The sequence below is a fragment of the Microcoleus sp. T3_D1 genome, from assembly GCF_036700405.1.
Taxonomy (GTDB): Bacteria; Cyanobacteriota; Cyanobacteriia; order Cyanobacteriales; family Microcoleaceae; genus Microcoleus.
Genome location: NZ_JAUBOV010000001.1, coordinates 177624 through 218663, shown reverse-complemented (window position 1 = coordinate 218663; position 41040 = coordinate 177624). Strand labels below are relative to the sequence as shown.

33 protein-coding genes and 1 other RNA gene (1 of these 34 cut by a window edge) are annotated in these 41040 nt (G+C 46.3%); 18 read left to right on the top strand and 16 right to left on the bottom strand.

The window, feature by feature from the left end; translation table 11 throughout:
• Positions 1–212: 212 nt before the first annotated feature.
• The 5 genes from coaBC to QT992_RS00915 form a co-directional block, all read right to left on the bottom strand.
• On the bottom strand, positions 213–1412 hold the full coding sequence (gene coaBC, locus QT992_RS00935; RefSeq protein ID WP_333337075.1) for a bifunctional phosphopantothenoylcysteine decarboxylase/phosphopantothenate--cysteine ligase CoaBC: 1200 nt from the start codon (positions 1410–1412) through the stop codon (positions 213–215).
• 276 nt (positions 1413–1688) lie between these two features.
• On the bottom strand, positions 1689–1901 hold the full coding sequence (gene isiD / locus QT992_RS00930; protein ID WP_006632739.1) for a protein IsiD: 213 nt from the start codon (positions 1899–1901) through the stop codon (positions 1689–1691).
• A gap of 45 nt (positions 1902–1946) precedes the next feature.
• Complete coding sequence (locus QT992_RS00925; RefSeq protein WP_333314868.1) at positions 1947–2570, bottom strand: alpha/beta hydrolase; 624 nt, start codon at positions 2568–2570, stop codon at positions 1947–1949.
• 609 nt (positions 2571–3179) lie between these two features.
• Entirely contained in the window at positions 3180–5267 is a 2088-nt protein-coding gene (locus QT992_RS00920; protein ID WP_333376351.1) for a CHASE domain-containing protein, read from the bottom strand.
• A 404-nt stretch (positions 5268–5671) separates the two neighbouring features.
• Complete coding sequence (locus QT992_RS00915) at positions 5672–7582, bottom strand: ATP-binding protein (RefSeq protein ID WP_333376349.1); 1911 nt, start codon at positions 7580–7582, stop codon at positions 5672–5674.
• A 381-nt stretch (positions 7583–7963) separates the two neighbouring features.
• On the opposite strand from QT992_RS00915, the gene QT992_RS00910 reads away from it, so the two are divergent.
• Positions 7964–8161, top strand: coding sequence for a hypothetical protein (locus QT992_RS00910; RefSeq protein WP_333376347.1), 198 nt, complete (start codon positions 7964–7966; stop codon positions 8159–8161).
• A 669-nt stretch (positions 8162–8830) separates the two neighbouring features.
• Positions 8831–9676, top strand: a complete 846-nt coding sequence (locus tag QT992_RS00905; protein ID WP_333376345.1) for a cyanophycinase — start codon at positions 8831–8833, stop codon at positions 9674–9676.
• 161 nt (positions 9677–9837) lie between these two features.
• Here QT992_RS00905 and QT992_RS00900 read toward each other — a convergent pair whose 3' ends face one another.
• The gene (locus QT992_RS00900) at positions 9838–10086 is read right to left on the bottom strand and encodes a hypothetical protein (RefSeq protein ID WP_333145102.1); all 249 of its coding nucleotides are present in this window, start codon (positions 10084–10086) and stop codon (positions 9838–9840) included.
• A 1350-nt stretch (positions 10087–11436) separates the two neighbouring features.
• Here QT992_RS00900 and QT992_RS00895 point away from each other — a divergent pair.
• From QT992_RS00895 to QT992_RS00885, 3 genes are all read left to right on the top strand, one after another.
• Complete coding sequence (locus QT992_RS00895) at positions 11437–11766, top strand: alpha amylase C-terminal domain-containing protein (RefSeq protein WP_333376343.1); 330 nt, start codon at positions 11437–11439, stop codon at positions 11764–11766.
• Positions 11767–12043: 277 nt separating this feature from the next.
• The gene (locus tag QT992_RS00890; RefSeq protein WP_333376341.1) at positions 12044–12421 is read left to right on the top strand and encodes a BON domain-containing protein; all 378 of its coding nucleotides are present in this window, start codon (positions 12044–12046) and stop codon (positions 12419–12421) included.
• A gap of 108 nt (positions 12422–12529) precedes the next feature.
• The gene (locus QT992_RS00885) at positions 12530–12949 is read left to right on the top strand and encodes a DUF2294 domain-containing protein (RefSeq protein WP_333376339.1); all 420 of its coding nucleotides are present in this window, start codon (positions 12530–12532) and stop codon (positions 12947–12949) included.
• Here the strand turns inward: QT992_RS00885 and QT992_RS00880 are convergent.
• Positions 12918–13376, bottom strand: coding sequence for a response regulator (locus tag QT992_RS00880; protein WP_333314879.1), 459 nt, complete (start codon positions 13374–13376; stop codon positions 12918–12920). The genes QT992_RS00885 and QT992_RS00880 overlap by 32 nt on opposite strands.
• 545 nt (positions 13377–13921) lie before the next feature.
• On the opposite strand from QT992_RS00880, the gene QT992_RS00875 reads away from it, so the two are divergent.
• Complete coding sequence (locus QT992_RS00875) at positions 13922–14725, top strand: DUF2267 domain-containing protein (protein ID WP_333314882.1); 804 nt, start codon at positions 13922–13924, stop codon at positions 14723–14725.
• Positions 14726–15126: 401 nt separating this feature from the next.
• On the top strand, positions 15127–17778 hold the full coding sequence (locus QT992_RS00870) for an EAL domain-containing protein (RefSeq protein ID WP_333314885.1): 2652 nt from the start codon (positions 15127–15129) through the stop codon (positions 17776–17778).
• Positions 17779–18126: 348 nt separating this feature from the next.
• Here QT992_RS00870 and QT992_RS00865 read toward each other — a convergent pair whose 3' ends face one another.
• Together QT992_RS00865 and QT992_RS00860 are read right to left on the bottom strand one after the other, a co-directional pair.
• Positions 18127–19779 carry an alpha-amylase family glycosyl hydrolase gene (locus QT992_RS00865; RefSeq protein ID WP_333314888.1) on the bottom strand — a complete coding sequence of 551 codons (1653 nt, stop codon included), beginning with the start codon at positions 19777–19779 and terminating at the stop codon, positions 18127–18129.
• Positions 19780–20218: 439 nt separating this feature from the next.
• Positions 20219–20938, bottom strand: coding sequence for a response regulator transcription factor (locus QT992_RS00860; RefSeq protein WP_333057024.1), 720 nt, complete (start codon positions 20936–20938; stop codon positions 20219–20221).
• A 398-nt stretch (positions 20939–21336) separates the two neighbouring features.
• Here QT992_RS00860 and QT992_RS00855 point away from each other — a divergent pair, with 398 nt between their 5' ends.
• On the top strand, positions 21337–23205 hold the full coding sequence (locus QT992_RS00855) for a PAS domain-containing sensor histidine kinase (RefSeq protein ID WP_333376336.1): 1869 nt from the start codon (positions 21337–21339) through the stop codon (positions 23203–23205).
• 548 nt (positions 23206–23753) lie between these two features.
• On the opposite strand, the gene QT992_RS00850 is transcribed toward QT992_RS00855, so the two are convergent.
• Positions 23754–24281: an orange carotenoid protein N-terminal domain-containing protein gene (locus QT992_RS00850; protein WP_333284069.1), complete on the bottom strand. Its 528-nt coding sequence runs from the start codon at positions 24279–24281 to the stop codon at positions 23754–23756.
• Positions 24282–24608: 327 nt separating this feature from the next.
• On the opposite strand from QT992_RS00850, the gene QT992_RS00845 reads away from it, so the two are divergent.
• Entirely contained in the window at positions 24609–24974 is a 366-nt protein-coding gene (locus QT992_RS00845) for a hypothetical protein (RefSeq protein WP_333376334.1), read from the top strand.
• A 231-nt stretch (positions 24975–25205) separates the two neighbouring features.
• Here QT992_RS00845 and QT992_RS00840 read toward each other — a convergent pair whose 3' ends face one another.
• Entirely contained in the window at positions 25206–26363 is a 1158-nt protein-coding gene (locus tag QT992_RS00840) for a glycerate kinase (RefSeq protein ID WP_333376332.1), read from the bottom strand.
• A gap of 75 nt (positions 26364–26438) precedes the next feature.
• The gene (locus QT992_RS00835) at positions 26439–26771 is read right to left on the bottom strand and encodes a DUF565 domain-containing protein (RefSeq protein ID WP_333314901.1); all 333 of its coding nucleotides are present in this window, start codon (positions 26769–26771) and stop codon (positions 26439–26441) included.
• A gap of 355 nt (positions 26772–27126) precedes the next feature.
• Here QT992_RS00835 and QT992_RS00830 point away from each other — a divergent pair, with 355 nt between their 5' ends.
• The 3 genes from QT992_RS00830 to QT992_RS00820 all read left to right on the top strand — a co-directional run bounded on the left by QT992_RS00830 (position 27127) and on the right by QT992_RS00820 (position 30553).
• Complete coding sequence (locus QT992_RS00830) at positions 27127–27705, top strand: hypothetical protein (protein ID WP_333337184.1); 579 nt, start codon at positions 27127–27129, stop codon at positions 27703–27705.
• A 450-nt stretch (positions 27706–28155) separates the two neighbouring features.
• Positions 28156–30117, top strand: coding sequence for a glycosyltransferase family 39 protein (locus tag QT992_RS00825; RefSeq protein ID WP_333376330.1), 1962 nt, complete (start codon positions 28156–28158; stop codon positions 30115–30117).
• 148 nt (positions 30118–30265) lie between these two features.
• Positions 30266–30553 (top strand): hypothetical protein, encoded by a 288-nt coding sequence (locus QT992_RS00820; protein WP_333314906.1) that lies wholly within the window; start codon positions 30266–30268, stop codon positions 30551–30553.
• A gap of 126 nt (positions 30554–30679) precedes the next feature.
• On the opposite strand, the gene QT992_RS00815 is transcribed toward QT992_RS00820, so the two are convergent.
• A complete protein-coding gene (locus QT992_RS00815) occupies positions 30680–31828 on the bottom strand; it encodes a Fic family protein (protein WP_333314908.1) in 1149 nt (382 codons plus the stop codon).
• 259 nt (positions 31829–32087) lie between these two features.
• Between QT992_RS00815 and QT992_RS00810 the strand changes: the two genes are divergently transcribed.
• The 6 genes from QT992_RS00810 (at position 32088) to nuoK (ending at position 38131) form a co-directional block, all read left to right on the top strand.
• Positions 32088–33893, top strand: a complete 1806-nt coding sequence (locus QT992_RS00810; RefSeq protein ID WP_333337180.1) for a serine/threonine-protein kinase — start codon at positions 32088–32090, stop codon at positions 33891–33893.
• A gap of 306 nt (positions 33894–34199) precedes the next feature.
• Positions 34200–34590: a transfer-messenger RNA gene (gene ssrA / locus QT992_RS00805) on the top strand.
• A 505-nt stretch (positions 34591–35095) separates the two neighbouring features.
• Positions 35096–36214 (top strand): NADH-quinone oxidoreductase subunit NuoH, encoded by a 1119-nt coding sequence (nuoH, locus tag QT992_RS00800; RefSeq protein ID WP_333376328.1) that lies wholly within the window; start codon positions 35096–35098, stop codon positions 36212–36214.
• Between the two features lie 102 nt (positions 36215–36316).
• On the top strand, positions 36317–36892 hold the full coding sequence (gene ndhI, locus QT992_RS00795; protein ID WP_333258715.1) for an NAD(P)H-quinone oxidoreductase subunit I: 576 nt from the start codon (positions 36317–36319) through the stop codon (positions 36890–36892).
• A 116-nt stretch (positions 36893–37008) separates the two neighbouring features.
• Complete coding sequence (locus QT992_RS00790) at positions 37009–37632, top strand: NADH-quinone oxidoreductase subunit J (RefSeq protein ID WP_333143679.1); 624 nt, start codon at positions 37009–37011, stop codon at positions 37630–37632.
• A 193-nt stretch (positions 37633–37825) separates the two neighbouring features.
• Positions 37826–38131, top strand: coding sequence for an NADH-quinone oxidoreductase subunit NuoK (gene nuoK / locus QT992_RS00785; protein ID WP_333107704.1), 306 nt, complete (start codon positions 37826–37828; stop codon positions 38129–38131).
• 98 nt (positions 38132–38229) lie between these two features.
• Here nuoK and folB read toward each other — a convergent pair whose 3' ends face one another.
• From folB to QT992_RS00770, 3 genes are all read right to left on the bottom strand, one after another.
• The gene (gene folB, locus QT992_RS00780) at positions 38230–38586 is read right to left on the bottom strand and encodes a dihydroneopterin aldolase (protein WP_333337178.1); all 357 of its coding nucleotides are present in this window, start codon (positions 38584–38586) and stop codon (positions 38230–38232) included.
• 160 nt (positions 38587–38746) lie between these two features.
• Positions 38747–40114 carry a serine/threonine-protein kinase gene (locus QT992_RS00775; protein ID WP_333314917.1) on the bottom strand — a complete coding sequence of 456 codons (1368 nt, stop codon included), beginning with the start codon at positions 40112–40114 and terminating at the stop codon, positions 38747–38749.
• A gap of 397 nt (positions 40115–40511) precedes the next feature.
• Positions 40512–41040, bottom strand: partial view of a glutamate-5-semialdehyde dehydrogenase gene (locus QT992_RS00770; RefSeq protein ID WP_333314919.1) — the 3' end only. The gene runs 755 nt beyond the window's last position; only the last 529 of its 1284 coding nucleotides appear in the window; its start codon lies off the right edge, out of view — the gene reads right to left on this strand; its stop codon occupies positions 40512–40514.

Sequence of the window (41040 nt, the reverse complement as noted above, 5' to 3'; positions counted from 1 at the left end):
GCAGTAAAGGTTAATCTAGATTATCGGTTGTGTGGGGGCGGGTTTATATAAATTGTTGGCGGGGATTAAATATTATTTGTAAAACCCGCCCCTACAGGCCATCGTAGGGGCGGGTTTCACCAACCATTTATGTTAGAAACCTACCATCTCAAAAACCCGCCCCGCCCAACGACAAATCCGCAATTAGTAATATCATCGCAGTTCGATCGCCCTCACCCTTCTCTCACAAAATCAAACAATCGGTGAGCCATTTCTAGCTTGCTGCAAGAGGCTATTTCTACTTGCTTCCCGGCGGCATTAATTAATATTGCTTGATTGGTATTGCTGCCAAAACCTGCACCTATTTGATCGATCGGGTTTGCGGCAATTACATCCAGTTTCTTCGATCGCAATTTCTCCAAAGCAGGCTTGACAATATCCCCTGTTTGTGCTGCAAACCCGATTAATTTTTGGTGCGGCTGTTTCAATTTTCCCAACTCTGCCACAATATCCGCTACCGGTGCCAACGGTAAACAATTCGGGAGCGATCGCTTCGGCAATTTTTCACTACTGTACTCAGCCGGCTTCACATCCGCTACCGCCGCCGCCATCACCGTCAAATCCGCCTCCTGAAAGCATTGCAGCATCGCCTGCCGCATTTCTTCTGCACTCGCAACTGCGATCGCCCGCACACCTGAGAGCGGCAATTCGCCAGTTATACTGTGTACCAGCGTCACTGTCGCGCCGCGGTGTTGTGCAGCTTGCGCCAAAGCTATACCCATTTTGCCACTGGAAGGATTGCCGATAAACCGCACCGGATCGAGGTGTTCCCGCGTTCCTCCCGCACTGATCAACACCCTAATGCCCGCTAAATCGCGATCGCCCTTCGCATACAACAGCGATTCAATATGAGGCAAAATCTCATAAGGTTCTGCCATGCGGCCAACACCGGCGCGATCGCACGCCAGCATTCCCGCCCCCGGATTCGCAGCATGATAGCGCCGATAAGTCAACACTTCCCGCCAATTCCGCTGCACCGCCGGCTGTTCCCACATATCCGTATTCATCGCCGGTGCCAGCAAAATTGGGCAATTAGAAGCTAAGACAGTATTAGTCAACAAATTATCAGCAAAACCCCCCGCCAACTTAGCCAAAGTATTAGCTGTCAGGGGAGCAATTACAAAAACTTCCGCCCATTCTCCGAGTTGAATATGCAGGGGGCGCCCGTGATTTGCTTGCCAAAAATCTTTGTCAGTAAAAGCAGGATGGCGGCACAGAGTAGCAAAAGTCAAAGGCGTGACAAACTCTCCAGCCGCATCAGTAAGAATAGCTTTAACTTCCGCTCCAGCTTTCGCTAAAGTTGAAACTACTTCGCAAACTTTATAAGTTGCAATCCCGCCACTAACGCCGATTAAAATTCGTCTGCCTTTCATGTCATACCATTTTAGATTTTAGATTTTAGATTTTAGATTTTAGATTTTAGATTTTAGATTTTAAATTGGGAATGACTGATGAATACCAGGGTTGAGAGCTGGCCTACATTCACATTCTTTTTTGAAACGGGTGTCATTTTTTAATAAAAAAGAATCAAGAAAGAAATTAAGATAAACACAGGCTAAAATCCCTAATTCATCTGTTTAATCCGCAACAAAAGATGCTGCTAACTTCTTCCTCAATTCCGTCGAAAATTTTGAGCTAGATTTTTCAGTCTATGCTTCGTCGTAGGCTTCCATATCCAGAAGGTGGAGATAAGGTTCAACCAGCTCCGGCCGCTGAAAAGCAAGCGATCGCAACAAATGCCAATCATTCAATCCCTCAAAAGGATCTGTATAATCGTCAACTTCCAAACGGACAGCCAATTCTGCCACGTCCTGAGAAGTAAGTACAGCTATATCGCGCGATGCTTTGGTTAAAGTTTTCATTTTTTTCCCCTGCCCGAGACTTCCGCCATACTATATACTAAACCTTTAATCAGATTTCGACACAGTTTCTACAACAAAACTTCGCATTACCTCTATAACTTCCGGCCGAATCTCGTGTCCCATGTTAAATTCTCGATACTGCACCGCAGATCCCCAAGCCGTCAAACTCTCGCGCGATCGCACAGCAGCACTAACAGGCACAATAGTATCTTGAGTACCGTGTACGATTAAAACAGGGGGCAAAACACTCCCAGCAACTGGCGAAATCTGGTGTAAATAACCGCTCAGACAAATTAAACCAGCTAGGGGCAAAGTCAATCCCACATCTAGAGTCATCGCTCCGCCTTGAGAAAAACCACCTAAAATCGTGCGAGACAAAGGCACGCCCGTGGTGCTTTCCAAAGACAGCAAAAATTCCCTCAGCAATTGCCGGCTTTCTACCAATCCCTGAGCGTCTTTGGTTTGAAGGTTATACCACGCTTTGCCACTCATTACCTGGGGATGGGGAAAGGGGGCATCGGGAAACACAAACTGATAATCCGGCAAATTGAAAAAGGGTGCTAAGGAAGTCAAATCCCGAGCATTAGCACCCCATCCATGTAAAGCGACCATCAAAGCGACAGGTTGGCGATCCGTTGTGGGCGGTATGCTAATAGATTGTAAAGACATCGTAGTTAATAATTGGTAATCTGGCCTTGCTACAATTATAAATTGTTACGACGGGTAAAAACCCAGATATTTGTTTTCGGCCATATTCCACTGAAATTAGCACAGGTTTGCTAATAACTATAATAGTTGACTGTTGAGTGTTTACTGTTAAGAGTTAACCGTTGAAAGTAGAGTGCGAAATCCGAAACTTTCCCAAGTAGAGTGCGGATAGTTCACCTTTTCTAAACAGGAATTAGGGAGCATCTCCTATTGGTAAAAACACTTCTTCTGACTCCTTCCTTCTGCCTCCTTTCTTCTTCCTCTTTCCTCCTGCCTCCTGCCTCCTGCCTCCTTCTTTCTTCCTCTTTCCTCCTGCCTCCTGCCTCCTGCCTTCTGCCCCCTCCTGCCTCCTGCCTCCTGTCTCCAATTTATAGCTGGGCTGCTTCCATTGAGATGCTCGCAGCTAGACTCAGCTAGAAGCGAGATTTGTTCCGCTAATTCCAATTGACCGAAAGCATCCAGGATACAAACCCCCGGATTCATCCGTCCAGAAATAAAAAACCTGTATCCGATGAAACTTGCCGAACGTATTTATCGGTGGGGTCGCCTCTAAAATCTAAAATCTAAAATCTAAAATCGATTGGCACCTACCGCAGGTGAAACCTTAGAAACAGATTGCTGAGACTGTTGCCGCACCGGCACCTCAATCCAGAATTCAGTTCCCTCTCCCGGAGCCGATACACACCTGAGCGAACCTTGATGTTTGTCCACTATTTGATAGCAGATAGACAATCCCAATCCCGTACCTTTGCCTACAGGCTTGGTAGTAAAAAATGGATCAAATAAACGTTTTTTAACATTCTCCGTCATGCCCGTTCCATTGTCAGCGATTCGCACGCATACACAATTAGAACTTAAAAGTTCAGTGCGAATCCGAATAGTAGGTAAAAATGCAGAACTAGAGGCGTTTTTTTCGAGTATTTTTGGATTTTCTGGGTCAGATAAAACATCAATAGCATTGCTCAAAATATTCATAAATACCTGATTTAATTGTCCCGCCCAGCACTCCACTAATGGCAAATTTCCGTATTCTTTGATGAGTTTAATGCCAGAAAAATCAGCTTTGGGTTTCAGCCGACTCTCCAAAATCATCAAGGTGCTGTCAATGCCTTGGTGAATGTCAACCGACTTCATGTCAGCTTCATCCAAGCGCGAAAAATTCCGCAGAGAAAGCACGATCTGGCTGATCCGTTGAGCACCCATATTCATAGAGTTTAGGATTTTAGGCAAGTCTTCACTGATAAACTCCAAATCAATATCTTTTAGTTTCGCTTGCACTTCGGGCGTTGGGTTGGGATATTGCTGCTGGTATATTTCCACAAGTTCCAGCAAGTCTCTAGTATATGCGCCTGTATGGATCAGGTTGCCAGAGATGAAGTTGACAGGATTGTTAATTTCGTGGGCAACTCCAGCCACCAACTGCCCCAGGCTGGACATTTTTTCAGTTTGGATTAGTTTAAATTGAGCTTCCTGCAAATTTTTTAGTGCTGTTTCTAGTTCAGCGGTGCGCTGTTTTAGTTGAATTGTGCGATCGTACACTTGCTGTTCTACTTTTGCAGTACGTTCTAGAGACATCAACAGGTAAATCGTCAAGCTGCCAGTCATCAATAGCCCGATCGCGCCAATTGCCAGCGAACCCTGATGCGTCCTCATACTTTTGTACCCCTTTCCAGGCAAAACTAGCAGCATCCACTGGCGGTCTGCTACGTTAAATAGGCGAGTGCAAGCACTAGGATTTTGACAGATTTTTCCCCGCAAATTAGTTAACTCTGGCTTTTCGTGTTTTGGGTTATCTATCAACTGCTTAGCTTGTGAGTCGTAGCGCACCAGAAAGCGTTCTTTCTCTATAGCAGAGTTGTCATAGAGGTAAAAATTAATGTTGTCTAAATTTAGTGATTCTAAAGAGGAATCGACCATACTGGTGATCTGAAACAGACCCGCAATAACTCCCATGAGGTTTTGGCGGCCGTTGACCGAGTTATCTGCAGAAGTTGTGCGGCGGGGTACTGGTAGAAATACTTGCAATCCCGGTTGATTGTTGCTGACTAATCTAATCCGCGCGGAAGCCGCTATTTTCCCGGTATTCACCGATTTCTCTAAAGCTGTTTTGCGATCGGGGCTGGAGGCAACATCAAAACCGATCACTTTGTTATCTTCTTCTAATGCTTCTCTGTAAATAATTGGAAAATATTCCGATCGCACTTTTGCTTTGACCTGCTTTTTGTCAGGAGTTCGTTCGTAAATTTGAAATGTCGGAAAATCTTCGGCTCGAATTGTCTGTTCGTAAGCTGTTTTTTGGGCAGCCGGCACGCGGCGAATCCAGTTAACAGAATGTATAGCAGTATTTCGGGCAAGGGCAGGTTGAGCGAATTGCTTAAAATCTTCTCTGGTAACTTCAGTAGATGCCCTGTAGAATGCTTCAAGTGAGTACAGAACTTCTAAATTTTTATTGATGCTTTGCTGCAATGCCACATTCAGGCGATCGGCTTGCTGATGAAATTCCGCTTGGATTCGTTGGTGTTCCGAATGCCACACAACGGCTGCGGCTGCCAATGACAAACTCGTACCGGTGCAAAGAGTCAGGGCTGCTGGAATGTAACGACGGTGCGACTGTAAACTTTCGGTCAGCGAATTAAACCAATTGCTCGCAACATTCATATTTCCACACCTTCTGCCACCGGAGTGCAATTCGTTTAAGGACTTGTGAAATTCCTTGATAGCACGAAGGGCAGCGCACAAACGAGATTGTTTAAAAACTTACGATCGCAGCAATAGGAATTACCGTAAGAAACCCAATTTCTACGAAAATATTGGTGTGGTAACGAGAAAGTTGGGAAGAAAGCGGGTTTTTACGAATAGTGTATCTACGACGGAGGAATTGAAACCAATTGTAACTAAGTGTAACGAACAAACCAATTGTAACTAAGTGTAACGAAGCCAGTTCTAATCTGGGCCCTCCCAACTTCCTCCCCCGGAAGAACCGGGGAACAAGAAAAAGCCTTGATCTGGTGGGGCGGGTACTCAATACCCGCCCCACAAAGCCAACTTAAATGTGGAACAGCTTACAAAACAGTCCCTATTTCCTTCAAATAAACCCGTGTAAACGGTTCATCATCCCCCAGAGTATACTGTTCGATCAACCCTTGGCGGCGAATAGAAATACTATTTCCTTCCCTCATCACAACAGTATCGTCATCAGTGCTTTCTCTGACCAACATCATCTCAGTTTCTCCCGGATTGTCCAGCACCACCATATTGCTCCCCCCATAAAACATTCCCTCAGCTTCCAAAATATTTCCGGGATATTCAGCAATTAACAAATCGAGCTTGGGATTCCGCAGCAAACTTTGGACGTTAAGATTGTAATTGTTATTCAAAACTTTCTCAGAACGGTTGACAAAAAGTCCCCCGCGACAAACAGCACCGATCGTCCAATCGGGATGCTGCAACAGAATGTGGTCGATTGTTTCTTGTAGGTCATGTACCGAAATTCGGTTGAAAGTAATAATCGGAATTCGGGCCGATTTTCCCGAGTGAAAGAAAGTTTCGATAATATGCGAAGGCACATCAACACCTTCGCCGACAGCCGGGTTGAGGTGCATAAAAATTCCCGGCGCGGCATTGATTTCGAGAATCCCAAAATTGCCTGTTTTCCAAGATTTAGCGAGAGTTTCTGTTATTACATCAACCCCCAAACAAGCTAACCGAAAATGTAGGGCGATATCTTGAGCCAAAACAATGTTATCCGGGTGAATATTGCGGGTAGCGTCGATGCTGACGCCGCCGGCGGAAAGATTGGCGACTTTGCGGAGATACACAATGCGATCGCGCTCTAGGACACTATCCAATGACAGCCCTTGTTCTGCCAGATACATTTCCATCGCTTCGTCAGACTGAATTTTGCTCAGAGCCGAAGTGGGCGTATCCAAACGTTGGGGTTTGCGGTTTTCACGGCGGATCAATTCGCGAATTGTTGATTCGCCATCACCTGTTACCCAAGCGGGTCGGCGTTCAGTTGCCGAAACAAATTTGCCGTCAACGCACAACATCCTAAAATCCGATCCTTTGATGCTGTTTTCCACAATTATTCGCACCGGTTCTGTTTCGGGAATTGCCTTAACAGCTCTTTTAAAAGCGGCCTGCAATTCCTCACCATCTCGGACATCTGCTGTTACCCCAATTCCTTTATGACCGACTACTGGTTTGATAGCAACTGGGTAGCCAATGTCTTTAGCAACTGCCAGAGCTCCGCTTTCTGTGGAGACGATATCGCCTTTGGGAACCGGAAATCCTAATGTAGCGAGAAAAGCTTTACAATCGTCTTTGCGCGTGGTAAAATCTGAGTCTAAATGGCTGTCAGAATCAAAAGTAGTTGCAGAGCCGCGCACGAGTTTTTTGCCGTAACCGTATTGCATCAATCCTTCATCCCACAAATAAAATACGGGAATGCCTTTTTGGGATGCCGCTCGCATTAACGAATAAACTGTCGGGCCTCCGTAAACTGACTGCCGGAACATATTTTGCAGCGCGTCTATTTGTGCATCCAAGGGAAAATCTTGATTTTGATTGATGGCTTCAAACCAATCCCAAACAGCGTAAACTACCGATCGGGCGCTGCGGGCGTGAACTGCTTCTATGCTGATTCTGCTAAACTGAGAAAACGGCTGGATTTTCCAGTGTTGGAAGTGCAAACCCATGTCGAGTTTTGCTACTTCTGAGGCGGTACGGCCGAACAGTTGGGCGTGGTTCGAGAAAGTTTCGTGCAGGAGTTGCGGGTAGCGATCGCCAATAATTTCCTGGTAATGTTCGATCGGCAAAGGTTCGCTCGCGCCCGTCAGTGCCAAGTCGAAAACTAAAGCCGCTGTTCCTAAATAAGGGTTAGGCCCCATATAGTGTTTGAAGTTGAAAACATCAAAAATATCGGTTTTTCGAGCATTGACGCGGGCTGTTTCGGTGCTTTTTTCTTGCAGCATTTTATAACCTCCTTTGAGCTAATTTTTTACGGTAACTTTATAGTCGGTGCATGGGATACTACCTGCGGGCATAGATATTCCAGCAGTGAGACAAATACTCCGACCAATTCTGCCTTCAGTATTGCCCGAAAGGGGGAGTGGGAGAGTAGGGGAGATGGGGAGAGGGGGAGAGGCTGAGAGTGGGAAAATATTCCCTCTTCCTTCAAGATCTGACTAAGCATAGATGACTAAGCATAGATGACTAAGCATAGATAACTAAGCACTTATGACTAATGACTACTTCTTTCCCCCCTCCCAAAAAAAAGCTATAACTTTTGAGAGGTACACTCTGTACTTATAATTGTTTATGACAGTGAAAGAAAATTTAAGAGGCAGCAAATTATGAAGATCGCACAAACTGCTCTCAGGGACAAAGTTCACCACTTAGCTGAGGAAGCATTTCACCGGAAGCTAATTTCTGGCTACGGCGATGGTCAAAACAGCAACGAATATCAGATTGTCTGGAACGGCAAACCCAGACACCTACCTTTAGAACGGGCGAGTACCATATTGAGCAATTTGATCGATCGCTCGCACTAACGGGCGATCGGACTAATTGAGGACTCACGCTCATCAATCCGATCTCTACGAGCAATCAGAGGAGGATTAGCGAAGAATCGGACCAGAAACCGGATTGATCGCCCCGCGCGCGTGGGCCCTGTAATTTAAGCTCCTTTCTTGACCCCCCCTATCTCCTGTTAGGGGGGGTAAGTTTGTTTTCTCGATCATCAAGGATGAGCTAAATAGATAGTCCTAGACGCAGAAACCGGTTTTTTTTACCAGTCCCGGACGCAAAAGCTTTCTCAAAAACCGGGGTTTCTCAGTTAAGCTGAGATGTTGCACCATTCTCAATAAGCTTTTTATGAACAGGCAAGATGCCTGTTCCACAAAGAGTGAATTTTCTTGTGGAACAGGCCGGACAGCCTGTTCTTGAGAATGGTGCAAGATGTGAGTTAAGGTTTTCCGTTCACACGCAGAATTTTTGTTCCTATTTCCGGTTTCTTTAGTCTAGTGCCTCCAGGACTGTTTAACAAAAACATCATTACAGCCAGGAGCAAGAGTAAACTCCCATATCACCCTTGCTGTGTCCGTCCTGCAGGGGTAGAAGTGTGAGATGTTTTTGGTATCTAGATATACCTTTTGGCCGTTTTCGGAAAAAAGAAGTTTGTGTTTTAGTGAAATTATTAATAAATTAACAGTGGAGATAATATGGCGAGCAACGAAATTCAGGGGAAGTTGCTAATTATTGGTGGTGCCGAAGACAAAGAGGGGGACTGCAAAATTCTGCGGGAATTCTTGCGCTGCGCCGGAGGCACTAAAGCCCACATTGTTGTCATGACGGCTGCGACAAGCCTGCCGGGAGAAGTAGGAGATAATTACATCCGACTGTTTGAGCGACTCGGCGCTGAAGATGTGCGAGTTGTTGACACCCAGAAACCCGAAGATGCCAACAATCCAGATTATTTAGAAGCGATCGAACAAGCCACTGGCATATTCTTTACCGGCGGAGATCAAGCGCGGATTATTAACTGCTTGAAAGACACAAAACTCGACGCAGCTATGCACAAACGCTACTCTGAAGGGATTATCATTGGGGGCACCAGTGCCGGCGCGGCAATGATGCCAGACGTGATGATTATTGAAGGAGACTCGGAGACAAATCCCCGCGTTGATGTGGTAGCAATGGGGCCGGGAATGGGTTTCCTTCCAGGAGTTGTCATCGACCAGCATTTCGCCCAGCGAGGTCGTCTGGGACGCTTAGTTTCCGCACTCTTGCTGCAACCTGCCGTGTTGGGATTTGGTATTGACGAAAATACAGCTATTTTAGTCCACGGTGACGAGTTGGAAGTCATTGGCGCAGGCGCTGTAACTGTCATCGACTCGTCTGAACAACTCCACGACAATCTGGAGGGACTGTTGAAGGATGAAGCTTTGGCGATTTGCGGGGCCAAGTTGCACATCCTCCCCCACGGATATCGGTTTAACTTAAAAACTCACCAGCCGGTGCTCCATAACGTAGAAACTACAGCAGACAGGGAAAGGGCGATCGCCTAATTTACTTGCCACTGGCAAACATCTTAAAATTATGTAAGGTGGGCACTGCAAACCTTACCCACTCTACCAAGTAGGATGGTTAAAAACCCAGTTGCTCTCTCCACAAGTAATAAAAAGAAGAGGATTTTACCTCTTCTTTTATTGCTGCGGTTTCGGGTTTTTTAAGCACTTTTCTGTTCGCCAAAAATCGACTGCTGCCCTTCTGCGGTCGATATTAAATTCCACCCTTGAGTTCTCAGCTTCTGATATGTTGCCCATCCCTTAGAACCACCTGGTTCCCGGTAGTCGGATACAGCGAACTGCGGAAAAGCTGTATAAGGCCGCCACCCCTGACGGGCATCGGTGCGTAAGTGCAATATCTTTTCTCCATTGCGTCCCAATCTGGGCAACCAACACATTTGTTTTAGCATTTTTAACACTCCAGAGTTTTACAGTAACGGTAATTCGCCAACATCCCACATTAAACTTTTAGAGCCTTAGAGCCACTGCTCGGAATATCTAACGGGTAACAGGGACGAATGAGATTTTCACCAATTACCAATTACTGAGGTAGCAGCAGTCGTTAAAGCTGATTTTTGTTCTACAAAGTTTACCAGTCAAAAACTATAAAACAAGTGATACCAAGACATAAGCAAAAATAATCATTGCTATTCTCGGCTCAAACTTGCCTTAAAGTCGGAGGAAAACCCAGTTGAATAAAGGATTCATGGTTCTGGTTTCCCTTGCCTTACAATTACACGCTCATCCTCGCTGTTTCCGCATAAAATGACATCTTTCTACGGTATTATTCCTATCGGCTAAAAAATGTTTCTTTAGTTACAAATGTTAAATATTGACCACGATTTATCTAGTTATCAAAAGTTAAATTAATTTTCATACAATACTTCGGACAGTTTTTGATAGCCCACCGTAGAATTAGGGTTTCACGGCTCCAAGGCAAGTTCGCTACCAACGGAAAATCTAGGGTTTCAGACTACTAGACCTCTTGCAAAAATCCTTTCATCAATTGATGGGACGGGCCGGAGAGCCCGTCCCACAAGAGTTATTTCTTCTTGTGGGACGGGCCGGAGAGCCCGTCCTAATTATTTTTGCAAGAGGTCTACTAACTAAAAACAGTCCGGACTATTTTTCATAAACAGCGCTTAATAATTTTTAGTTACTTTAACTACATTTTTGATTAAAATCTGGCCTCCGCGTGCGGGAGCATCTCAATGAAAGCAGCCAAGCTAGAAATTGGAGTTAGGAGTCAGGAGCCAGGAGCCAGGAGAAAAGAGTCAGAAGGAAGAAGGAAGGAGCCAGAAGAACTGTTTTTACAAATATGAGATGCTCCCCCGCGTCCTGGTGCGTAGTGTGCACTACTAAATCCTCCGGCTGCCCACTGTACACCTTACAACATAAGAGTTACAGGGTTAACTCTTAACAACGATGGCGACAGATTTGCAAAATTGTAAAAATCAATACTAATCACACTTATAAGTTCTGCAAACAAGCTATTCATAGCCGCTGCAATTGAATTCAAACTCTTTGCTTCCAACAACAAAGCAGCTACACTGCTCGGCTTCTTTTCCTTTCCTTATGGAAAAAATTTCCTTAGAAAAAAATGACAGAGGTTATTTCCGCACTAAAATTCAGGGCGTTGCTTAATCAGGGTATGAAAAAAAATAAGTTGAAAATCCCGAAACTTTGTAGATACTGGTTTCTATGACTTGCATATTTAGCCTTTCATACCATAAATCAGCAACGCCCTGCAATGGTCTTTGTTGAAAAATCAGCCCAATCATGAGTTGTGGGAATACTACAAACACGTGATTCGGCTGCGGCAACATTTGCCGGCACTTTATACCGACAATATTGAATTTATCCACGAAAATCCCGAAGCCAAAGTGCTGGCTTATTACCGCTGGAGCGATGAGGGAACGCGAGCAGTAGTTGTCGCTAATTTTTCGGATACTTATCTATCTAGTTACTGCATTCCTAAGTTTCCGGCTGCGGGAACTTGGCACGAGTGGATGTACAACAAAATAGTAGAAGTTGGCGAAGAAGGGTTTAAGTTTGATTTGCCGGAATGGTCAGCGCAAGTATTTGTTTGAGAGCGGGAGAATTATGTCTCCAGGCAGATGATCGGGGAAGTTGTACAACAGTAAATTGTATTTAGGATGGGCGCACCAAACTCAACAAACCGGGTTTTGCTACCGGGGTGGATGGCTGTAACGATACTTTTTTGTAAAAAAACTCGGTTTCTGCATCCAAGAGTGCGATCGTAATTCCTGGTATTGAGAATAGCAATTACAGGGCGATTTGCCAACCGTGAATTAACACGTCAATTAACACGTCAATTAACACAAACTTTGTCGGAGGACAAACTCTATGGGCTGGCTAAAAAGATTGTTTGGTTTAGAAAAAAAAGACAATCAAGAAACTGTTGACGCTCCTGCTTACCAAGCACCTGTAGCTGAATCTCAAGCTCAAGCTCAACCTGCTGCGAGCGCTCAGACAATCCCGCCGGAACGCATGGGATTGAATGGAGAATACGATCAAAGCGGTTTAGCTAAACGGGTGGCTCAGGCTTTCGATGCCAATCCAGATGTTGCGGATATTGAGACTGTTTATGTGGCTCAACTTGGCACTACGGTGGTTCTCAAAGGTACAGTTCCCAGTCAGGAAATTGTCAACAGGTTGGTGACAATTGCTAAAGGTGTTAAGGGGGCAACTGGGGTGCAAACTAATGAAGTTACTGTCGGCTAACGCGACGGTTATTTCTAACAGTTAGCAGTTAGCAATTAACAGTTAATTTAACTGCTAACTGTTTACTGCTCACAGTCTTTTTTATCTATCATGGTTTTAATAAAAAATATGACAGGGGAAACCTTAGAACCTACTCGGGGGAAATTAGAACGGACTCTTTCGCAGGGAATTCAAGCTTTGTACCGCTCTCAACTCGGACACCCAACGAGTCAGGCGCTCTGCAATCTTTTTGATAACAAATTGATAATTGTTGTCGAAAATGGGCTTACTCAACCCGAAAAACTGCTGGCTCAGAACGGTCAGGAAGATTTGGCTTTGCAGGTGCGAACACAATTAGAATCTGTGCTGGAATTGCCACTGAAAGAATTAATCCAAAACGTTTTGGGCGTGGGAGTCACTGATTTGCTCCGCGATGCGACCTTGGAGACAGGCCGCACTGGAACGATCGCAATTTTGGACTCTGCACCTCAAGTTCGTGATTCTAATTATAATAAATCTAAAACTCAACCAAAAGCAGTGGAGAGTTGAGGTGCTGGCGGATAACTGTTTCTAAATCTTTGATGTTAAAAGGTTTGGAAAGGTATTCCACGCAGCCTGCTTGGAGAATTCGAGCGCGGTCTTCTGGTTTTGCTAGTGCTGTGACAGCAACAATCGGAATATGTCGGATCGCGGGGTTTTGTTGGGCGCGCTTTACTACTTCCATACCGTCTATATCCGGCAGGCAAATGTCGAGTACGATTAGGTCGGGTTGTCGATCGACTGCTGCTGAAAGAGCTGTGTACCCGTCCACTGCTCCCACGCACTCGCAGCCGAATAAATCGAGTATTTGTGTCAGCAGCTCTAAGTTGTCAGGATTGTCGTCTACAGCCAACACTAAAGGACGCTTGTCAACCGGGGGTTGACCGCTAGTAAAAGACGAGGATTCCAATTTATTGTTCCAATGAGGGTAGTTCATAAATGCCGATCGACACGATCAAAAAATTTGTTACCGAGGCATTCTTTAAGTGGCGCTGGGGCACTTGAAACAGATTGGCTCGTATTTGTAGCTCTCCGATGACCAGTTTTGGGTCTAAGCCGATACAATATCGGTACAAGCGGGGGCAAAACGACCGCAGTTGGTTAACCCCAGAGCATCTGCTTAATTCTACCTCTCCCAGCGTCAATTACCAAGGCTGAGACCCTCTTGGTGCGTCAGCCTTGGTAAAAATACGCACTAAATACGGAAAATATTACCAATCAAGCATCCTCGCTTAATAGCATTGAATAGTGGCGACAGCTTTTTAGGATATTAACCACATTAGAGATGGGTTCCCATACAAGGATCTACCTAAAGGAAGATTCTAACCGATACTTAATTTTAATAACTTCCACCTGCTGAGAGATACTTGATTACTCTACTTTATACTTCAATGTTTGAAAGTAGTAATCATCACAATTTAAGCCAGTAAAAAAAATCAGTTTTTACATGAGCTTTACCGGATATTAACCTAGGAGGTTTTAATGACAATTCCAATCAGAGACGACCTGACTTACATTTTGCTCAAAAAGATTGGCAGCGGAAACGGCAGGGGAGAGTCGGAAATTAGGAACGCAGCGGAAGAATATGTCGGTCACCCGGTGGCGGAAGCGGAATTGCTCGGTCATTTGGACTACCTCAACCAAAGGGAATTTATCAAAGCTAAGTTTAGTGGCGAGCCTTATGGAGGAACTGAGTTAGTGCCGCCTTTAGTGGCATTTCAAGAAGCTGAGTTAACAGAAAAAGGCCACAAACTGTTACACAAAATGGAGACGAATCCTCCGGTCTCGCTCCACCACGAAGGCTCGGCAGTTCCTATCGCTTCAAAGGATATGCCGTTTTTGGAAAAAGTGATGGTAAACGGTCACTTGGAGGATATTTTTGATGCCCGCGACATTACCGAAGTAGTGTACCGGGTCATGCGCGATGTGATGACAAAAGAAGCAATTGAGCACGTGGAATCTGAATTGCACACAGAAGTTTTGCCTACGGATGACAAAACCCTGCAACAAGAAATAGCAGACCTCTGGAAAGATACCAATCCGCTGGTGGGATTGCTCAGCCGGATACGTCAGCCTTTGACCGGCCCGCCTGCACCTTTGGGGATCGATGGCAATTTGTTTGCACGGAGGGTGGAACTAGAAGGCGCACTTCCTTCAGGAGTAAAACCGGAAACTGCGATCGCCGCTGTATTTTCGGCAACGAAGGATGAGCTGTCCGAGGAGCGAATTCAGGAAATAGCTGGCTTTTTGCCGGACAGAATTCGGGAAATTTGGGCGTCGGCTTAACGAGACATTTTAAGGTATAAATACTTGCCAGCCGGCTTGAGCAACCAGTATTCTCCCTCCAGAGGGCAGAATACGGGTTGGTCAAGCAGGTTTCTCTATAGCTTTTGTGTTGTAGCTGTGCAATTGCTTTGTATTGAGGACTCAAGTCCGATCGAACTCGATCGGACTTGAGTCCTCACTACTTGTCAGATCGCTCTTTCCTTGCTTTGTAAGTGCTGTGAAAAACCCGGTTCATCACCGAAATTGGTCGGAAAACCCGAAATATCCCCAGAAACCGAGTTTCTCGGTCTTGGGTTGGGTCAAGCCCCTAGACGGGGCGAAAGTGTTGTAATGTATAATACAGGGCAAGTTAAGACTGTGGCTCGCAAAAATGCTGTCAACAGCCCGGGAGCTCAAAAGCGATGACCCGCACCAAAGTTAGACAAATGTCACGATCGACTTTAGAACAAGAGATTTTACTCAATCGAATTACCAATCGCATCCGTAACTCTTTAGAACTCCAAGAGATTTTGACCACCACTGCGCGAGAAATCCGCAGCTTTTTAGAAAGCGATCGAGTAAAAGTTTATCGCTTTGAGGCAGACGGTAGCGGTGAGGTGATTGCTGAGTCCATCAACAGCGACAAGTTGCCATCTATGCTGGGTTTGCGCTTTCCACCAGGCGACATTCCCCAGAGTGCTCGGGAAATGTTTCTCAAAGCGCGGCAGCGAGTGATTGTAGATGTGGAATTGCAGCATCAAACAATTAATCGGTTAGATTGTCCCGAAACCGGCAAAACTTTAGCAGTTGAAGATATTAGCTATCGTCCTGTAGACCCCTGTCACGCTGAATATCTGAAGGCTATGGGGGCACGTTCTTCTCTGACGGTGCCGATTTTGCATCAAAATCACCTTTGGGGACTGTTGGTGTCTCATCACAGCCAACCGAAACGGTTTAGCGATCGAGAATTGAAAATGGTGCAGTTGCTTGTGGATCAACTTTCAATTGCGATCGCCCAATCTTTTCTGCTGAGTCAAGCTAGACAGCAAGCGCGCGACGAAGCCGTTATCAACCAAATTACCAGTTTGCTGCATTCTCCTCTGGAACTAAACGAAATTCGCAAAGCAGTTCTCGAACAAACTGTCAAGCATTTACGCGGTTCAGGAGGGCGACTCTACATTGCAGCCGAGTTTGGCGATCGGCCGGCTTTGCTTTATACCTGTGGCCAGCAGCCTGCAGACATCGACCTTGAACTCAGCCCGTTTTGGCAGCAGATTATGGGGAGGGCCAACCAAGACGATCGAGCACAAACTGCTAATCATACAAGCCAATTAGGTATTTTTGAAAATCTCTATTCCCAGCATTACAGCTCAATTGACAGCAATATTTCCAGTTATATCGTACCGCACTTGTACGCAATTTCCGATATTTCTAAAGAACCTCAACTCAAATCTGTATCTGCCAATTTAGTCGCAGCTTCCATTCGATCGTTTTTGGCCGTACCGCTGCAATACCGCCAACAGTGCATCGGCTGTCTCACCGTTTTTCGCAGCCCTATACAAACCGAAATTTTGTGGGCGGGCCGTTGCAGTTCGGACGCCCGGAACGATCGTCCCCGACAGTCCTTTGCAGCTTGGAAAGAAATCAAAACAGGCGAAGCTCAAAAGTGGACCAGCGAGGAACAGAAGCTAGCACAATCTTTAGGAACTCACCTGTACATGGCTGTAATGCAGAGGCGTGTAGAGGCGATGATCCGACATCAAGCTTCTCACGATCCATTAACGGGTTTACCTAATAGATTACTGTTTAATGAAAGGCTGTCTTTAGCTTTAGCTAGCGCTCACCAAAATGGAGAAATGCTGGCAGTAATCTTTCTAGATTTAGATAGATTTAAAAATGTTAACGATACTCTCGGTCACCCAGTGGGCGATTTGTTGCTGCAAAGTGTATCTCGGCGTTTGACTAACTGTTTGCGCGTCGGGGATTCGATGGCTCGTTGGGGCGGAGATGAATTTACTGTGCTGCTGTACAATATCACCACCCCAGAGGAAGCAACTAAGATTTGCCAGCTAATTATCCAGAGTTTAAGCACTCCTTTTGATTTTGAGGGTTTGGAACTTTATATTAAGGCTAGCTTGGGAATTGCTTTGGCTCCTTACGACGGAGAAGATGCAGAAACTTTGCTGAAAAATGCTGATGCTGCGATGTACAAAGCTAAACAGAAAGGTCGCAATAATTATCAGTTTTACACGCAGGCGATCGGCAGTAAAGTCTCCGAGGATCTGAACTTAGAAAATCATCTTTACAAAGCTCTAAACAAATCTGAGTTTGTCCTGTACTATCAACCGCAAATAAATTTAAATACTGGCAAAATAGTGGGCATGGAAGCTCTGATTCGCTGGGAGCATCCCGAACGCGGTTTGATTCCTCCCGATCGATTTATTCCCTTAGCTGAGGAAACAGGATTAATCTGCCAAATTGACGAATGGGTGATGCGGACTGCTTGCTTGCAAAATCGAGCGTGGCAGTTACTGGGATTGCCGCCGATGCGGATAGCGGTGAATTTATCAGCCCGCCAGTTTCTGCAACCTCACACGGTACAAATCATCGCTGAAATTTTATCAGAAACCAAGTTAAATCCCGAGTATTTAGAAATAGAAATTACCGAGAGCATTGCCATGACAGATGTGAGCTTTACGGTGTCGGTATTGCAGCAGTTGCAGGACATGGGAATTCACATTTCTCTGGACGATTTTGGCACCGGTTATTCTTCGCTGTGGTCTCTGAAAAACTTTCCGCTCAATAATTTAAAAATAGACAAATCCTTCGTGGCAGATTTGGTGACGGGCAGCAACGGTGCTACTATTGTGAAACTGGCGATCGCCTTGGGACAGGGGCTGAATTTACAGGTGATTGCTGAGGGAGTGGAAACAGCAGAACAGTTAGCGTTTTTGCACTCGCATAAGTGCGATATGGGTCAGGGTTACTTCTTTAGCAAACCAATACCGGCGGCGGCGGCAACGCAATTGTGCCTAGAAAATCAATCGGGGAACAAACAAAAGCTTCTCTTTTGAGCGATATCTGTAGGAACAAAGGCTTTCGCCGTTTCCGGCGCGGGGAGTAAGACACGGCGCCATGCCCATAGGTGTCAACTTAGCGTTAAACCCGCACTCCGGCAGTCCGGCAGGGGTTGAAACCCCTGCCTCAAAGCTGAAGTCCTCGCTATGAGGACTGAAAAACTCATTAGTCCTCATAGCGAGGACTTCAGCTATTAGACAGGGACTTCAGTCCCTGGCGGACTGCCGGGTGGGAGGACTGGCGGACTGATAGCTTAAGTTGACACGACGAAAGGCAGTGCCGTTTTCCTACATAATGATTATTTTGGGGTAGGGAAACGGCGAAAGTCTTTGTCCTCCGTTGCCTTACTGCCAAACAAACACTTTCGCTTCGTATTCCGGCAAGTCAATCATAATATTGTCATCGCCCGATTCAATATCATAATTCCCCGTCCATTCGTGCCAAGTTCCGTTTGCCGGGAAGTGGGGAACGCTGTAACCAGCTAAATAATTTTCCGAGAAATTCGCCACTACAACAACTCTCGAACCTTCATCGTTCCAGCGAGTGTAAGCAAAAACTTTCGAGTCTGGGTCTTCGTGGAAAAAGTCGATGTTTTCTGTGTAAAGTGCTTGGTTATTTTTACGCAGGTGAATCAAGCCTTTGTAGTATTCCCACAAACCTTTATTGAGGTCATTTCCTAGCAGCGTCCAGTCTATTTTAGCTTGCTCAATTGTTTTGCCTTTATATTCGCCAAATTCTTCGCCCATCCAAATCAGCGGCACGCCAACTGCTGTCATTAACAGCACGGTTCCCAACTTCGCCCGCTTGAATGCTGCTTCATCCAAAATTCCGCGCGATCCCAATTCGGCAAAAACGCGATCGTGATCGTGATTACTCAAATAATTGACTACATTCGTCGCACCCAAGTAACCTTGCCGCTTGCAGTCGATTACCTCTTTGAGACGTTCTAAATCAAAATTGTCCCCGCAGAGTTGTGGAATTATGGAGTGATAGAAACTGTCGTGCCAGCAGCCGTCCATCGGCCCGTCTAGATTGGTGATGCTGGGATCGTCGGGAATGTATTCCGCAACGGTGTAAAACGGTTTGGGGCCGGCGACATTTTTGGCTTCTTGAACTACCCAGTGCATAAAATCGTAGTTAGCAATTTGTCGCGCCGCGTCGAAACGAATGCCGTCGAGATGATATTCTTGAATCCAGAAGCGGACTGTATCGCCAGCAAATCTGCGCGCCGGGAAAGTTCCTAAGTTTTCGTCGTAGAATTCGTAGTTAAATTCCGGGCCCCAATTGTTGTCTGGATCGCGGGGTTCGTGGTGGTACCAATAATCGTGATCGATTTGAGTGAGGGGGCTCGACGCTTCCGAGTGGTTGTAAATCCCGTCGATGATGACGCGAATGCCGCGCCCGTGACACTCGTCTATCAGGTTTTTGAGTTCTTCTGTGGTTCCGTAGCTGGACTCGGCAGCGAAGAAGTAGCGGGGGTTGTAGCCCCAACTGTAGTCGCCTGGGTATTCTTTGAGGGGCATGAGTTCGATCGCGTTGATGCCGAGTTCGACTAGGTAATCGAGTTTTTCGACGACGTGCTTGTACTTGCCGCGGGCGAGGGGGTCGGCTTCGCCGCCGGAAAAGTCGGCAACGTGCATTTCATAAATCACTAATTCCCGATCGGCCGGCAGCGGTTTGTCGTCGTGTTTCCACACGTAGGTATCGACAATGCGATCGCCATCTTTGATCCGAACAAGGCCGTTTTGACTTGGATCGTCGATGTCAGTCGCGTAGGGATCGACCACATCTACCCACTGATCGGGTTCCACAAACCAGCTTTTCGACTGAACGCGGAATTTGTATTGATAAACGCCATCCTCCAACTCAACTCGCGTGCGGAAATAACCATCTTCGTCCTTTTCCATCGGAATATCTTCCCAATTAGAAAAAGAGCCAATCAAGGCAGCTCCTTTGTTGTAGGGAGCAAATAACTTGAATTCAATTGGGGCGGCCATAATACCTCTTTCTAAAATATTTCAGTAGCAGTAGATACTTTTAATTTCGCAAATTTAAGCGAACTCAGCATCACTCTACGGATATAATTTCTTTAAGGCTTAACTATTCCTAAAAGTCTCGTAATCTGGTCTCTGTCTCTGCCTTTTATCAAGTGAAATCGCGCAATATCGGCAGTGCGAGCGAAATTTATCTAACTGGGGATCGCTCAACAATAAGTATTAGTAATAAGATAGTTTTTTAGCATCTATCTTAAGGTAGATTTACTTTTTTTAAAATTTAAAATATATATGTACTGGGATAGATGCGGCTTTAAAATTTCCCCTTTTATTAACAACGAACAATTAGTCACTCGCCGTGCACTGCACAGCCTAAATCAGTTGCTGTAAGGTGCGCCCAGCGCACCCTACTTTTAACTTGATTATGCGTGATGATAAGGCTTCATCCAACCAAGCCAGAACGCAGGGCGAGAACGGCTGCCTGAGTGCGGTCATCAGCGCACAACTTGTTCAAAATATTGCGGACGTGAGTCTTGACTGTACCGACAGTAATGTAAAGCTTTTCGGCGATTGCAGCATTGCTGTAACCCTGTACGATCAGTTCCAAAACCTCTAATTCCCGCTCGGTTAAAGGGTAAGTCTCAATGATGTGACTAAACTCCGGTTCGGCCGCCTTAATTGTGACTCTTTTGCCCTCAGCCTTCGGTTCTTCCGGCGCGGGTTCCTGAGTGCGAGCTTGTTTCAGGACGATACGGGCGATCGCCGGATCGATCCAAGAGTTACCTTCGTGAGTGACTTTTACTACATCTAATAACTGATCGAAGCTAATATCTTTCATGCAGTAAGAATCAGCTCCGGCGGCAAAAGCTGCCAGAACTTCTTCTTCATTGTCCTGAAAAGTCAGAATCAAAATTTTGGTATCAGGATCGGACTCCGCTACCGATTTTTTGAACTTTTGTGTAAGTTCAATGCCATCAAAATCCGGCAAGCCAATGTCTACAATTGCCACGTCAGGTTTTGAAGACTGAAGCAGTTTCAAGCCCTCTGTAGCGTTAGCTGCATCGCCGACAACTTCTATGGTGTCACGCTGTTGTAAAGCTGTGCGGATGCCGACTCTTGTCAGGTCATGGTCTTCTACCAAAGCAACGCGAATTTTACTCATCTTTCTTCCAATAGCCCGCTAAACTTTTAAAATATCGTCAACTGACTCAGCTAAACTGAGTAAATTTGAGAATGTGTCCTGATTTAGGGTTTTACAGGTCGCACATCATTTTTAAGCATACTCATGCAGCCGCCAAGAATGCAAGTTAATTTTTAAGTTATTTTGCGGCGATGCCTGCACGAGCCTTCCTCGGGACAGGTAAGCTCTCAATGTTTCAACAGTTTAACTGAATTATCTCATTGTCCGCCCGTTGATAGAGGTAAAGATACCACTACCCAGATAAATTTAAAGTATAAAAAATTTTGATGCACTTGGATCGTCAAAATCAATAAAGCTAGCAGCACGAGTCTTTAGCCGATGTTAGGGCTGTAGTCCAATGCTTATTTATATAACCTGTTATGACTCAGTATCACGGCAATAAGTCTTTTGAGTCGGAGTTTTCCGACTCTGAAATCTTACACAAAGTATCTGAAATAACATCCCCCCAACCGCAAGTTGGCGACGGTCAAACTCAGGACGATCGCCTGTGGTCGGCAATTCCTCAGATAGTGTGGAAAACAAATGCCGACGGCTGGGCGACTTATTTCAGTCAGCGCTGGGAGGAGTACACGGGGCTACCAGCAGCAGCAGCTTTGGGTTTCGGCTATCTGGCGCGCGTCCACCCAGAAGACCGCCCTCGTCTATTGGCGAGATCGCACACTTCTAAGTTCCCGCCGCCAAGTTACGAAATTCTATTTCGTCTGCAGACGCGAGAGGGCACTTACCGCTGGAACGTGGCGAGAGGATGGCCCGCTAACCCCGACAGTCAGGAAGTTTTGGAGTGGGTGGGAACCTACATAGATATGGAGCCGATCGAACAAACTCAAGCCGAGCCCCAAGCAGAACTAGAGTTGTGCCACCATCAAGCGCGCTCGGAAGCTAACTTCAACGCTGAAAAAAGGTGCGAATCCCGGACGGTAATAGAGCCGGGGCGGGAGTTACAGGTGATAGAGCAGTTTACAAATATATTGAGCCAGCGCGCGGGTAATTGGGGTGAATTGGTGCAAGCCATCGCGGACGCGACTGTAGAGGCGATCGCAGGAGCGGAATTTTGCCTAGTTGCTCTCCTGGAGTCCGATTGCACCGGCCTCAAACTCAGCGCTGTCGGGGGCACGGAAAACTTTGGTGGGGGCAAAACCCCGCACGTGCAAAACAAGCTGCTGTGGAAAGCATTTGCGACGGGAGAGTCTGTAGTCTGCCGGTCGGAGTCTAGCGACGGCTTGCTGCCGGCGGCGGCTTGTGCAGCGGCGATCGAGTCGGGGCCAAGCGGGCGTTTGGGTGTGTTGGCCATCGGCAACGGGAAAGACAGCATGGCGATGGACGGGCATACTCAGCAAGTGCTGGCGGTGATGGGAAGACAAGCTGCGATCGCGATTAACAACGCACTGGCGATCGAAAAATTAAAAAAGCAGGAACAGCTTTTAGACTTGCAAAACGAGCTGCTAATTCGCCAGCAGGAAGAACTGGAAAATCAGGGGCGACGCCTTCAACAGCAAAAATTGGAACTGCTAGAAGCAGCCAAGTTAAAATCGCAATTTTTGGGCATCATGTCCCACGAATTGCGAACTCCAATGAATTCGATTATCGGCTTTTCCCAATTGCTGCTGCGCCAGCACAAACAACTGCTGACCGCCCAGCAAACAGAAATGGTGGGACGCATTTTACATAACGGCAAAAATCTGCTACTGCTGATTAACGATATCCTCGACCTCTCCAAAATCGAGAGTGGTCGCACAGAATTAAAAATTGAAAAATTTGATTTAGCGCATTTAGTAATGGATGTCGCCCTGGAATTCGGAAATCAAGCCACCGATAAGAATGTGGCATTGTCCGTCAGCGTGTGCTTGCAGGATCAGTTGATAGTTAATGACAAGTTGCGCCTGCGGCAAATTTTGGCCAATCTCGTTTCCAACGCGGTTAAATTTACGCATGAGGGCAGCATCTACATTGAGGTGCGGGAATTAAATCGCGATCGGCTAATTATCACCGTTCGGGATACAGGAATCGGCATCTGTGAAAAGGCTCTTCCCCACATTTTCGACAAGTTCCACCAAGGCGACCAAACCACAACTCGCCAATATCCAGGCACCGGTTTAGGACTAGCTATTTGTGCTTCTTTAGTCAAGATTATCGGGGGCACAATTACGGTAGAAAGTCAACCCCAAAAAGGTTCGATATTTCGGATGGAATTCCCGCGAAAAATTTACCCGAAAAAACTCATTTGCTGACTGAAAACCTTTTTTATACCTGTTATGAAAAATAGGGCTACATATAGATTATACGGGAGCATCTGTATTGAAACACCCACACATAAGTCCGGCGCGGGGTGCTTCGACTTTTAATAATTGGTATAAGATTGATGATTAGAGTTCTTGCAAAAGTAAAATTCACCCCCCGCAAGTCCCCCCCTTATTAAAGAGGGAAACAAGAATAATCCTGCTTCCTCTCCTCCCCTTGTATCAGGGGAGTGTTCCCGATAGGGCGTGGGGTGGGCGTCCCGCCCGCCCTTTCTGGACGGGCGGGACGCCCATCCCACAAACCATCAAAATTGTAAGTTATTTAATTCTCATTCCATAGAAAGACTTTCGTTTCTCTCTAATACACGAAAGAATAAATAAGACTAAGAGCAAAAAAAGGTTGTACCTACTAATTATAGCGGTAGGGTGCGCCGAGGCGCACCCTACATATAGAGGCTTTGGGTAATTCCTTTATTCTTGAGTCTCTCTCTGCTAGGAGGAGAGTTTGTGTAGGATAGGTTGCAACAGCAGACTCTTATCTAAAGACTAGAAGTTTTCCCTACTTCGGCCTGAGTAGCAATTGGTTTAACATCGGTGTAGCCCATATTATTAGCTACGTCGCGCAGCACCGAAATTTGCTGTTCAAACTCAAGACCTTCAAATTGACCCAACACGCCATTGACAGCCTCAGTTGCCTCATATCCTTCGGGGATATCGACAATTGTTTCCCCCATACCAATAGCCCAAGCATACCAAACCACCAACTGATTGTTAGCAGTTAAAGCTCCGTAAGCGTGAGAATACGGCGTGTCGTCGCGGTTAACAATACCTCGCATTATATTCAGTTGTTGGTCATGGGAAAGCTTGTAAAAATCATCGAGCAGCATGGGAGCTAATTGTGGGTCAGCAGCGGCGGGAGCGGCTGGTGTAACTGAATCTCCCATTTTTTCATAAACAAAGTAGAGCAGCGCCAGCTTTTCATCTGTACCCAACCCGTTGATTGCCTGAACTATGTTTTGAGTGTCGTTGGAGAGAGAGTGAGGATTGGTCGCGGCGGGTGAGTTCATAAATAAAATTCCTTAAAAATGCTTCCAGAATATATAAGTATCAACATTTGTAAGTGCAAGTCACCATCCCCGAGAGGTAATACGATTTTAGATTTTAGATTTTAGATTTTAGATTAAACAATGAGGAATGGCTGAGTATGTATGGGTTTGGAGGTTGCCTCAAGCTGCATTATTTTAAGAAACTCGTGTAATGTTAAGACACCACCCTAGGATAAATCATCCTTAAGATAGAAGCCAACGATACATCTGCGGGTAGATGAAAAAGCCGGGGATATAAGTAATAATTGATACAGTGAATTGTTAAATAAAACTAGCAAGGAGTCGGCTATGTCTGAAATCAATACAGAACCAAATAACATTGAGAACTTTGACGCTCAGCAGATCGCTGAAAGCGCGGAAGCTGGAGAACAAAAGTTGCCGACCGTTGATGTATCAGCAGACTACGAAGCTTCAAAAGAATTCAGCGTTAGTGACATCGATCGCACGGGTGCCGGCGCCGAAGCTGCCGCCGCTGCAACTGCACCTAAATTTGATATTCCCGCTCCTACAGAGATCCCACTGCCTGCCGATTCAAGCGGCAATCCCGATGCTTTTCGTTCGATGGCTCAGGACATTACGCCTGCAGGTACACCGGGCGAAGTTACCGACGATTTGATGCAGAAAGCGATCGAGCTTGGTACTCCCGGCAGTTAATTTAGAAATTCTCAATCTCGATGCAAGACCTCTGTATTGTAGGGTGCTTATGGCGCGCCTTACCCCTCTAATTCGCGCGTCAAACCACTTTTTTGATAAGTCCTGAATTCTCAATTGAGTGCACGATAAGCTGCAATACAGTAGGGACACAACATTGTTGTGTCCTTAAAAGCTGCAATACGGTAGGGACACAACCTTGTTGTGTCCTTAAAGCGTTAATTTTAACTCTCCCTAATCGCTTAAATTTAAGTCGATCGCCCGACAGATTTTACCGACAGTGCGATCGCTCATAATTTCAATTACCAAATCCACCCGATCGCCCTCCACCATCGACTTAATAAATAACTCGGGATGCAGCGCTTTCCAGAAATATTCAACAAACCGATTAATTTCGGCTTCTGACATTCCCGACTTTCCCGCCGCCATCATTTCCCGTTCCGCCTGATTGCGCCACACTTGAGAAATGCGATAATCTTGGGGATACAAAACCATCAACCGATCTAATCGGTTCCACAGCGGCAGATAGTCGTGCAGCTTCGCATTCATATCGCGCGCAAACTGACAGTCGCCCTCTGTGGAAATCGGAAACGGTGCAGCCGCCAAAAACTCGTTCAATTTGGCATCAACCACCGGATTCACACCGACAAACCAACCTTCAAAAAGTACAATATCCGCACCGGAAATAATTTCGGGTTGACTTCTATCTCCTGCACCTCCATAGGCAGATTTGTCAAATCTGGGAATTTCTATATTTTTAATTATATCCGGTTTGATGGCATCAGATTTGGGATTGTCAACGGCTGCTAAATCGCGAGTTTGAGAACCGCGCAACTTGTCTAAAACTGCGATTCCCAAGTCAATATCGTGAGTGCCGGGGGGGCCGCGCCAAATTAAACGCGGGTCTGCTTTTTGGAGTTGTTGGCGATCGGCATAAGTCTTATAAATATCGTCTAAAGAAAGGCTGACAGTAGAATATCCCAATTTTCCCAGAATCAGCCTCAAAACGTGGCATAAAGTAGTTTTTCCCGTTCCTTGCCCTCCTAAAATTCCTTGAATTAGAGGACGCTTTAAACTTTGTTTTGCAGTCGATAATTGCATTGCCAGCGGCAGCCAAAGATTCCACAAAGTTTCGAGTAAAACAGTTGACTTTAGGGGGAAAGTATGCAGGTCGTCAAGAATAGAAAAGAATAAATCGGTTTTGCAGCGGACAACATCGGCTGCATTATCGGGAGTAATGCCAAAAGCGCGCGTTAGCGAAGCCCTCGAAGAGGATCGCAAATCATCGGCAAGTTCCCAAAAAGCCAGGTGCTCGAAGTCGGGAGCGAGCGGGCGATTGCCGGCTTGCCACCGATGTAAAATTTCAACAGGGGTTACAGTCGATCGATCCATATCCTAAAAAATCTCGCTAGCGGGGGCTAGTTTTGTATAAATACTATCTACAACCGACAAATATTTCCCCTCTTTTTAAGAGCCAAGTTTGAAAGCCTCCACAAATAAATTGTAAGTCACGCCAATTTTCAGAGCATAGAGCATATCCACCCAAAAAGAACGGGCTACAGGCCGCGGGCCACCGTAAACCAGCCAGCTAACGAACTCCGTCAACAACACCAACAGCCCGGCCGCGATAATATCCCAATCCGCAGATTGTCCGGCGATCGTCGAAATAGCAGTTCCCAAAAAAGTGCCGAACAGCAGACTAATTAGCAGGAGCGAAATCCGCCGCCAAGGATTGCTCAGCCAGCCTCGGAAGCGATCGCCCAGAACATCAATCAATCTGTTAATTCGGGTATTCTGCATAAAAGTTATACAATTTGAGATTTGAGATTTGAGATGGGGAATGACTGATGACTATGGGGGTTTGGGGTACGGGCCTATAGTTGCATTCTTTTTTTAAACTGGTATTAAAAGTTATACCGATGAGTCAAAAAATGCCGCTCCCGACCAACTCCAAATCCTTACCGGGGTCAGTATGTCGCCCTCTAAAATCTCAAATTTAACATCTAAGATGGTATTGAGCGATCGGCGACTTATCGCCGAGAACGGTCAGTAAATTTAAGTGTAACTGTATCTTGTGGCACAGCAGCCCCTGGTTTTACATTAAAAATAGTTAAGACTCATTGCGGGTGCAGTCTATCCTTTAAGCCTAAAATTTATGAATCTTAAAATTTACCAGATCGTAATTGGAGTGTCGATCGTCCTAATTACAGGAATGTTTCTAGGACGTTTTGAAATCACTATCTCCAACGGTTCCAATCAGTCGAGCGATTGGCCCTCACAAGCCACCGCACTCCCCCCAATACCCCCCGTTTCCCCAGTCGCGACAGCTTCTGCAGACACCGCCAGCGAGCCCAAACCCGACTCAACACCAACCCCCCCAGATCCAGAGGAGGAATTGCTTTCCTCAATCCCTGCAAATACTAAAGCCGCCGGCAGTCTGCGCGTCAGCAACCGCAGCGAACACCCAGTGCGAGTGGCCCTGCTGTCGAAACGGCAAGCCGAGAAATCCTATGGAAAACCCGCGCACTGGGACTTTGCGCCGGGGGAAGGTGGCGGCAAGGGACTGATGCTATCACTGCCGGAGGGCAAGTTAAAAGTCCAACAGGGAGACATTTTGGTGGTTTTTGCTCAGGATGGTTCTCGCCGCTACTGGGGGCCTTACGTCGCCGGGGAGACACCCTCGCCCGCTTGGAACAGCACAGCCGGAGAATGGCAATTAATTTTGCAGCCGTGAACGCTTAGCTGCAGATGCCGAGATTTTGGTCGAGAAAGCCGGTCGATCCGGTCTTGTTGAGAATGGTGCGGCTATGTGAGGTTAAACTCACATAGTGGCACCATTCTCAAGAACAGGCAAGATGCCTGTTCCACAAAGAGTGAATTTTTTTGTGGGGAGTAGGGGTTGGGCAGGAGAGCCCGCCCATGAAAGTCTTGTGGAGAATGGTGCAACATCTCTGTTTAACTGATATCTTGCACCATTCTCAGCAACAGGCAAGATGCCTGTTCCACAAAGAGTGAATTTTATTGTGGAACAGGCATCTTGCCTGTTCATAAAAGCCTTGTTGAGAATGGTGTAACATCTGAGTTTAACCGGATTCGATCGACTTGGGAGTTTCGAGAATGCGAATCTTTCGGTAGACTCTCTATGCGAGCTAAAATTTAAAATCTAAAATCGCAGGAAGTTTGCGTGAAGGAAGTTATTAAAAATTTGTCAGAGTTTAGGAAGCGCCCGTTAGCGAAATCCTCGAAGAGGATCGCACCAAAGCTGCTATCGCTGTTGTGGCTGTGCGCGATCGCCTGGGTAGGTTTCTTGTGGAATCTCGGCAACATCGGTTTAGTTGACGAAACCGAACCGTTGTTTGCCGAAGCCGCCCGTCAAATGACGCTGACAGGAGATTGGATCACTCCTTATTTCAACGGCGAAACCAGGTTTGACAAGCCACCGTTGATTTACTGGCTGATGGCGGTGGCTTACCGCACGCTGGGTGTTAACGAATGGGCCGTGCGTCTTCCCTCGGCCTTGTGTGCGATCGGTCTGACTTGCCTCGGATTTTATACCCTATCGAAGGAAGGAGGAAGAAGGAAGGAGGAAGAAGGAAGAAGGAAGGAAGAAGGGCACGACACGGATACGGACACGGATACACGGATGAATGTAACTATGTTTCCTCCCTCACTCTCCCACTCTCCCACTCCCCCACTCTCCCCCTCTCCCCGTCTTCCCCTCTTTCTTTCTACTCCTTGGATTGGTGCTGCCCTAATAGCTTTAAATCCCCAAACTATTGCCTGGGGACGGACTGGCGTTTCAGATATGCTATTAGTTAGTTGTATGTGTTCGGCACTATTCGCATTTTTTCTCGGTTACACTCTAGAAGAACAGAGAGAAAAAGCCGAATTTTCCACCGTTTCCGCTTCCCGATTTCCCAATAAGTGGTATCTGACTTTTTACGTACTAATTGCCTTAGCAATTCTGGCTAAGGGGCCTGTGGGAATTGTCTTGCCAGCGCTGATTGTTGGCTGCTTCGGGCTTTATTTGGGAAATTTTTGGCAACTTTGGCGCGAAATGCGTCCGGTGTCTGGAATCTTGATTATTCTGGCGATCGCCTTGCCTTGGTACATTTTGGTTATTTTAGCCAACGGTCAAACTTATATTGACAGCTTTTTTGGCTATCACAATTTCCAGCGTTTTACTGGAGTAGTCAATAAGCACTCGGCGCCTTGGTATTTTTACTTTTTTGTAGTGCTAGTTGGTTTTGCACCTTGGTCGATTTATTTGCCGGTGGCGATCGCCCGTACCCGTTTTTGGCAGCGCAGTTACTGGCGTCGTCAACCGCGATCGGCTCAGTTGAGTTTATTTGCCCTATTTTGGTTCGTCTGCATCTTTGGCTTTTTTACGATCGCCGTGACAAAATTGCCCAGTTATGTATTGCCTTTAATCCCCGCCGCTGCGATTTTGGTAACGCTGCTGTGGAGCGATATTATTGCAGGCAACGAACCAGAAAATAGCCGGGGAAAGTTAGTAAAAAAACCTAATTCTTTACCGCGAGGGCTGTTAGTTACATACATTTTCAATGTCATATTTTTACTGATTATAGCCGGAGCAACTTTCTACTGCTACAACTGGCTCGGAGACGACCCGGCTATGCCCAATTTTCCCCAAGCAATTCAGCAGTCGGGATTGCTGATTGTCGGCGGTACGATTTGGATAACTGCGGCGGTGGCGATCGCACTTTTACTCTGGAAGCGGCAACAGCGCTGGATTTTGGTTGCTAACTTCATCGGGTTAGTAGCATTTATCATATTTGGTCTTACTCCCGCCTACAATTTGGTCGATATCCACCGCCAGTTACCTCTGAGACAGTTAGCACAGGTGGCGGTTCAACAAAAACTGCCCGGAGAAGAGTTTATTATGGTTGGTTTCTGGAAACCCAGTCTGGTTTTTTATACCCAAGAGCCTGTGACTTACTACCGAGCTGTCAGAAGGGCGATCGACTACATTAAGGAATCTAAAAACCCAACTTCTCCCTCTATTTTGGTGCTGGGATATCCAGAGAAATTTGTGGAATTAGGATTGCAGCCAAATCAATATCAATTGTTGGACAGTAGGGGCGCTTACCAACTCGCCAGGGTTCCGAGACAAGCATTTCGATAGTGTATTGTACTGCGGTGTGAGCCGACCTATAGGGTGTGAAAGTAGGGGCAATCCCCCCGTGGTTGCCCCAGAATTGGGATAGGGTGCATCTAGAACTGTAAAAGCTATAATCTAGTCACTACTTAAAACCCGAAGCTCGGAGCCTACAATGGTTTCAATTCTCAACAAACCCTCCTCATTAATCCATGAGATTTGCATTGAAAAAGTCGATCGGTGGAAGTTGTTCAAATTTAGTGAATCGCTCCAACAGCGCAGGTCACAATTGTTAGAGAAGAAAAAGGCAGATCAACTAATGGCAGAAGAGGTAGCGGAACTCGATACCATTGGGGAATTAGATCGCATCTTTACCCATATCAATGCAATGATGGTGGCTCAAGATGTCGCTCAGCGAGCCGACGAGACAGACGGTTCGAGAAAGAGCGAGCTATTTATGTGAATACTGTCATATATAGCGGTTCTTGGCCAGATGCAGGTACCTCCTGGAAGCTAAAAAGCTTGATAATCAATGGATTAAGTGTACTTCACTAGGGTAATAAATGCTATAGTTTGGCTGGATTTGTTGCTAAGAATCCCGGAAAACAGCTAGATATGGAGCATAAGAAAATGCTCGATTACGTTTTTGTCCAGTAATTTCTTCCACAAGACCTATATCACTAAGAGCCTTAATTAAAGCGTTGGCGTTAGGATATGACAAACTCGTAATTTCTTCAGCGTGTTCTACATTAAAGATTGGTCTGAAATAAAGGCTCTCAAGCAATGCGATTGCATTCCCTGATTTACGCCCCATTGTGTTGAGGACTAATTGGCGATGTTCTTCTTTTAAGTTGACTATTTTACGGGCAGTAGCCGCAGCTTCCTGAGCCACTTCGTAAACCCCACGCAGAAAAAATTTCAGCCACCCTTCCCAGTTGCCACTGTCCCTAACAGCCTGAAGACGATCGTAGTATTCAGAGCGATATTTCTTGAAATAGTGAGAGATATAAAGTAGTGGGCGTTGCAGTATATTTTGTTCGCACAACAGAAACGTGATTAATAATCGCCCTGTTCTTCCATTACCATCGAGAAAAGGGTGAATTGTTTCAAACTGAGCATGAGCCAATCCCACTTTTATCAAGGTAGGTATAGGTTGTGGACTATGCAAAAATTTCTCCAAATTATCTAGTGATTGGAGCATTTCATAGGGTGGAGGAGGGACATAAGTGGCCTCCTTTAAGGAACATCCTCCTGCACCAATCCAATTCTGAGTGCTGCGAAACTCTCCTGGATCGCGCTCAGCACCTCTTACGCCTTGCATTAACTCTTTGTGAATTTCTCGAATTAATCGCAAAGATACAGGGAAACTCTTGAGCCGCTCAAGACCATAATTAATAGCAGCGATATAGTTTACAACCTCAGCCACCTCTTGAGGATTGTTCGGTTCTAAAGCCTGAGATTCAAATTCTAGGACATCTATCAAAGATGCTTGTGTGCCTTCAATTTGGCTCGAAAGAACTGCTTCTTTCCGAACATACATAAACACAAATAGATCTGGATTGGGTAGAGCATCCGTTGCTCCGTCTAGCCGCCCCAGCGCACGATCTGCCTGAGACAGCAGATCCCACATTTCCTGATCCATAATAATCTCAGGTTTGGGTGGCAGCGGATTAGGTATAAAGGCTTTGTAGCCTGCAATCTGTTCGACATATTGACCGGCTCTAGTCCCTATGAACATTGTTATCGGTTCCGTTAATACTGAATACTCTTCAACTCTATATTATCAAAACAGACTTCTTTTCGTTAATAAGCACATTTTTGACCAACCGGGAGGAAAACTATGCGCTACATCTAGGGGCTTAGAATGCAACCTAACACTACGGAGATGCGATCAATACAATGATGCAATCCGGGCGATCGCTCTTTGGACTGGTGAGGAGAGCCCACTAGACGTGCCATAATCAGCCATATTATCTGGTACGCGATCGCCTGAACCTATGGATGCGCTAATCGGCAAAACTTTACAGGGTGGAAAGTACACCCTCGAACAAGAATTGGGACGCGGCGGCTTTGGAATAACTTTCCGGGCAAATCACCGCTATTTAGGACAGCCCGTAGTCATCAAAACCCTCAACGAATCTCTGCGCCAGCAACCGAATTTTGCTGAGTTCGATCGCAAATTTCAAGACGAAGCGAGGCGGTTGGCTTCCTGCGTTCATCCCAATATAGTCCGCGTCAGCGATTTCTTTGTGGAAGACGGGCAGCCTTACATGGTGATGGACTACGTTCCGGGTCAGAATTTGGGCGATGTCGTGCTGCCAAATAAACCGCTTCCAGAAGAACTCGCAATCTCCTACATAACTCAAATCGGCGCTGCTTTGAAGGCAGTTCATCAAAAGGGTTTGCTGCACCGAGATATCAAACCGCAAAACATTCTGCTGCGCCAAGGTACTCAGGAAGTCGTGCTGATTGACTTTGGCATAGCCCGCGAGTTTACTCCGGGTGCAACCCAAAGTCACACTAATATGGTGTCCGACGGCTACGCGCCGCCAGAACAGTATTTCGCCCAAGGAAAATATACGCCCGCAACAGATGTTTACGGTCTGGCGGCGACGCTTTATACTTTGCTGACAGGACAAGTGCCGATCGGAGCAATTCTCCGTACCAGTCAGCCGATGCCTTCGCCCCGCGACTTGCAGCCTCAGCTAAGTGCCGCTGTCAGTTCTGCGGTGATGCGGGGGATGACGGTAGAAGCTCAAAATCGCCCTGCTAGCGTGGATGAGTGGCTGTCGCTGCTGCATGGGCAGCCTCATGGTGCAGCGTCGCCGAGCACCGGGCCGACGGTGGCGGTGATTCCGGGACACGGGCCTCAGTCGCCTGCGGGTTCCAGAACAGCGCCTGCTGTGGTGTCTTCTGGGCAAGGCAACCGCAAGGTTTGGTGGATTTTGGGGTTCGTGGCGATCGCACTTATTGTTGCAGGTTTTATCGGTATTGCTAGGGTTTTCCTCAACCGGCCGTCTTCGGAACCCGCACCGGTGGCCCAGGACGATCGCACTTCGGCCCCAGCAGATCCAGACGCGCGCTCAAGCCCCACACCAATTCCCGCGCCGACACCAACGCCAGCGCCGCCTGCGGCTGCTGAAACTCCAGCGCCGGCTGATGAAACTCCAGCGCCGGCTGATGAAACTCCAGCGCCGGCTGATGAAACTCCAGCGCCGGCTGCTGAAACTCCAGCGCCGGCTGCTGAAACTCCAACACCAGCCCCAGCACCAACACCAGCGCCTTCTCCCGAAGCTGCCGAACCTACACCAACAGAAAGACTTGTTGACAAAGAGTTGCCGCCAGATCGATCGCCCGCACCCAGCCCCGAACAACCGGGAACCAATTATCAGAAGACTCCCACAATCCCTGGGTATGCGGTTGGTACGCCGGAAAGTCAGATTTTAGCCGAATTGGGAGAACCGACTGACTCTCAAGCGCGGGGCTATTGGCCGAATACTCGCACCGCACTTTACGAAATATTGCCAAATCGGATTACTCTCGGCTACATTTACGATCGCGATTCGGGCGAGCTAGTACAAACAGAGGGTTCTTTTGCCCAGTCTGTGGACGCTTTGGTAGTGCGAACCGCGTTAAACGGGATGGTGGGCGGCGCCAGCAGGGAGATTTTGCAAGGCTTGGGCGACGTGCAGCAGCGCCGGAGTAATCGGTTTACGTTTAGGAAGGGTTCGCTGGAAGGAACGATCGAACGCAACGAGCGCGATCGGATTTACATCGGCGTCTGGGACGACAACTTGCATTAAACTTGGCAGCGCTGACATCCTGCACCCTTGTCAATAAACCTGGGCGGGCTCTTCGGCCCACCCCACAGGAAAACTCAACTCTTGTGAAACAGGCATCTTGCGTCAATAAACCTGGGCGGGCTCTTCGGCCCACCCCACAGGAAAACTCAACTCTTGTGGAACAGGCCGGAAAGCCTGTTCAAAAAAATGGTGCAAGATGTAAATATTCCCGACTCAGCTTTGTGCCAAAATCGAAAATCTAAAATCCCAAATCTAAAATCTAGTTGACGCAACACGAAATATTGTCTATAATTAGAGAACGCACGAGGGGCTGTAATGGTTTCGACAGGGTGGCGAAAGCTGCTCCGTGATGCAGGTCGAGAGGGAGTCTACTCTCGTTAATATCGGCTCAAAAAAAATAGTAAATGCGAACAACATCGTTCCTTTCGCTCGCAAAGCCGTAGCTGTAGCCTAAAAACTTCTTGAGCTTGGTTTAGAGTGTATGCCACCTCACTCCGTTAACGGTAGCATAACAACCCCCAACGGATGCCCTAGCTAAACGTTTCTAGTCGGCTAGCTGGGAAAGCAATCACTAGAAAATCCTCCCATTTAGGATAAAGATGGTTCCCGCCCCGAGGATCAGAGGGGATAAACCTGTGAACGATCGGAAGGTTAATACCCATTTTGGACGGCAGTTCGATTCTGCCCAGTTCCATAAAAAAAGTGACGTAAAATCAATGGTTTAAGCCATTTGAAAGTTACTTTAAAGCATTAAAAGGGCTCAGAGTTAACTCTGGGCCCTTTTGTTTGGGCTATATCTCGCTTATAGCTGAGTCTAGATCCCCCTAAATCCCCCTTAAAAAGGGGAGTAGGGGTTGACTTTGAGTTCTCTTGTCCGCCCCTCTTATTAATGGGGCTAGGGGAGAGCGATGTTTGAGACAGGAGAGTGCGTAAGTCGAGATTGATTGCTGACTCAAAATCGATCGACCAATCAACAGTCAACCGTCAACCGTGAACAGCCAACCATAATTTACCACCCATTAGCTACGCTGCCGGCTCATATAATTAGAACTTCACCCTGTCTGTGCGTTCTTGGAGCCTGTCGGGCGATATACTATTAGGCGGTAAAGCATTAAAAATCTTTACAAAGACCCCGATTTCTAAGCCTACTCCTACAAAGGACGGGTGAAAAATTATATGCTGAGCGCTCAAAAGCTGGAAAAATGAACCCAGGAATTGACTTACAAGGAAGTTTTGTAGAAGCCCTGATGAATTGGGGCTTACCGGCGGACATCGCCCAACTGCTTTGGCTACCGCTGCCAATGGTGCTGATGATTGTCGCTGCCGTCTTCGGGGTACTGACTAGCGTCTGGCTGGAACGGAAAATTTCCGCCGCCGCTCAACAGCGGGTAGGCCCGGAATTCATCGGCCCTCTGGGAGTGCTAGCACCCGTTGCTGATGGTCTGAAGTTGGTATTCAAAGAAGACATCGTACCCGCAAAAGCTGACGCGCTGCTATTTACCCTAGGCCCGGTAATTGTGGTGATTCCAGTTTTTCTGTCTTACTTAATCGTGCCCTTCGGAGAGCATATGCTGATCGCCGATATGGGGACAGCAATATTTCTGTGGATTGCCTTGTCTAGCATTCAGCCGATCGGCTTGCTGATGTCGGGCTATGCTTCTAACAACAAATACGCCCTCCTCGGAGGACTCAGAGCCGCCGCTCAATCCCTCAGCTACGAAATTCCCCTAGCTTTGGCAGTATTGGCAGTTGTAATGATGTCCAATAGCCTCAGTACGATCGACATAGTACAGCAGCAAGCCGGCTACGGCATTCTCGGCTGGAATATCTGGCGGCAACCAGCAGGTTTCCTGATTTTCTGGATCGCAGCACTAGCAGAATGCGAACGGTTGCCCTTTGACCTCCCGGAAGCAGAAGAAGAATTGGTAGCAGGATATCAGACTGAGTACACAGGCATGAAATTTGCTTTGTACTATATCGCTTCCTACGTTAACCTCGTCCTTTCTTGCCTGCTAGTAGCAGTTTTGTACCTCGGCGGCTGGGAAAGCCCGATTCCTGTCGGAGTCATCACAAATGCCTTGGGATTGAGCGAGACGACTCCTTGGTTGCAGGTAATTACCGGCACGCTGGGCATTACGATGACCATGCTGAAAGCCTACTTTTTCCTGTTTCTGGCAGTTCTGCTCCGCTGGACTCTGCCGCGAGTTCGGATCGACCAATTGCTAGATTTGGGATGGAAGTTTTTGCTGCCCGTTGCTTTAGTTAATTTGCTATTGACCGCAGCTTTGAAGCTTGCCTTTCCTTTTGCTTTTGGCGGTTAATTTATAATAGGTAAATGGCAACAGTAAAAAAAAATAGCTGTTAACCAATTACCTATTATCAATTAGCAATTACCAAAGACTCAAGTACAGAGAGAGAACACCATGCTAAAATTCCTCAATCAAGTAGGCGAATACGCCAAAGAAAGTTTTCAAGCTGCTAAGTATATCGGTCAAGGGCTATCTGTTACTTTTGACCACATGAGACGCCGACCGATTACGGTGCAGTATCCTTACGAAAAATTAATTCCGTCCGAACGTTTTAGGGGCAGAATTCACTTTGAATTTGACAAGTGCATCTCCTGCGAAGTTTGCGTTCGGGTATGTCCGATAAACTTACCTGTAGTGGATTGGGAATTTAACAAAGAAACTAAGAAGAAGCAACTCAAGCACTACAGTATCGATTTCGGAGTATGTATCTTCTGTGGCAACTGCGTAGAATATTGTCCGACTAATTGTTTGTCGATGACAGAAGAGTATGAGTTAGCCACCTACGAACGTCATGAATTGAATTTTGACAACGTGGCCCTCGGACGTTTGCCCTACAAGGTTACAGATGACCCGATGGTGACACCGATGCGCGAATTCGCTTATTTGCCGAAAGGTGCGATCGACCCCCATGAAGTTTCCTACACCGATCGCCGCGCCGGTCTGCGTCCAGAGGAAATTATCGAAAAGTAAGTAATTAGTCATTAGTCAGCAGTCATCAGTAATTAGGGAAATAACCAATTATTAATGACTGCTAACTAATGAGTAAAAACGAACCAGAGAAAACTAATAATTGAGGATAAAAACTTGTGAATCTAGCTGAAGGGGTTCAAATTGTTTCATTTGGAATATTGTCCGTAATGATGATTGCAGGAGCACTAGGAGTAGTGCTGTTCTCAAATATCGTTTACTCAGCATTTTTGCTGTGCGGCGTATTTACCAGCATTGCCGGCTTGTACCTGTTGCTGAATGCCGACTTTGTAGCAGCAGCGCAGGTATTGATTTATGTGGGCGCTGTTAACGTCTTGATTTTGTTTGCGATTATGTTGGTGAACAAGCGCGAAGATTTCCGCATAATTCCCAACGCTTGGGTGCGTCAAGTAGCAACAGCAGTAGTTTGCGTAGGCTTGTTTGCGCTTTTGGGTACGATGGTGGTGTCTACTCCTTGGGCTATTGTGGCGACGACAGGAGCACCGGCCGAAAGTTCGATCGTCACAATCGCCAAACATTTCTTCACTGACTTTTTGCTACCTTTCGAGTTAGCATCAGTGTTTTTGTTGATGGCAATGGTAGGAGCAATTGTCCTAGCACGCCGCGATTTTTTCCCGGATGAACTGTCAAAGAAGCTATCCGAAACACCTGCTTTGAGTTTGCCGGAAAGACCTCGCGAATTAGTTTCTGCCGGAGATGTGTCTTCGCCAGAATCTAAGTAAAAGTAGTGAGTCTAAATGATTCGTACAATTAAGGTAGGGGCAATTGCCCCGTGGTTGCCCATATCGGAGGTAGGTACGGAGCACTAACCCTACTGTATGAATGATTTAGACACGCTATAGTAGGGTGTTCACTGCACCTATCTCTCTGTCTTGTAGTAATGTTGATTGAGAAAGACTCAAAAAATTTATGCAACTGCAACTCCAGTATTTCCTGTTATTAGGCGCCGCACTTTTCTGTATTGGTATTTACGGTTTGATTACTAGCCGAAATGCAGTGCGGGTGTTAATGTCGATCGAGTTGATGCTGAATGCTGTCAATCTCAATTTGATGGGTTTCTCCAATTATCTCGACCCCGTACAAATTAAAGGTCAAGTATTTACGGTGTTTGTAGTTACCGTAGCGGCGGCTGAGGCTGCCGTAGGTTTGGCAATTGTTTTGGCGATTTATCGCAACCGCAATACCGTAGACATGGAAGAATTTAACTTGCTGAAGTGGTAATTAATCAATAGTCATCAGTCATCAGTCATCAGTCATTAGTGACAAACTAATGCAGATTAAAGACTGATGACTAAGGACTAAGGACTAAGAACTAATGACTAATGACTTCTAGTAATTTCTAGAGTAATTCTGCCACCGAAATCAGGGATGGGGGCAGCAGGTTTCGAGAGTTGTAGTTTAACTTTCTCGACTAACGGTAGTTGTAAAAGCGCTTGAGCAATAGTATCTGCTAGGCGTTCGATTAATAAAAATTTCGACTCTTTGACTAGCTTTTGAATCAGAGTAATTGCGCTGCGGTAATCAAGAGTATGTTGAATATCATCACTTTTTCCAGCTTCCGATAAATCCAGCCAGAGAGTAACATCCACTTCAAACCACTGGCCCAAAACTTGCTCTTCCGGCAGATAGCCCGTATATCCGTAGCAGCGAATTCCTGTAAGTTGAATAGAATCCATTTTGCAATAAACTCAAAGTGCGTTGCCTATACCAATTTGTATTAAACCAGATAAAGTTCTCTTTCTCTTCCCTCTCTTTTTTTGCCCTTTACCCTCTTCCTCTTCCCTCTGCGCCCTCTGCGCCCTCTGCGGTTCAATCACTCTTATTCTATCTTAAATTTCACAACTCTCCTCCTTTCTCCAACTTGTCCAATAAATCCTCAGCAACTTCATACCATTTCCGCCTAATTTCAGCATCTTCTGGCTTTTCTGTCAAGCTGCGCCCTTGTAATTCTGGATATTTATTGTAATATAATTCATCAACTTTTTGATAGAATATATCTTGCTCAATGTTGAGATTTTTGCGTCGTTTCCCAATCTTTTCTTGACGAATTATCTCTGCTTCCTCTAAGGAGGTATCGGGAGGCGGTTGGCGCGAAGAAAATTTAGGTAAATCCGGCAACTTTGGCAACGTGAAACCAGATTTGACTACACTAAAAGCTAAAAGTCCTGGCACCAAAACGACAGTTAAACTCCCTAGGGTTTTCCAAGGAATTAACTTGAATGTGCTGTTGTTATTAACAATTTGAGGAGTTTGGTGAACAGGAGTATGATTGCTGGTAGCAGTTTGAGTGCTATTTTTGAACGGGCGGCCGACAAAGTTCATTGTCACCATTTGGGAAATTATACTGCCAATTTGAGAGAGTTTTGGATCTTTGAGTGCTTCGCGGACTGCTTTTGCAGATTGGTAGCGATCGCCCGGTTGTTCTGCTAACATCCGATCCAATACCGTGGCTAAATTTGGGCTGACACTGACGTGCGATCGCCAATCCCAAGTTTTATTATTGATATCGTACAATTTTTGAGGCTTTTTGCCACTTAGCAATACCAACGCCGTGACGGCTAAAGCGTACAAATCGCTAGCGGCAGAAACTTTCCCCAGCCGCATTTGTTCGGCTGGCGAATAACCCTGTTTCCCGATCGCCGTATCCGATTGTCCGTTAAACTGAAGTACGGCATTGGCTGCAATTTGTTTGACTGAACCGAAATCAATTAAAAATGGTAGTTTGTCAGCATCATGCTGAATAATATTATCCGGGGAAATATCGCGGTGAATTAAATTTTTTGAGTGGATGTATTCTAAAACTGGTAAAAGCTGAAATAGCAGTTGAGTAACTTCAGCTTCGCTAAAATTTTTACCTTGCTGCTGGCGCGATATCAATATTTCTTCGTAGGTTTGACCTTTGATATAATCTTGGACTAAAAATAAAGATGGATTCCCGCCCAAATCCGTTCGCAGGAGCTCTCGAAAACGGGGGATTTGCGGGTGTTGGAGGTGGTAAAGCATACTCGCTTCGCGATCGAACAATTCGGCGGCTTTGGGGCTGTGAACCACCGGAGAAAACTCTTTGAGCACGCAATTTTCGTTGTAGCGGTTGATATCTTCGGCGAGATAAGTGCGGCCGAAGCCACCTCGGCCTAATTCGCGGAGGATGCGGTAGCGTTTTTCGAGAGTTGAACCGGGGGCGAGGAGGGAGGAGTTAGACATAAACAACGGAAAATTGTTCGAGTTGGGGAGTCGCCGAGCACAGTATAGCTTATTGTAGCTAAGTTTGTTTGAATGGGAGCGAAGGAAGGGCGATCGCTTTTTTTTGGGAAGGATGAAGGAGAAGAGACACTTTACTTAAGATTCAGTATCTACAGGATATCGTAGGGGCGGGTTTTACCAACCATCTATGTTAGAAACCAAAAATATAATAAACCCGCCCCCACCCAACGACAAATCCCAATCTACATTTTTGGCATTCGATCGAACATCAGGTTAATCTGGATTATCGGCTGTCTAGGGGCGGGTTTATATAAATTGTTCGCGAACATCAAATATTGTTGGTAAAACCCGCCCCTACAGGCTTTTTTATTGTCGGGTTTGATCGGCTATGGAGGATTTACAAATCTCGATGAGTAAATTCCTTCGCATCCTTCCCCACATAACTCGCGGCAACATGGCCATCTCCAACAACTCGATACTTATAGGTAATCAACCCCTCTAAACCAACAGGCCCGCGAGGTGGCATTTGCTGCGTACTAATCCCCACTTCTGCACCGAAACCGTAGCGAAAACCGTCGGCAAATCTAGTCGAACAATTGTGATAAACTCCGGCCGCATCGACTCCATTTAAAAATGTTTCGGCGGCTTCGCTGTCTTCGGTGACAATGACATCTGTATGTCGGGAACCGTAAGTATTAATGTGATTAATTGCCTCTTCCACAGAATCTACTGTTTTGATTGACAAAATCAAATCGCTGTATTCTGTAGACCAATCCGCTTCATTTGCTTCGGCAATATTTTCTAGGATGGCGCGAGTTTTTTCGTCTCCCCGCAGTTCAACTTTTTTCTGCTGCAAAGCTGTGGCGACAGCGGGCAGGAATTGGGGGGCGATCGCACTGTGAACTAACAAGGTTTCAATGGCATTG

Bases quoted from the DNA above. Each gene is read 5' to 3' on its own strand.
- coaBC (WP_333337075.1), bottom strand. From the start codon at position 1,412: ATGAAAGGCAGACGAATTTTAATCGGCGTTAGTGGCGGGATTGCAACT.
- isiD (WP_006632739.1), bottom strand. From the start codon at position 1,901: ATGAAAACTTTAACCAAAGCATCGCGCGATATAGCTGTACTTACTTCT.
- QT992_RS00925 (WP_333314868.1), bottom strand. From the start codon at position 2,570: ATGTCTTTACAATCTATTAGCATACCGCCCACAACGGATCGCCAACCT.
- QT992_RS00920 (WP_333376351.1), bottom strand. From the start codon at position 5,267: ATGAATGTTGCGAGCAATTGGTTTAATTCGCTGACCGAAAGTTTACAG.
- QT992_RS00915 (WP_333376349.1), bottom strand. From the start codon at position 7,582: ATGCTGCAAGAAAAAAGCACCGAAACAGCCCGCGTCAATGCTCGAAAA.
- QT992_RS00910 (WP_333376347.1), top strand. From the start codon at position 7,964: ATGAAGATCGCACAAACTGCTCTCAGGGACAAAGTTCACCACTTAGCT.
- QT992_RS00905 (WP_333376345.1), top strand. From the start codon at position 8,831: ATGGCGAGCAACGAAATTCAGGGGAAGTTGCTAATTATTGGTGGTGCC.
- QT992_RS00900 (WP_333145102.1), bottom strand. From the start codon at position 10,086: ATGCTAAAACAAATGTGTTGGTTGCCCAGATTGGGACGCAATGGAGAA.
- QT992_RS00890 (WP_333376341.1), top strand. From the start codon at position 12,044: ATGGGCTGGCTAAAAAGATTGTTTGGTTTAGAAAAAAAAGACAATCAA.
- QT992_RS00885 (WP_333376339.1), top strand. From the start codon at position 12,530: ATGACAGGGGAAACCTTAGAACCTACTCGGGGGAAATTAGAACGGACT.
- QT992_RS00880 (WP_333314879.1), bottom strand. From the start codon at position 13,376: ATGAACTACCCTCATTGGAACAATAAATTGGAATCCTCGTCTTTTACT.
- QT992_RS00875 (WP_333314882.1), top strand. From the start codon at position 13,922: ATGACAATTCCAATCAGAGACGACCTGACTTACATTTTGCTCAAAAAG.
- QT992_RS00870 (WP_333314885.1), top strand. From the start codon at position 15,127: ATGACCCGCACCAAAGTTAGACAAATGTCACGATCGACTTTAGAACAA.
- QT992_RS00865 (WP_333314888.1), bottom strand. From the start codon at position 19,779: ATGGCCGCCCCAATTGAATTCAAGTTATTTGCTCCCTACAACAAAGGA.
- QT992_RS00860 (WP_333057024.1), bottom strand. From the start codon at position 20,938: ATGAGTAAAATTCGCGTTGCTTTGGTAGAAGACCATGACCTGACAAGA.
- QT992_RS00855 (WP_333376336.1), top strand. From the start codon at position 21,337: ATGACTCAGTATCACGGCAATAAGTCTTTTGAGTCGGAGTTTTCCGAC.
- QT992_RS00850 (WP_333284069.1), bottom strand. From the start codon at position 24,281: ATGAACTCACCCGCCGCGACCAATCCTCACTCTCTCTCCAACGACACT.
- QT992_RS00845 (WP_333376334.1), top strand. From the start codon at position 24,609: ATGTCTGAAATCAATACAGAACCAAATAACATTGAGAACTTTGACGCT.
- QT992_RS00840 (WP_333376332.1), bottom strand. From the start codon at position 26,363: ATGGATCGATCGACTGTAACCCCTGTTGAAATTTTACATCGGTGGCAA.
- QT992_RS00835 (WP_333314901.1), bottom strand. From the start codon at position 26,771: ATGCAGAATACCCGAATTAACAGATTGATTGATGTTCTGGGCGATCGC.
- QT992_RS00830 (WP_333337184.1), top strand. From the start codon at position 27,127: ATGAATCTTAAAATTTACCAGATCGTAATTGGAGTGTCGATCGTCCTA.
- QT992_RS00820 (WP_333314906.1), top strand. From the start codon at position 30,266: ATGGTTTCAATTCTCAACAAACCCTCCTCATTAATCCATGAGATTTGC.
- QT992_RS00815 (WP_333314908.1), bottom strand. From the start codon at position 31,828: ATGTTCATAGGGACTAGAGCCGGTCAATATGTCGAACAGATTGCAGGC.
- QT992_RS00810 (WP_333337180.1), top strand. From the start codon at position 32,088: ATGGATGCGCTAATCGGCAAAACTTTACAGGGTGGAAAGTACACCCTC.
- nuoH (WP_333376328.1), top strand. From the start codon at position 35,096: ATGAACCCAGGAATTGACTTACAAGGAAGTTTTGTAGAAGCCCTGATG.
- ndhI (WP_333258715.1), top strand. From the start codon at position 36,317: ATGCTAAAATTCCTCAATCAAGTAGGCGAATACGCCAAAGAAAGTTTT.
- folB (WP_333337178.1), bottom strand. From the start codon at position 38,586: ATGGATTCTATTCAACTTACAGGAATTCGCTGCTACGGATATACGGGC.
- QT992_RS00775 (WP_333314917.1), bottom strand. From the start codon at position 40,114: ATGTCTAACTCCTCCCTCCTCGCCCCCGGTTCAACTCTCGAAAAACGC.